At 52.9% G+C, this 57,671-nt stretch carries 53 protein-coding genes (2 of these 53 cut by a window edge); 14 read left to right on the forward strand and 39 right to left on the reverse strand.

The window, feature by feature from the left end:
- The 3 genes from J1784_RS17520 to J1784_RS17530 form a co-directional block, all read right to left on the reverse strand.
- Positions 1-313, reverse strand: the 5' portion of a protein-coding gene (locus J1784_RS17520; RefSeq protein WP_113876465.1) for a PTS sugar transporter subunit IIA. It extends 131 nt beyond the left edge of the window; 313 of the gene's 444 nt are visible here — the first part of the coding sequence; the start codon lies at positions 311-313; its stop codon lies off the left edge, out of view.
- Positions 314-519: 206 nt separating this feature from the next.
- Positions 520-1,116, reverse strand: coding sequence for a P-loop nucleotide/nucleoside kinase family protein (locus J1784_RS17525; RefSeq protein WP_119824135.1), 597 nt, complete (start codon positions 1,114-1,116; stop codon positions 520-522).
- Positions 1,109-2,044: a tagatose-bisphosphate aldolase gene (locus tag J1784_RS17530; RefSeq protein WP_119824137.1), complete on the reverse strand. Its 936-nt coding sequence runs from the start codon at positions 2,042-2,044 to the stop codon at positions 1,109-1,111. The genes J1784_RS17525 and J1784_RS17530 overlap by 8 nt, the downstream gene beginning before the upstream one ends.
- A gap of 233 nt (positions 2,045-2,277) precedes the next feature.
- Between J1784_RS17530 and J1784_RS17535 the strand changes: the two genes are divergently transcribed.
- On the forward strand, positions 2,278-3,210 hold the full coding sequence (locus J1784_RS17535) for a sugar-binding transcriptional regulator (protein ID WP_119824139.1): 933 nt from the start codon (positions 2,278-2,280) through the stop codon (positions 3,208-3,210).
- 110 nt (positions 3,211-3,320) lie between these two features.
- Here the strand turns inward: J1784_RS17535 and J1784_RS17540 are convergent, their stop codons facing one another.
- A complete protein-coding gene (locus J1784_RS17540) occupies positions 3,321-4,352 on the reverse strand; it encodes a methionine synthase (RefSeq protein WP_113876461.1) in 1,032 nt (343 codons plus the stop codon).
- 29 nt (positions 4,353-4,381) lie between these two features.
- A complete protein-coding gene (locus J1784_RS17545) occupies positions 4,382-5,365 on the reverse strand; it encodes a DUF1852 domain-containing protein (RefSeq protein WP_217150274.1) in 984 nt (327 codons plus the stop codon).
- A gap of 242 nt (positions 5,366-5,607) precedes the next feature.
- Here J1784_RS17545 and J1784_RS17550 point away from each other — a divergent pair, with 242 nt between their 5' ends.
- Genes J1784_RS17550 through J1784_RS17560 form a run of 3 tightly spaced genes read left to right on the forward strand, consistent with a single transcriptional unit; the run spans position 5,608 to position 7,047 of the window.
- The gene (locus J1784_RS17550; RefSeq protein ID WP_217150275.1) at positions 5,608-5,955 is read left to right on the forward strand and encodes an antibiotic biosynthesis monooxygenase family protein; all 348 of its coding nucleotides are present in this window, start codon (positions 5,608-5,610) and stop codon (positions 5,953-5,955) included.
- Positions 5,948-6,340, forward strand: a complete 393-nt coding sequence (locus J1784_RS17555) for an amino acid-binding protein (protein ID WP_217150276.1) — start codon at positions 5,948-5,950, stop codon at positions 6,338-6,340. The genes J1784_RS17550 and J1784_RS17555 overlap by 8 nt, the downstream gene beginning before the upstream one ends.
- Positions 6,337-7,047, forward strand: coding sequence for an ArsR/SmtB family transcription factor (locus tag J1784_RS17560; RefSeq protein ID WP_217150277.1), 711 nt, complete (start codon positions 6,337-6,339; stop codon positions 7,045-7,047). The genes J1784_RS17555 and J1784_RS17560 overlap by 4 nt, the downstream gene beginning before the upstream one ends.
- A 61-nt stretch (positions 7,048-7,108) precedes the next feature.
- On the opposite strand, the gene fucP is transcribed toward J1784_RS17560, so the two are convergent.
- The 7 genes from fucP to J1784_RS17595 all read right to left on the reverse strand — a co-directional run bounded on the left by fucP (position 7,109) and on the right by J1784_RS17595 (position 13,408).
- Complete coding sequence (gene fucP / locus J1784_RS17565; protein ID WP_217150278.1) at positions 7,109-8,347, reverse strand: L-fucose:H+ symporter permease; 1,239 nt, start codon at positions 8,345-8,347, stop codon at positions 7,109-7,111.
- Positions 8,348-8,462: 115 nt separating this feature from the next.
- Positions 8,463-8,807, reverse strand: coding sequence for an L-rhamnose mutarotase (locus J1784_RS17570; RefSeq protein ID WP_217150279.1), 345 nt, complete (start codon positions 8,805-8,807; stop codon positions 8,463-8,465).
- Positions 8,804-9,580 (reverse strand): L-fucose dehydrogenase, encoded by a 777-nt coding sequence (locus J1784_RS17575; RefSeq protein ID WP_217150280.1) that lies wholly within the window; start codon positions 9,578-9,580, stop codon positions 8,804-8,806. The genes J1784_RS17570 and J1784_RS17575 overlap by 4 nt, the downstream gene beginning before the upstream one ends.
- A complete protein-coding gene (locus tag J1784_RS17580) occupies positions 9,580-10,434 on the reverse strand; it encodes an amidohydrolase family protein (RefSeq protein ID WP_217150281.1) in 855 nt (284 codons plus the stop codon). Before J1784_RS17580 ends, J1784_RS17575 begins: the two co-directional genes overlap by 1 nt.
- Positions 10,435-10,468: 34 nt before the next feature.
- Entirely contained in the window at positions 10,469-11,746 is a 1,278-nt protein-coding gene (locus J1784_RS17585) for an L-fuconate dehydratase (protein ID WP_217150282.1), read from the reverse strand.
- Positions 11,747-11,772: 26 nt separating this feature from the next.
- Positions 11,773-12,615: a fumarylacetoacetate hydrolase family protein gene (locus tag J1784_RS17590; RefSeq protein ID WP_120509539.1), complete on the reverse strand. Its 843-nt coding sequence runs from the start codon at positions 12,613-12,615 to the stop codon at positions 11,773-11,775.
- A gap of 52 nt (positions 12,616-12,667) precedes the next feature.
- Positions 12,668-13,408: an SDR family oxidoreductase gene (locus J1784_RS17595; RefSeq protein WP_217150283.1), complete on the reverse strand. Its 741-nt coding sequence runs from the start codon at positions 13,406-13,408 to the stop codon at positions 12,668-12,670.
- A gap of 223 nt (positions 13,409-13,631) precedes the next feature.
- Between J1784_RS17595 and J1784_RS17600 the strand changes: the two genes are divergently transcribed.
- The gene (locus J1784_RS17600) at positions 13,632-14,393 is read left to right on the forward strand and encodes a FadR/GntR family transcriptional regulator (protein WP_217150284.1); all 762 of its coding nucleotides are present in this window, start codon (positions 13,632-13,634) and stop codon (positions 14,391-14,393) included.
- 232 nt (positions 14,394-14,625) lie between these two features.
- Here the strand turns inward: J1784_RS17600 and J1784_RS17605 are convergent, their stop codons facing one another.
- The gene (locus J1784_RS17605) at positions 14,626-15,516 is read right to left on the reverse strand and encodes a proline iminopeptidase-family hydrolase (protein ID WP_217150285.1); all 891 of its coding nucleotides are present in this window, start codon (positions 15,514-15,516) and stop codon (positions 14,626-14,628) included.
- 89 nt (positions 15,517-15,605) lie between these two features.
- On the reverse strand, positions 15,606-16,361 hold the full coding sequence (locus tag J1784_RS17610; protein ID WP_217150286.1) for a LuxR family transcriptional regulator: 756 nt from the start codon (positions 16,359-16,361) through the stop codon (positions 15,606-15,608).
- Positions 16,362-16,588: 227 nt separating this feature from the next.
- On the opposite strand from J1784_RS17610, the gene J1784_RS17615 reads away from it, so the two are divergent.
- From J1784_RS17615 to J1784_RS17645, 7 genes are all read left to right on the forward strand, one after another.
- The gene (locus J1784_RS17615) at positions 16,589-17,527 is read left to right on the forward strand and encodes an ABC transporter permease (protein WP_217150287.1); all 939 of its coding nucleotides are present in this window, start codon (positions 16,589-16,591) and stop codon (positions 17,525-17,527) included.
- Between the two features lie 2 nt (positions 17,528-17,529).
- Positions 17,530-18,384: an ABC transporter permease gene (locus tag J1784_RS17620; RefSeq protein WP_420803980.1), complete on the forward strand. Its 855-nt coding sequence runs from the start codon at positions 17,530-17,532 to the stop codon at positions 18,382-18,384.
- Positions 18,381-19,376: an ABC transporter ATP-binding protein gene (locus tag J1784_RS17625; RefSeq protein WP_217150289.1), complete on the forward strand. Its 996-nt coding sequence runs from the start codon at positions 18,381-18,383 to the stop codon at positions 19,374-19,376. The genes J1784_RS17620 and J1784_RS17625 overlap by 4 nt, the downstream gene beginning before the upstream one ends.
- Positions 19,360-20,412 carry an ABC transporter ATP-binding protein gene (locus J1784_RS17630; protein ID WP_217150290.1) on the forward strand — a complete coding sequence of 351 codons (1,053 nt, stop codon included), beginning with the start codon at positions 19,360-19,362 and terminating at the stop codon, positions 20,410-20,412. Before J1784_RS17625 ends, J1784_RS17630 begins: the two co-directional genes overlap by 17 nt.
- Positions 20,393-21,907, forward strand: coding sequence for an ABC transporter substrate-binding protein (locus J1784_RS17635; RefSeq protein WP_217150291.1), 1,515 nt, complete (start codon positions 20,393-20,395; stop codon positions 21,905-21,907). The genes J1784_RS17630 and J1784_RS17635 overlap by 20 nt, the downstream gene beginning before the upstream one ends.
- 227 nt (positions 21,908-22,134) lie before the next feature.
- On the forward strand, positions 22,135-23,631 hold the full coding sequence (locus J1784_RS17640) for an MFS transporter (RefSeq protein WP_120509544.1): 1,497 nt from the start codon (positions 22,135-22,137) through the stop codon (positions 23,629-23,631).
- 58 nt (positions 23,632-23,689) lie between these two features.
- On the forward strand, positions 23,690-24,268 hold the full coding sequence (locus tag J1784_RS17645; protein ID WP_217150292.1) for a TetR/AcrR family transcriptional regulator: 579 nt from the start codon (positions 23,690-23,692) through the stop codon (positions 24,266-24,268).
- Between the two features lie 61 nt (positions 24,269-24,329).
- Here J1784_RS17645 and J1784_RS17650 read toward each other — a convergent pair whose 3' ends face one another.
- Positions 24,330-24,986 carry a GntR family transcriptional regulator gene (locus tag J1784_RS17650; protein WP_119824221.1) on the reverse strand — a complete coding sequence of 219 codons (657 nt, stop codon included), beginning with the start codon at positions 24,984-24,986 and terminating at the stop codon, positions 24,330-24,332.
- Positions 24,987-25,099: 113 nt separating this feature from the next.
- Between J1784_RS17650 and J1784_RS17655 the strand changes: the two genes are divergently transcribed.
- Positions 25,100-25,576: an OsmC family protein gene (locus tag J1784_RS17655; protein ID WP_119824223.1), complete on the forward strand. Its 477-nt coding sequence runs from the start codon at positions 25,100-25,102 to the stop codon at positions 25,574-25,576.
- Between the two features lie 57 nt (positions 25,577-25,633).
- On the opposite strand, the gene J1784_RS17660 is transcribed toward J1784_RS17655, so the two are convergent.
- The 3 genes from J1784_RS17660 to J1784_RS17670 are packed head-to-tail and all read right to left on the reverse strand — an operon-like array spanning position 25,634 to position 28,244.
- Complete coding sequence (locus J1784_RS17660; protein WP_013577857.1) at positions 25,634-25,798, reverse strand: DUF2474 domain-containing protein; 165 nt, start codon at positions 25,796-25,798, stop codon at positions 25,634-25,636.
- Between the two features lie 11 nt (positions 25,799-25,809).
- Positions 25,810-26,817: a cytochrome d ubiquinol oxidase subunit II gene (gene cydB, locus J1784_RS17665; protein WP_119824225.1), complete on the reverse strand. Its 1,008-nt coding sequence runs from the start codon at positions 26,815-26,817 to the stop codon at positions 25,810-25,812.
- A 2-nt stretch (positions 26,818-26,819) separates the two neighbouring features.
- Positions 26,820-28,244 (reverse strand): cytochrome ubiquinol oxidase subunit I, encoded by a 1,425-nt coding sequence (locus J1784_RS17670; protein WP_120509546.1) that lies wholly within the window; start codon positions 28,242-28,244, stop codon positions 26,820-26,822.
- A gap of 126 nt (positions 28,245-28,370) precedes the next feature.
- Between J1784_RS17670 and J1784_RS17675 the strand changes: the two genes are divergently transcribed.
- Positions 28,371-28,679: a hypothetical protein gene (locus J1784_RS17675; RefSeq protein WP_120509547.1), complete on the forward strand. Its 309-nt coding sequence runs from the start codon at positions 28,371-28,373 to the stop codon at positions 28,677-28,679.
- Between the two features lie 115 nt (positions 28,680-28,794).
- On the opposite strand, the gene J1784_RS17680 is transcribed toward J1784_RS17675, so the two are convergent.
- From J1784_RS17680 to tssC, 21 genes are all read right to left on the reverse strand, one after another.
- Positions 28,795-29,265, reverse strand: a complete 471-nt coding sequence (locus J1784_RS17680; RefSeq protein ID WP_217150293.1) for a hypothetical protein — start codon at positions 29,263-29,265, stop codon at positions 28,795-28,797.
- Between the two features lie 65 nt (positions 29,266-29,330).
- On the reverse strand, positions 29,331-30,716 hold the full coding sequence (locus J1784_RS17685) for a VasL domain-containing protein (RefSeq protein WP_217150294.1): 1,386 nt from the start codon (positions 30,714-30,716) through the stop codon (positions 29,331-29,333).
- A gap of 11 nt (positions 30,717-30,727) precedes the next feature.
- Positions 30,728-31,165, reverse strand: coding sequence for a type VI secretion system baseplate subunit TssE (gene tssE, locus J1784_RS17690; RefSeq protein WP_120509550.1), 438 nt, complete (start codon positions 31,163-31,165; stop codon positions 30,728-30,730).
- On the reverse strand, positions 31,165-31,704 hold the full coding sequence (gene tssJ / locus J1784_RS17695) for a type VI secretion system lipoprotein TssJ (protein ID WP_338019918.1): 540 nt from the start codon (positions 31,702-31,704) through the stop codon (positions 31,165-31,167). Before tssJ ends, tssE begins: the two co-directional genes overlap by 1 nt.
- Positions 31,676-32,767, reverse strand: a complete 1,092-nt coding sequence (gene tssG / locus J1784_RS17700; protein ID WP_217150296.1) for a type VI secretion system baseplate subunit TssG — start codon at positions 32,765-32,767, stop codon at positions 31,676-31,678. Before tssG ends, tssJ begins: the two co-directional genes overlap by 29 nt.
- Positions 32,731-34,494: a type VI secretion system baseplate subunit TssF gene (gene tssF, locus J1784_RS17705; protein WP_217150297.1), complete on the reverse strand. Its 1,764-nt coding sequence runs from the start codon at positions 34,492-34,494 to the stop codon at positions 32,731-32,733. The genes tssG and tssF overlap by 37 nt, the downstream gene beginning before the upstream one ends.
- A gap of 83 nt (positions 34,495-34,577) precedes the next feature.
- Positions 34,578-36,170 (reverse strand): type VI secretion system protein TssA, encoded by a 1,593-nt coding sequence (gene tssA / locus J1784_RS17710; RefSeq protein ID WP_120509554.1) that lies wholly within the window; start codon positions 36,168-36,170, stop codon positions 34,578-34,580.
- Positions 36,170-39,403: an ImcF-related family protein gene (locus J1784_RS17715; protein ID WP_217150298.1), complete on the reverse strand. Its 3,234-nt coding sequence runs from the start codon at positions 39,401-39,403 to the stop codon at positions 36,170-36,172. The genes tssA and J1784_RS17715 overlap by 1 nt, the downstream gene beginning before the upstream one ends.
- A 146-nt stretch (positions 39,404-39,549) precedes the next feature.
- Positions 39,550-40,734, reverse strand: a complete 1,185-nt coding sequence (locus tag J1784_RS17720; protein WP_217150299.1) for a hypothetical protein — start codon at positions 40,732-40,734, stop codon at positions 39,550-39,552.
- A 49-nt stretch (positions 40,735-40,783) separates the two neighbouring features.
- Positions 40,784-41,764, reverse strand: a complete 981-nt coding sequence (locus tag J1784_RS17725; RefSeq protein ID WP_217150300.1) for a DUF4123 domain-containing protein — start codon at positions 41,762-41,764, stop codon at positions 40,784-40,786.
- Between the two features lie 49 nt (positions 41,765-41,813).
- On the reverse strand, positions 41,814-42,842 hold the full coding sequence (locus J1784_RS17730) for a putative type VI secretion system effector (protein ID WP_217150301.1): 1,029 nt from the start codon (positions 42,840-42,842) through the stop codon (positions 41,814-41,816).
- Positions 42,843-42,899: 57 nt separating this feature from the next.
- A complete protein-coding gene (locus J1784_RS17735) occupies positions 42,900-43,922 on the reverse strand; it encodes a putative type VI secretion system effector (protein WP_217150302.1) in 1,023 nt (340 codons plus the stop codon).
- On the reverse strand, positions 43,919-46,738 hold the full coding sequence (locus tag J1784_RS17740; RefSeq protein WP_120509876.1) for a T6SS effector BTH_I2691 family protein: 2,820 nt from the start codon (positions 46,736-46,738) through the stop codon (positions 43,919-43,921). The genes J1784_RS17735 and J1784_RS17740 overlap by 4 nt, the downstream gene beginning before the upstream one ends.
- A 35-nt stretch (positions 46,739-46,773) precedes the next feature.
- The gene (locus J1784_RS17745; RefSeq protein ID WP_113876427.1) at positions 46,774-47,043 is read right to left on the reverse strand and encodes a PAAR domain-containing protein; all 270 of its coding nucleotides are present in this window, start codon (positions 47,041-47,043) and stop codon (positions 46,774-46,776) included.
- Positions 47,044-47,062: 19 nt separating this feature from the next.
- The gene (locus tag J1784_RS17750; protein WP_120509877.1) at positions 47,063-49,432 is read right to left on the reverse strand and encodes a type VI secretion system Vgr family protein; all 2,370 of its coding nucleotides are present in this window, start codon (positions 49,430-49,432) and stop codon (positions 47,063-47,065) included.
- Positions 49,429-52,083 carry a type VI secretion system ATPase TssH gene (tssH, locus tag J1784_RS17755; RefSeq protein ID WP_217150303.1) on the reverse strand — a complete coding sequence of 885 codons (2,655 nt, stop codon included), beginning with the start codon at positions 52,081-52,083 and terminating at the stop codon, positions 49,429-49,431. The genes J1784_RS17750 and tssH overlap by 4 nt, the downstream gene beginning before the upstream one ends.
- Before the next feature lie 172 nt (positions 52,084-52,255).
- A complete protein-coding gene (locus J1784_RS17760) occupies positions 52,256-52,747 on the reverse strand; it encodes an Hcp family type VI secretion system effector (protein ID WP_217150304.1) in 492 nt (163 codons plus the stop codon).
- A gap of 32 nt (positions 52,748-52,779) precedes the next feature.
- Positions 52,780-54,471, reverse strand: a complete 1,692-nt coding sequence (locus tag J1784_RS17765; RefSeq protein ID WP_217150305.1) for an OmpA family protein — start codon at positions 54,469-54,471, stop codon at positions 52,780-52,782.
- Complete coding sequence (gene tssL / locus J1784_RS17770; RefSeq protein WP_217150306.1) at positions 54,471-55,157, reverse strand: type VI secretion system protein TssL, short form; 687 nt, start codon at positions 55,155-55,157, stop codon at positions 54,471-54,473. The genes J1784_RS17765 and tssL overlap by 1 nt, the downstream gene beginning before the upstream one ends.
- Entirely contained in the window at positions 55,154-56,512 is a 1,359-nt protein-coding gene (gene tssK / locus J1784_RS17775) for a type VI secretion system baseplate subunit TssK (protein ID WP_217150307.1), read from the reverse strand. The genes tssL and tssK overlap by 4 nt, the downstream gene beginning before the upstream one ends.
- A gap of 15 nt (positions 56,513-56,527) precedes the next feature.
- Positions 56,528-57,671: the 3' portion of a type VI secretion system contractile sheath large subunit gene (tssC, locus tag J1784_RS17780; protein WP_217150308.1), read on the reverse strand. Its footprint extends 404 nt past the window's final position; only the last 1,144 of its 1,548 coding nucleotides appear in the window; the start codon falls outside the window, past its right edge; it ends in the stop codon at positions 56,528-56,530.

The following is a 57,671-nucleotide window of genomic DNA, read 5'->3' on the forward strand; positions in this document are numbered from 1 at the left end:
CGGCCAGCGCGAAGATGACGTAAACCGGATCGTTATCTTCACTGCCAAACTCAACGCCTTCTGAAACAATCACCAGGGACAGTGCCGTATGGTTAACCCCTTCTTCTGGCCGGGCGTGTGGCATTGCTATACCTTCGCCCAAAACATAATAAGGCCCGATTTCCCGGTGCATATCATATATAGCCTGAAGATAACGGTTTTCCGCTGCGCCCGAATCAATTAACGGTTGCACGGCAAATGCCACTGCACTTTTCCAGTCTTCTATTTTACTGATGATTTGCGTGTTATTTTCATTAATCCAGTCGCTTAACATAATGCCTCTTCATAAGAGTAGGGTATTTTCTCAGTATGTTATTTAATTAAAATAAAAACTGTGATCTATCCAGTCCTGTTAGCCATCAATGAAAGATAATAATTTCAGGCGACCTGAAAGAATGAATGATAGCAGAGGTTTAACAACGTCCTGATATCAGAATTAACTTACTTTTTCGGTAAACGAATATTTCCTCTGGTCAGCTTTCATTGAATTTGTGTGTCGAATGAATTCATTATCCACTGATGAATATCAACAATATTCACAGGCTTATTTTGTCCAATAACATTCTGATCAACAGAATAAACTGGTCCTGATGTTATTGGCCGTGCATTTCCTGCGAGAATTTTTAATTCGGGAATATATTCTGCCCCGACATGTCCCGGTAAACGTTCGCCCAGTCGTGAGGCAAAACGTCCGGCAACCAGTTCAGCATCAATCTGACACCAGATTTCTACGACCTGCGTGACGCCCGCCCGTTGCAGATAATCCTGCAAGACTTCCTGGGGCTGAAAACCAAACCACGCATCGACAATAAAAGTGCTGCCCTGTGGTGCGCCGCCGATGATGTCCCAGATAACCTGATAGCTTGCCAGCCCAAGTACGCGGTTAAAAGGGCGGTCAACGTTCTCTAATCGCTGAAGAAAAGGATTTTTAATGCCATCAAGCGACAGTTGCAGCCAGCCGCTGTGTGCAGAAAGCTCAACAGCGAGCCGGCTTTTACCTGACGCCGGGATCCCGTTCACCAGGATAACGCGTTTGCTGGTAAAGCCATTTCGTGAGGCGCTTCTGTTATCAGACATGTTCCACCTGTTGTGTTTGGTTATGTGCCGGTGCATGGAAATACTGCTGAATGACAGCCTGCAACTCGTTCAGACGCGGTACCGCCAGCGATTCCAGACGGGATTTCGTTGCGTTGCGATCCAGCGAAATGCAGTCTTTCCACAATGAACGGCCTGCGATAACGCCTGACGCGCCCTCACTCATGGCATCTGCGACTTGTTTGAGGAAAGTGGAATGGTCAACGCCCGCTGAAAGCACCGCCCAGGGCACGACCCCTGCAAGTTTGGTGATGTCAGCACAGGCTTGTTTCGAGCCCGGATAAGGCAGTTTTAGCACTTTCGCGCCGCATTCCAGGCAAATCTTCGTGCCGCCATAAATCAGTGACGGGACTTTTTCTTTATATTCTTCCTCGGTTTCGTTGTCGAGTTTATAGGTCAAAAACTCCACCACCAGCAGCAGGTCTTCGCGGGCGAAGTCCTCAATACACTGACGCAGAATATCAATGTTATGTCGGTTAGCGGCTTCCTGATCGGAGCGCAGATAGACCATGATTTTACCACCGGTCGCCCCCAGTTCACGTACGCGGCGTGCATCTACGTTAGCGACAAGGCGTGACAGACGATAACCTTCCGGCGAATTATCCCAGCCAGAAGCATCAAGGCCAATGAGCAGCGCGGTGTCGCGGGCAATAATCCCGTTATCCACCAGTTGCGGGACGGCGCAAACCGGATCGACCAGCACACAGGAGGCTTTACTGGCGAGATATTGGGTGATGTCGGCTTTGATAAGCCCGAGTTCATGTTCTGAAATGGCAGATTGTTGCTGCGGGTCGCTGGCGAGCAGGCTGCGCATGGCGCCACGCTGGTCACAGGCGATCACCAGCATCGCACCGTTCTTGCCGCAAATCTGCTGATAACTGCGTAATTCTGAAGTAGACATTTTTGACATGGAACTCTCCTTTGCGTGAAATTTATTACAGATGAAAAAATCTCGATTACACTGGACGTTCTGTCTTTGCCCCCTGACGAAAAGGGGCGGAAAATCGCGTAACACGCCGTTTTACAAGGGTTGAAGCCCGAACCGGCACATTGCATTTTTACAGGTGTTGCGCAATAATCCCTCAATCGACGATTTGAGTGTAATTCATTACTGAAAGGAATTTCAAGCTGAAAGAGCCAATTTTGCAAGATATTGCAGCAACGCGTGCCATGATGCATCTGGTGGCGAAGCTGCATTACGAGTCTGATATGTCTCAGGTGGAGATTGCACGCAAGCTGGATGTGTCGACGGCAACCATTTCCCGGTTGCTGAATAAAGCCCGTGCAGCAGGGATTGTGCGCATCGAAGTGGTGGGTTTATCGTCGCCGGAAGACATGACAACTGACCTGATGAAACGCCTCGGACTCAGACACGCGTATGTGGTGGATGCGCCACCGGGCAACGTGCTGGGCGCGTTGGCGACACCGCTGGCTTCTTTGTTACAGGAAGCCGGTTTAGGTGCTGGATCAGTGCTCGGTATCGGCTGGGGAAGGGCCGTGCGGGAAGTGACGCTGGCGGGTATGCCGCGTCTGCCGGGCATTATGACCGTCGCGCTCAACGGGGGTATGCAACAATCGGCCCCGCATTTCCAGATAACCGAGTTCGTGCGCCGTGCGGCAGAACAGATGGAAGGCACGCCGTATTTTCTGCACGCCCCTTATCTTTCATCGGCGGAATTGCGTGATGCGTTTCTCGCAGACCCGAGTGTGCAGGAAATTATTTCACTGTGGGATCGGCTCGATGCGGCGATTGTCGGTGTAGGCCTGACGCATACCCCTAAACCGAGTGAATCCACCACGGCAACACCGGGTGAGCAGGCGCTGAGTGATGCAGCGGGGGATGTGCTGCGTCATTACTTCACCGAATCTGGCGATTTACTGCATTGGGAAGGGGAAGAAAGAATGATTGCCGCCTCGGCAGAACAGCTGCGCAAAACGCCGCTAACCATTGGTGTGGCCGCCACCCCTGAAAAAGCCGCGGGGATTATTGGCGCAGTGCGCTCAGGAATGATCAATTCGCTGGTGACAGATGTGAATACCGCCCAGGCGATTCTGGACAAATTGCCGGTGGCCTGAATTAAAAGAAAGTTAAACGGAGGGGAGCGATAGCGGGCTAATGAGTTGGCGACCGTTTTGATCGCTCAACTCAGACTATTTTCTCTTCAGCTTTGTGCTATCTGCCCAGGTTATTTTGCCAGCAGTTCTTTACGCACGATTTCTGCACCGGCGCTTAATGCATCCAGCTTACCGCGTGCAACGCCGCGTGGCAGAGGGATCATGCCGCAGTTGGTGCACGGATAGAGTTTGTCCGCATCGACAAATTGGAGGGCTTTACGCAGCGTTGCGGCAACTTCTTCCGGTGTTTCAATGGTATTGGTGGCCACGTCGATAGCGCCGACCATCACTTTTTTACCGCGGATCAGCTCCATCAGTTCCATCGGAACATGTGAGTGATGGCATTCCAGCGAGATAATATCGATATTAGATTTTTGCAGTTTCGGGAAGATCTCTTCGTATTGTCTCCACTCCGTGCCCAGCGTTTTCTTCCAGTCGGTGTTGGCTTTGATGCCGTAGCCGTAGCAGATGTGGACAGCCGTTTCGCATTTCAGCCCTTCAATGGCTCTTTCTAAGGTGGCGATACCCCAGTCGTTCACTTCATCGAAGAACACATTAAAGGCTGGCTCATCAAACTGGATGATATCGACGCCCGCCGCCTCTAACTCTTTGGCTTCTTCGTTGAGAATTTTAGCGAATTCCCAGGCGAGTTTTTCGCGACTTTTATAGTGATTGTCATACAGTGTGTCGATCATGGTCATCGGTCCCGGAAGGGCCCATTTGATCGGCTGCGTGGTTTGCTTACGTAAAAACTTCGCATCTTCGACAAAAACGGACTTCTTACGACTCACCGGCCCGACAACGGTTGGCACACTTGCTTCATAGCGGTTGCGGATCTTAACGATCTCACGCTTCTCGAAATCAACGCCTTCGAGATGCTCGATAAATGTGGTGACAAAATGCTGACGCGTTTGCTCGCCATCGCTGACGATATCAATACCGGCCTGTTGCTGATCTTCCAGACATAAACGCAGTGCGTCGAGTTTGCCGTCAACTAATTCCTGACCTTCCAGTTTCCAGGGTGACCAGAGTGTCTCTGGCTGCGCAATCCAGGACGGCTTCGGTAAGCTGCCCGCAGTCGATGTCGGTAATAATTTTTTCATCACAGGTGACCTTATATTTTTTTGGTAAATCAAAGAACGGGTTCAGCGGACCATTGTTTAAGAACAGCCTGGTAAGGTTTAATAAATTGCTCTTCAGTAAATTTACCCTGCTCAACAGCCAGCTGGCTACGTTCTTCCCGGTCATAAACAATCCGGGTTAATGAGTAATCCTGGAAATTCAGGCTAGGTTGATATTCTTTTCCTGCCACGGAATTTGCATTATAAATTTCAGGGCGATAAATCTTCTGGAAAGTCTCCATCGTGCTGATCGTGCCAATCAACTCAAGATCTGTGTAATCGCTGAGTAAATCGCCGCTGAAATAAAACGCCAAAGGCGCAACGCTGTGTTCAGGCATAAAGTAGCGGGCGCGCAATCCCATTTTGGAGAAATATTCATCAGTCAGGGAAGGTGCATCCTGCTGATATTCGATGCCTAATACAGGATGTTGATTTCCGGTACGGTAATAAGTGTTTTTACTGGAGACGCTCAGGCAGATAACCGGTGATTTCTTAAAGTATTCTTTGTAAGTCGCTGAATTAACGAAGCGTTTAAAGATATCACCGTGTAAAACGCCAAAATTTTCCGGCAGACTGAATCCGGACTTGTTCTTATTATGCTCAGGCAGCACCACGCTGAAATCATAATCACGCACATAAGAGGAAAAGTTATTGCCTAAAATGCCTTCAAAGCGTTCGTTGGTTTTTTTATCAACAATATTGGTTTTTAATATTTCAATCACCGGGAAGGCGTCGGACCTACCCTCTATATTAATATTTAACTGCGCGGTAATAATGTCCAGTTCGACAGAGTAACGATCACCCTTTGGGTTGTCCCAGTGCGCCAGAGAATTGAAACGATTGTCGATCATCACCAGAGTGTTGTGCAGGTTTTCCTGACGTTTCTCACCCCTTGCCAGATTAGCGAAGTTAGTCGTAATACGCGTATTTTCCGAAGGGTTATAATTTTCGTCGAAACGAATGCTCTTAAGAGTAAAGTTAAATTTATTATTCATTTTAGTCAGGTGCCCCGGCTGCTGAAAAATCTACGTTATTTCAGTGGTCTTCATATTTTAAGAGTGAATCGCGATGACTCTTTTATGCCTGAGTCACTGAGTGAAAAAAAGTGATATAAATTCACTGAACATGAACAAAGTTCATGATCCTGAATGTGCGTCACCGACATACTTCGGCGCTGACCGAAGCATCCCCTTTTTACCGGTATTAAGCTGCGTGAAATTCATGAGGGAGAACAAAGATGATCGCAGTACTTTTCGAGGCAGACGCAGTACCCGAAGCCCGCGAGCGTTATCTTGAGCTGGCGGCTGAACTGAAACCTTTATTGTCGGACACGCCGGGATTTATTTCGATTGAGCGATTCGAGAGCCTGAGCACATCCGGAAAAATTCTTTCTTTGTCGTGGTGGGAAGATGAAGAGTCGGTAGCCGGATGGAAACAGAATGTGATGCATCTGGCCGCGCAGAAAGAGGGGAAACAGTCGATTTTTTCATACTACAGAATTCGTGTTGCCCGCGTATTTCGTGACTATTCTTCCGACAAATCTTTGAATCAGCCTTCCGGTAAAGGAGCGCATCAGCATGTATGACATTCACGTGATCCTCGACAACACTCCGGGTTCGCTGGCCTCACTGGGACGTATTCTGGGTATCAACGGTGTGGGTCTGGAGGGCGGCGGTGTATTTACGACACCGGAAGTCGGGCACGCACATTTCCTGATTGAAGACGGCGAGAAAGCTCGCCAGGTTCTGACAGATGCCGGGTTTGAGGTCAGAAATCTGTCCCGTCCGCTGATCAGGAAATTACCCCAGAAACAGCCGGGCGAACTCGGTGAAATCGCCCAGACACTCGCCCTCAATGGCATTAACATTCTGGTACAGTACAGTGACCACGATAACCGGCTTATTCTGCTGACCGATGACGACATCCGTGCAGCAGAAGTCACCCATCAATGGGCAGTACAATCTGAATGAATTTTCTTAAAACCGAATACGACAGTGAGCCGGATGATTCTCTTGAGAAATCCATGTCACTGGTGGCTTCTGCGATATCTGACCCTTCCAGGGTCAGTATTCTGTGCGCGCTGATGGACGGACGCGCGTGGACGGCGACGGAACTCAGCGCGGTGGCGGGCATTGCGGCTTCGACGACCAGCGGGCATCTCACCCGGCTGCTCAGTAACGGGCTGGTGATTTGCCTGACGCAGGGACGCCACCGGTATTACAGTCTGGCCGGGCATCATATCGCCGGATTGCTGGAAAACCTGATGGGCGTTTCCATGCATAATCACGCGGCGTTTGTGTCACGGACGCCGGTCGTTCTGCGTTACGCACGAACCTGTTATGACCATCTGGCCGGAGAACTGGCGGTAAAAATCTACGATTTCATGCTGAATGAAAACTGGATTGAGTCTGATGGCAATGCGCTGACACCCGAAGGAAAAGCCCATTTTCAAGGGATTGGCGCAGTGCTTGATCCGCGCCCGCGCCGCAAAACGTGCTGTGGGTGTCTGGACTGGAGTGAAAGACGTTTTCATCTGGGCGGGGATGCGGGACAAGCATTGATGACGCTGTTGCTGCAAAAAGGGTGGATCACCCGCACGCCTGGCTACCGCGAAGTGAGCGTTACGGACAGCGGCAGAATTGCGCTGAGTCGCCTGTTCAGTTTGAATCTGAGCTGATCTTATCCTTAACACCCGTCTGGATGTTAAGGATCGCCTGTTGTGCCCTGCTAAAATTGGCTTAAATTACGGCTTTCGCCCGCTGTTTCACGGCATAAATCAGTACTACCGCGAAGCACACCATCGGCAGCGCGTAGGACACCGCCGTGTTGTAGTGGTCAGCAATCGCACCCATCAGGTATGGCATCACCGCGCCGCCGACAATCGCCATGATCATGACTGAGCTGGCGCGTTTGGTTTGTTTACCCATGTTCTTCACGCCCATCGCAAAAATGGTCGGGAACATGATCGACATGAAGAAGAATATTGCTACCAGCGCAATCACCGAGACGTTATCAATCCCCGCAACGACCACACCGCACAGCACAATATTGATGATGGCATACACCACCAGCAGCGTGGCAGGGCGCACAAATCCCATCAGCCAGGTGCTGAAGAAGCGCCCGACCATGAAGCTGATCATGCCAACTGACAACAGGTATGAGGCGTTCTGATTCGACAGCGTGTGCCAGTGTTCGGTGGTGTAGTTAATGAAGAACGCGCCGACGCCAACCTGGGCCGCCACATAGAAAAATTGTGCGATCACGCCGCCGGTGAAATGGCCGTGCTGCCACAAACCTTTAGCGATGCCGTGGTCTTCAGACGTGCTTTGTTCGCGGATGTCCGGCAGTTTGGTGCGACCGAACAAAAAGGCGATCAGCAAAACTAATACGGCAATGGCGACGTAAGTGGTTTTGACCGAGGACAGGCCATCCGCCGTGGTGCCTTGCGTGGCGGAGAAGAACAGCGAACCGCCAATGATCGGACCGATAAACTGACCTAAGCCGTTGAATGACTGGGAAAGGTTCAGGCGGCGTTCCGCACCGGCAGGATCACCCAGTACGGTGGCGAACGGGTTCGCGGCAGTTTCGAGGCAACCCAGACCCAGGGCAATCACGAACAGCGCGAACAGGAACATGCCGAAACTGCCTGCGGAGGCGGCGGGGACGAACAGCAGCGCGCCCAGCGCATACAGGCATAATCCGACCAGGATCCCGGCTTTATAGCCGAATCGGTCCATGAAGAAACCCGCGGGCAGGGCGATGATGAAATACGCCCCGAAATACGCGGCCTGTAACAGGCCGGACTGGGCCTTGTTGACGTGTAACACTTCCTGGAAATGCTTATTCAGGACATCCAGCAGCCCGTAGGATAAACCCCACAGGAAAAACAGCGTGGTGACCAGGATGAACGCCAGTCGGAAACCGGACGTCGTTTTGCGCTGCGCATAAGCAGGCGCGGCAGTTTTATCGGCGAGCATAGTGTATTCCTCAGTATCTGGTAACGCATGTAGGGGTTCAGCTCAGGTGGCTGATTTTTTTATGTCAGATATCGTGAAAAACGTGATTAACTCCCTCATAGCAGGGAGGTTTTTTTTATTTCTGTTCAGCCAGCGAAAAAATCTTTTCCATTTCTACCCATTTTTCACCGGCAGGCGTCCACGGCGTGGGGCGCTGATATTTCCACATCAGGGCTTCCCATTCGCAGACTTTTGGATCCTCCAGACTGCGGCGTTCGAACAGCCCGCTGTCAAAATCTTCCGTGGTTTCCATCACCATCATCAGCCGGTTGCCCAGCCGGTAAATTTCCATCTCTGCGATGCCATAACGACGCAGATGCACGGTAATTTCCGGCCAGATTTCGCGGTGATAACGCTGATATTCTTCGATAAGCGCCGGATCGTCTGCCAGATCCAGCGCCTGACAATAGCGGCGCGTCATGTCAGCGCCCGGTCGAGATGCATATAGCCGCCGTCCACGGTCAGCCACTGGCCGGTGGTGTGCGAGGCGCGGGAAGAAAGCAAAAACACCACGGTATTAGCAATTTCCTGCGGCGTGGTCATGCGCTGACCCAGCGGAATATGCGAGGTGATTTGTTGCAGCTTCTTCTCGGGATGGTCGAAGCTTTTTATCCAGCGTTCATACAACGGCGTCATCACTTCTGCCGGTATCACGGCGTTCACGCGGATACCGTCGCTGAGCAACGCCGCCGCCCATTCGCGGGTCAGCGCCAAAATGCCGCCTTTGGCAGAGGCATAACCGCTGGTATTACCCTGTCCGGTTAACGCGGTTTTCGAGCTGATATTGACGATGGAACCCCGGCTGGCGCGCAGGGCGTTCAGGCTCAGGTGTGCCATCAGATAATAGTGAACCAAATTTTGTTCGAGCGACTTCACAAAGGCTTCGCGACCCGCTTCCAGCCCGACACTGTCATTGGCACCGGCATTATTCACCAGCCCGTCGATGCTGCCATAACGGGTAAGAACGTCGTCCACCGCCACCTTACAGCTGGCTTCGTCGCGCAGTTCGGTCAGTACAAAACTGGCCTGCGGTGAAAGCTGTTGAAGCTTATGCATCAGTTCGTTGGCCGGTTCGGTATTACTGATAATCACCGGAATGGCGCCTTCTTCCGCCAGCGTCAGCGAAATCGCTGCGCCGATACCTGAACCGCCGCCGGTGACCATCACCACTTTATTTTGCAGATGCAGATCCATCAGTCATTTCCTGTAATCGGTAAAGGCTGTAATTGATAAACCGTGCAGGCGTTGCCGCCGTAAATGGCTGCCTGCTCGTCACTACTCAATGTCGTCGTGGCCTGCTTGCATAAATCCCACGGATTTTCATCCGTATCAGCCAGCAGACACACCGGCCAGTCGGAGCCAAACATCAGCCGTTCAGCACCAAAAACCTCCAGTGCGGCCTCGAAATACGGCAGCAGGTCGCGTGCCGACATGCCCGCAGGCCGCGGCTCGGTCAGCAGGCCGGAGAGTTTGCAGCTGACGTGTTTTAACGCTGCCAGCGGCGCAACTTGCTGCTTCCAGTGCGCCGCACCCAGACTCAGATCCGGTTTGCCGAAATGATCAAGCACCAGAAAATAGTTGTCATGGCGTTCGGCAAACTGCACGGCATCCCGCAGATGCCGGTGCGTCACTAGAATTTCATAGACATATTCCTGCTTCTGAAGCTGCCGGAGTCCGGCATTAATGGCCGGATCTGCCAGCCATTGCGCGGGCGCAGGTTCGTCCTGTACCTGATGACGAAAACCGCGCAGCAGCGGATGCGAAATCACGTCCAGCGCCTGTTGCAGTGCGGGCGAAGACAGATCCACCCAGCCCGTGACGGCGCGCACAAAGTCATGTTGTCCGGCGAGTTCCAGCAGCCAGCGCGTTTCCTGCACAGAAGAACACGCCTGAACCAGAACCGTGCCCTGAATACCGTGACGTTGTAACGCGAGCTGCAACGTCTGTGGCAATAAATCCTGCTTCAGCACCGCCATCTCATCGCTTATCCAGCGGTAATCCTGCGGCGTGTAGCGCCAGAAATGCTGGTGGCTGTCGATTCGCATCATCGGCGTTTTCCTCGTGCTTTCTCTTGCATGGGTTTCAGGCGTGATGGCGGTATTTCTCAATCGATGCCTGATGCATTTCGATGGAGAAGCCCGGAGCCTGCGGTGGCATATACGCCGCACCACGGATGTCACACGGATGCACAAAATGTTCGTGAAGATGGTCAACGTATTCGATGACGCGGCCTTCGTGCGTTCCGGCGATGCACAGATAATCAATCATCGACAGATGCTGAACGTACTCGCATAACCCGACGCCGCCTGCATGCGGACACACTGGCAGATTATATTTGGCGGCCATCAGCATCACGGCCAGCACTTCATTCACGCCGCCCATGCGGCAGGCATCAATCTGCACCACGTCAATGGCTTCGCGCATGATGAACTGCTTGAACATGATGCGGTTCTGGCACATTTCACCGGTGGCGACTTTAACCGGCGCAACGGCCTGGCGGATTTTGCGGTGGCCTTCGATATCGTCCGGGCTGGTCGGTTCTTCGATAAACCACGGTTTGGCAAAGGCGAGGGCATTCACCCACGGAATGGCGTCGTTGGTTTCCCACACCTGATTGGCGTCGATCATCAGTTTGCGATCCGGCCCGATGACTTCGCGGGCAATGCGTACGCGGCGGATGTCATCTTCCAGGTCACGCCCGACTTTCAGTTTCAGATAATCAAAACCGGCATCGACCGCTTCCTGACACAAACGGCGCAGTTTATCGTCGGGATAACCCAGCCAGCCCGCGGACGTCGTGTAACACGGATACCCTTCTGCCAGCAGTTTCTCTGTGCGTTGCGCCTTGTTGTCAGAACGCTGCTGCAATAGTGTCAGCGCTTCCTGCGGCGTGATGCAGTCAGTGATGTAACGAAAATCGATGCAGCGCACCAGTTCTTCCGGCGACATGTCAGAGACCAGTTTCCACAGCGGTTTACCGGCGGCTTTGCTCCATAAATCCCACACGGCATTGACTACCGCACCGGTCGCCAGATGGATCGCGCCCTTGTCCGGGCCAATCCAGCGCAGCTGACTGTCACTGGTGAAATCGCGCCAGAATTTGCCCATATCGGCGGTGATGCCCGCCAGTTCACGTCCGACAATCAGATGTTCCAGCGCTTTAATGGCTGCACAGCAGATTTCATTGCCGCGCCCGATAGTGAACGTCAGGCCGTGACCTTTAAGCGCCGGATTGTCAGTTTCGAGGATCACATAGGCGGCGGAATAGTCCGGATCCGGGTTCATGGCATCCGAGCCGTCCAGCGCCAGCGAGGTGGGGAAGCGCACATCTTCAACACGTAAAGCGGTAATCGTTGTCATCGCAAAAATCCTTTAGCTATAAGACGTTATGCCTGCACCGTCTTCTGACGTTGCTCACCCAAACCTTCAATCCCGAGACGCATTACCTGTCCGGCCTTCAGATACACTGGCGGTTTTTGCCCCAGCCCGACGCCCGGCGGGGTGCCGGTGGAAATAATGTCGCCCGGTTGCAGGCTCATGAAACGGCTGAGATAACTGATAATTTCGGGGATCTGGAAAATCATGGTGCGCGTATTGCCGTTCTGATATCGCTTGCCGTCCACTTCCAGCCACAGATTCAGCTGATGCGGATCGTGAATTTCATCCGCCGTCACCAGCCACGGGCCGGTCGGGCCAAAGGTGTCGCAGCCTTTGCCTTTGTCCCAGGTGCCGCCGCGTTCGATCTGGAATTCGCGCTCGGACACATCGTTAATCACGCAGTAACCGGCGACGTGCGACAGGGCATCCGCTTCGCTGATGTAACGCCCGCCGGTGCCGATCACCACGCCGAGTTCCACTTCCCAGTCGGTTTTGACTGAATCGCGCGGGATTTCCACGTCGTCATTCGGTCCGACAATCGCACTGGTCCATTTGCTGAAAATCACCGGTTCTTTGGGGATTTCCGCGCCAGTTTCCGCAGCGTGATCGGCGTAATTCAGACCGATACAGATGAATTTGCCGACTTTGCCGACACAGGCACCGAGTCGCGGTTCACCGCTGACCAGCGGCAGGCTTTGCGGATCGAGCTGGCGCAATTTATCCAGCGTTTCCGGCTGTAAAAATTCGCCGCTGATGTCAGCGACATGCGCACTGAGGTCGCGCAATTTGCCGGTGCTGTCGAGCAGGCCGGGAAGCTCAGAGCCTGCATTGCCGTAACGGAGTAATTTCATGGTCAGTGTCCTTCTGTGAAAGTCAGAGGTTTAGAAGTCAGAATGTTAAAATTCAGTTGCTCCAGCCACCGTCAATAATTTGCACGGTGCCGGTGGTGTAAGAGCTGGCGTCGGAGGCCAGATACAGCGCCAGTTGCGCGATTTCTTCGGTTTTGCCGATGCGCCCGATGGGCTGGCGGGAAACAAACGCCGCATACACTTCTTCTTCGCTGCGTCCTTCGGCCTGCGCCTGAGCGGCAATGCGCTGGCGCAGGGAAGGAGATTCCACCGTGCCCGGACAAATCGCGTTGCAGCGAATGCCGCGGGTCACGTAATCCGCCGCGACCGAGCGTGTCAGGCCGATAACGGCGGCCTTTGAGGCGCTGTAAGCAAAGCGGTTCGGTACGCCTTTGATGCTAGAGGCGACCGAAGACATATTGATAATCGAGCCACGGTTGTTACCGAGCATGGCGGGCAAAAAGGCGCGGATCATGTGGAACATCGCCGTCACGTTGAGATCGAGCGCAAACTGCCATTCGCGTTCGGTACAAGACAGGATGTCGCCGCTGTGGACCACGCCCGCGCAGTTGAACAGCACATCGAGCGCACCGATTTCTTCCGCCAGCGCGGCAATCGCCTGCGGGTCGGTCACATCGAGCAGGCGCGGGGTGATCCCCGGAATATCGTGCAGTGCATCGATGTTGATATCGGTGGCAATCACTTCTGCGCCTTCGCGGGCAAACAGCGTTGCGGTGTTAAAACCGATGCCCTGTCCGGCTGCGGTGATCAGAACTTTTTTCCCTGCCAGGTTCATAACAATTCCCCGTAAATAATCATTTTAAAGGCCTAATGGTCAGGCCATTGGAGGTGAAAAAAACGCGTGATAAGCAGTGCTTTTTGCTAAGATGTTCGGCAAGCTTCTACTTAAAACGCTATTTCGTTTAACCAACTTTTTACATGCATAAAACAAATCAGCAAGATTTTTGTCCGGAAAATGCTAGCTGAATCACTTAATGAGAATTGACCTCAGGTGTCCGATGCCGATAAAAAAATTAGAAAATCCCAGGATTTACAGGCAGATAGCTGACCAGCTAAAAACGTTAATTGATAACAAAGAATTTCCGCCCGGCAGCCGTCTTCCCGCCGAGCGTGAACTGGCCAGTCAGTTGCAGGTCAGCCGGGCGTCAGTGCGGGAGGCGCTGATTGCGCTGGAAGTGATCGGATTGGTGGATGTACGGGTCGGAAACGGCGTGATTGTGCGTCAGCAACCGTCGAAGCCTGCCGCGCCTTCGCAGGAACCGGTGATGTCGCAGGCCGGGCGCAATCAGTGGGCGGACGTGGATGATGAGCTGAATATCGAGCTGGATTTCACCGCAGAATTGCCACCATTTTCACTGTTACAAACCCGACGTCTGATAGAGCCTGAAACCGCTGCGATGGCGGCAAGAAATGCGACAGACGAAGAACTTGCGGCGATCAGAGCAGCCTATGAGCAGAACTGTCGCGATAACCGCAACGGTTCCGCGACGCATCCCGGCGACCGGTTATTTCATATCCGTATCGCTCAGGCCAGCGGAAATCCGGCGTATGCGTTTATCATCGCGCACCTGCTCGGTCACCGTTACGGCACCATGTTCCGCAGTCTGCAACTCCACTACACCCCGCAGGATATGCCGCACCGCTCGGAGATTGAGCATCTGGAGATCCTTACAGCGCTGGAAGCAAGGGACAGTCGTGCAGCGAAGAAAGCGATGAAAGATCATCTGGATGCGGTGATAAAGATTTTTGGAAGAGAGTAATCATTCCAATGAGAAGGGAATATCAGGGTGTATTTTCACTGTAAATCTCTGGCATGAGTATAGTTTAACCATCTGATTTTTCATTAATACCCCACCCCAGCCCTCCCTTCGCAGGGGAGGGAGTTGATCGAGCCGGTTTTGCGGGATGTTTATTCTGCTCCTCCCACTGCGAAGGGGGAGGCCGGGAGGGGGTATTAAGGACGAAACAGGTTTCAACTTATCTTTCAACTTACTAAATCTTATCCATAAAATCCCCCACGCATTTCATACACGCCCCGCGTTCTTCCACATGCGGCATGTGGCTTGAGTTCTCGAAAATCACCCATTCGGCTTCTTTGATGTGATCCGCAAACGGCTGCACCACTTCCGGGGCGGCTTCGTCGTAGCGACCAGATATCAGCAACGCCGGCACGTTGATGGCGGGAAGACGGTCAATCACCGTCCAGTTTTTCATGCTGCCGATAACGTGGAATTCGGTCGGGCCGTTCATGGCGAGATACACGGTCGGATCGTCGTCCATTGCGGCAAACGTGCGTTTCACGTCGTCCGGCCACGGGTCGAGGCGGCAGACGTGGCGGGCATAAAATACCTGCGACGCGGCTTTGTATTCCACACTGTCGAGGGTTCCGGCGGCTTCATGCGTGAGTAAGGTTTCCTGAACGTCCGGGGGCAGTTTGCTGCGCAGTCTGGCGGCGGCTTGCAGCCAGAGTTCCATAGACGCAGGCGAGTTGGCGATGATCAGTGCTTTCAGACCGGCAGGCTGCATTACCGCGTGTTCGGCACCGAGCATACCGCCCCAGGACTGACCGAGCAGGGCGTAATCATTCTGGATACCCAGATGGCGCAGCAGATTATCAAGCTCCGCCAGAAAGAAAGACGGCTGCCAGAAATCCGCCGGCTTATCCGGCAGATGCGTCGAACGGCCATTACCAATCTGATCGTAATGGATCACCGCGCGTCCTGTTTCGGCGATATCGCGGAAGGCATCGACGTAATCATGTGTGCAGCCCGGACCCCCGTGCGCAATCACCAGCGGCGTTTTGCCGTTGTGTAAATCGCCACAGATGCGGTACCAGGTCTGGTATTCCTGAAACGGCGCATAGCCTTCAGTGATGTTGTACATTTCGTTTCCCCTGCCGGTGAATAATCATCACAGGGTAAACATCAGGGCGGCGCTGAACAGCTAGTAAAAAAGATAGGAAATCGCGCGGATCAGCTGTCGAGTAAACGGTAATGCATTGCCCGAACCACTGCCTGCACGCGGTTGCTGGCGCCCAGTTTTCGTACCGCCGTATTCAGATGCAGGGTGACCGTGGCTATTGAGCGGTTCAGCTTGCGGGCGATTTCTTTAGCGGTTAATCCCTCCGCCGCCCAGCTCAGACATTCGCGCTCGCGCTTGCTCAGTCGCACGTGCTGGCAGATCAGAACGCTGCTGTCGAACAGCGGGAAAACGCACTCCTGAAAGGTCAGCGCCAGCAGGCTCAGTTCGGCCAGCACGTCATGAATATCCAGCTCATGCCCGGCACCAGTGTGGATGCCGGTGACCGTCACAAACCCACCGTTCGGCAAATGCAAAGGCACCGTCGCGCCGCACGGCATATTGTTATCGCACATGTAATGGGTAACCGGTTTATTCAGATCACTCAGGCGGTTTTGCAGCGAAGTATTATCCGGGCGCTGATAGGACCAGACAAACGGCGCGCAGCTTTCCAGCGCGTAATGTTGTACCGGATCCACCTGATAATAACCGCTCTCCAGCCACAGCCGCTGCATGTCGCCGGGCACATTGCCCATGCGCAGCAGGGACGGCGTAATCAGTTCGCCTTCAAGCGATCGCGGCACCGGCGTGTAATCGTAAATCAGGGCATCAAACCCCAGGCGCGAGGTCTGGGCGAAAAGCTGGTCGAAAGCACCGTCAACGGTGGTTTCCCGCAAAGACACTGCACTCTCCTGCACCGCGAGCTTCATGAATTTATCTCCTGATGACTTCTTTCCGGCCACGAACAGCTGATCGGGCATCGTTTTTGCTGCACCTAATTTGTTAATGAAAGGTTATGCAATCGCAGTGCCAATCCGATACGAGGGCAAACCTAGTAATTTTGCTAACTACCGGCGGGGATTTCCTAAGGCTAACGTAAAGCCACAGGGGAAAAGACTCTCGCTCTGCACCAGAAACAACCATTAAGAGGATTGTCATGCACCGTTACCGATTTCTGTTCTGGCGACCACTGCAATTGCTGCCGGTTTTGCTGGGGATCAGCATTCTGACGTTTGTCATGGTGCGAGCTATTCCCGGCGATCCGGCGCGTATCCTGCTCGGCGTCCACAGTTCACCGGAGGCCATCGCCCGTATCCGCGTGCAGTACGGTCTGGATCTGCCGGTCTGGCAGCAATATCTCTATTTTTTAAGCAATCTCTTTCACGGTGAAATGGGTAAGTCGCTGATTTATCGCGTCGATACGCTGAAGCTGATTATGACGCGCATCGAACCGACGCTGTTTCTGGTGCTGGGCAGCGTGCTGCTGGCGATGCTCTTTACCGTGCCGCTGGCGGCCTGTGCGGCGCGGCATCGCGGGCGGCTGGCGGATCAGGTGATCCGTTTACTGTCCACCATCGGTCTCGGATTACCGGCGTTCTGGCTGGCGATCATGATGATTTTGCTGTTCAGCCTGTCCCTCGGCTGGTTCCCGGTATCGGGGTATGGCAGCGATTTTGGCGAGCGGGTTCATCATCTGTTTTTGCCGTGCCTGACCGTTGCACTGGCGCTGTCGGCGGTGCTGACCCGCAACCTGCGCGCCAGTCTGCTGATGGAATTGCAGAATGATTACGTCACCGCCGCCCGTGCGCGGGGGCAGAACGAAAACCGTATTTTCTGGCGTCACGTGATGCCCAATTCCCTTGTGCCGACCGTCAATCTGCTGGCCGTTAACATCGGCTGGCTGATTGGCAGCACGGTGGTGATTGAAAGCGTCTTTGCCATCCCCGGTATGGGGCAGTTGCTGGTGAAAGCCATCATCAGCCGCGATTACATGGTGGTGCAGGGCGTGGTGCTGGTGTTCGCGCTGGCGACGGTGGCAGTGAATCTGGTGGCTGACTTACTGACCGTGGCGTTGGATCCGAGGGTGAAGCTATGAGCATGACTGAGAAGATAGCCACGAAGCGGATGGGTCAATTTCACCTGCGCGGGTTGCCGCGTCATCAGGCGCTGCGAGTGGGAATAATAATGCTGAGCGTGTGGGTGTTGATTGCGTTGCTCAGCCCGTGGATCGCGCCGTTTGACCCGGTAGCGCAGGATGCTTCGGTGACACTGTCACCACCGACTTTTGCCCATCCGTTTGGTACCGATAATTTTGGTCGTGACATTCTTTCCCGCGTGATGTGGGGCGCACGGATTGATCTGCAAATCTGCCTGATTGGCGTCATTTTCCCGTTTACCTTCGGCACGCTGATTGGCGCGTTCTCCGGCTATCTTGGCGGCGCAGTGGACACCTTTCTCATGCGGGTGATCGACGTGGTTCTGGCGTTTCCGTTTCTGGTGCTGATGCTGTCGATTATCGCCATTCTCGGGCCGGGGCTTGGCAGTTTTTACATCGCGATGGCGATGGTCGGCTGGGTGTCGTATGCCCGTCTGGTGCGCTCGCAGGTGCTGACGCTCAAACACCGCGATTTCATTCTGGCGGCGCGCAGCCTCGGTTACAGCCATCCGCGCATCTTACTTTTACATCTGCTGCCCAACGCGCTGACCAGTTCGCTGGTGTTTTCAATGTCTGACTGCGTGCTGGTGTTGCTCAGTGGCGCGTCGGTGAGTTACCTCGGTCTGGGTGTCCAGCCGCCGGTGGCGGAATGGGGCGTGATGGTCGCCGAAGGGCAAAGCTTTATTACTACGGCGTGGTGGATCACCACCTTCCCCGGTTTAGCGATCGTGGTGCTGGCGATGAGTTTCAGCCTGCTGGCGGACGGACTGGGCGACAAACTGGGAGAACGGCCATGACGCTGATGCAAGTTTCCGGTTTAACCATTGAAGACCGGCAGGGCGTGGCGCTGGTCGATAACCTGTCGCTGACGCTGAATGCGGGCGACATTCTCGGACTGGTCGGTGAAAGTGGTTCCGGCAAAACACTCAGCTGCCGCGCCATGATGCGCCTGCTGCCGGGTGAAGGGCTCAAGATCAGCGCGGGTGAAATCCGCCTCAACGGCACCGATTTACTGACGCTGAACGATAAACGCATGACCGCCATTCGCGGGCGGGAAATCGGCATGATTTTCCAGAATCCGGCCAGTCATCTGAATCCGGTAATGACCATCGGCCAGCAGATTGCCGAAAGTCGCCGTCTGCATTTTGGGGCCAGCCGCCGCGAGGCACAGTTGCAGGCCGTGGAACTGCTGCGTCAGGTGGGGATCCCCGATCCGACGCGCCGCGCAGATAACTATCCACATGAGTTTTCAGGCGGAATGCGCCAGCGCGCGATGATCGCTGTGGCGCTGGCCTGCGAACCTAAAATGCTGATTGCCGACGAACCGACTACCGCGCTGGACGTCACCGTGCAGATGCAGATTTTACGTCTGCTCCGTGACCTGCGCGACCGGCTCGGTATCGCCATCATTCTCATTACTCACGATCTCGGCGTGGTGGCGCAAACCTGTGACCGCATTGCGGTGATGTACGGCGGAAGGCTGTGTGAAACCGGTGAAAAACGTACTGTGCTGGCGCAGGCGCTGCACCCGTATACCCGCGGGCTGATCGACTGCCAGCCGGTGAGCGAAGGCGGTGCAGGTCGGTTGATCACCTTGCCCGGCCAGCCGCCTGTCGCAGCACGATTTCCGACCGGTTGCCGGTTTCATCCGCGCTGCGCAAGGGCGACATCCCTGTGCGGCGAGGTTCAGCCCGCGATGCCATCCGGCAGCCATGCGGTCGCCTGCCACCATCCGTTAACGGGACTGAGCGCGGTAATGACCGGGAGAGAAAATGAACCCACTTTCTGATGTGAATCTGCGCCCGTATCCGCTGCTGGAAGTGGAAGATCTGAGCGTCAGCTTTCCAGTATCGGGCGGTTTGGGTCTGAAAAAACGCAGCGTACAGGCGGTCAACAATGTGTCGCTCCATATCAATGCTGGTGAAACGCTGGGACTGGTAGGGGAATCGGGCAGCGGGAAAAGCACGCTCGGCAGGGCGATGCTGCATCTGGAAAACACCAGTGCCGGACGCGTGCGGTTTAACGGCCAGCTGATCACCGGCGGAATGAAGCCGGATATCGCCCGTTTACGGCAACAGACGGCGATGATTTTTCAGGATCCATTTTCGTCACTAAATCCGCGTCAGACGATTGGCGAAAGTATCGGCGAAGTGCTGCGCGTGCATCACAAAGTGGCGAAAGGAAATATTCCGGCGCGCATTAATACGCTGCTGACGCTGGTCGGACTCAGCCCCGAACATGCCACGCGTCGTCCGCAGGCGCTGAGCGGCGGACAATGTCAGCGCGCCGGAATTGCCCGCGCGCTGGCTATCGAACCGCGTCTGATTGTCGCCGATGAATGCGTCGCGGCGCTGGATGTGTCGATTCAGGCGCAAATCATCAATCTGCTGATGGATCTGCGCGAAAGCATGGGGTTGGCAATTCTGTTTATCGCGCACGATCTGGCGATTGTCCGCCGCCTGTGCGACCGGGTGGCGGTGATGTATCTCGGTAAAATTGTCGAAAGCGGGCCGACGCAGACGGTATTTAACGCGCCGCGCCACCCGTATACCGCCGCACTGGTGGCGGCGATTCCTGAAATCGATCCTGACCGCCCTTTGCCTGAACATCCGTTACAGGGCGAGCCACCGAGTCCGGTGTCGCTGCCTGCGGGCTGCGCTTTCCATCCACGCTGTGCTTTTGCGATTGATGCGTGCCGGCACGGCACGGCGCCGGAAACCCGGCATATTGCCGACCATGCCTTTGCCTGTGTGCTTGACGGCCACAGCAGTGAAGGTGTCTATCCGAAGACTGAAGGAATGTTACATGAAGCAAAAGCATTTTAACGTTGTGGCCGCCGGGGTGCTGCTGGCGTTGAGTCTGGTCAGCGAAATGGCGCAGGCGGCCGGTGTTTTGACCATTGGTCGCCGGGAGGACAGCACGACATTCGACCCGATCAAGTCCGCGCAAAACGCGGATAACTGGGTATTTTCCAACGTGTTCGATCCGCTGGTGCGTGTCGATAACACCGGCACCAAACTGCTGCCGGGGCTGGCAGAAAGCTGGACGATTTCGCCGGACGGTAAAACGTATACGCTGAACATGCGTGACGCGACATTCTCCGACGGCACGCCGGTGACCGCCTCTGATGCGGTGTTCAGCCTGACGCGAATCCGTGATGACGCCGGATCACTGTGGAAAGATTCTTACAGCATTATCGATACGCTGAAAGCCACCGACGCGCATACGCTGGTCATTACCCTGAAAACGCCGTCGGCGGCCTTTTTATCACAGCTGGCGCTGCCCAATGCCTCGGTGATTTCACAACATGCATTGACCAAACAGGGCGCAGACGATTTTGCCGAGCACCCGGTCGGTTCCGGCGCGTTCAGTGTAAAAGAGTGGACGCGCGGTGAGAAAGTTGAACTGGTGAAAAACCCGTATTACTGGGACGCCGCAAAGGTGAAACTGGATGGCGTCGAGTGGCTGACGCTGCCGGATGACAATACCCGTATGCTCAAAGTGCAGGCGGGCGAAATTGACGCAGCGCTGTCTATTCCGTTCTCGCGTATTTCGTCACTGCAAAAAGACCCGAAACTGGCGGTAGAACTGGATACGTCAACCCGTGAAGATCATCTGCTGATCAACCATTCCCACGGCGATCTGGCCAAAGTGGAAGTGCGTCAGGCGCTGGATTTTGCCATCGATAAAAAAGCCATTATTGATACCGTGACCTTCGGTTACGGTAAAATCGCCAACTCGTATATTCCTGACGGCGCGCTCTATCATTACGCAGATAACCTGCAACGTCCTTATGATCCGGAAAAAGCAAAACAACTGCTAGCGGCGGCGGGTGTGAAAAACCTGACTCTGAAATATCTGGTGAACGCCGGTGATGAAGTGGATGAACAGATTGCCGTACTTTTACAGCAACAGCTGGCAAAAGCAGGGATCACCGCCAACTTACAGAAAGTGGATCCGAGCCAGAGCTGGGACATGCTGATCGCGGGCGATTACGACATCTCGGTGATGTACTGGACAAATGACATTCTCGATCCAGATCAGAAAACCACCTTTGTGCTCGGGCATGATTCCAACAACAACTACATGACGCGCTATCACAATGAGAAAGTGAAGGCGCTGGTCGCTGCGGCGCGGGTGGAGATGGACCCGAAAAAACGTGAACAGATGTACATCGAGTTGCAGAAAATGGCAAAAGCGGACGTGAACTGGATTGATCTCTATTACAGCCCGTACCGCAACGTCACCCGTACCAATATCAAAGATTTCCATCAGAATCCGCTGGGACGCTTCACGCTCGAAGAGACGGTGAAAGGATAAGAATTCCTGCACCAGGGAGATAATAAGAAAGCTGAGACAAAAGTCTGTTTTACCCCTTTTTGCCCACTTCCGAGTGGGCTTTTTCTTGCCTGTAAATCTGTCGTTTTCCCGTGCCGCATCTTCAACGCTTCATCAACTGTCCGGCAGATGCTGCTTGAGTTTGAGCGGTTGCTCAAGTATCTTGCTGGCCTTGAGCGATTGCTCAAAATTTATCTGAGGCATTTTTTATGTTCGTCAATAACCGCTGGCTGATACTTGCGATTGTCACCAGTACACTCTTTTTGATCATCATTGATATGACCGTGTTGTACACCGCGTTACCGCGCCTGACGCAGGCGCTGGGTGCCACGGCATCGGAAAAACTATGGATAGTGAACGCCTATCCGCTGGTGGTCGCCGGTCTTTTACCGGGCGCGGGAATGCTCAGTGACCGTATCGGGCACAAAAATCTCTTTATGAGCGGGCTGCCGGTGTTTGCGCTCGCTTCCCTGTGCGCGGCGTTTTCTGCCAGCGCCGAAATGCTGATTGCCTCCCGCGTGTTCCTGGCCATTGGCGCGGCGATGATGATGCCTGCGACGCTGGCGATTGTGCGCCATGTCTTCACCAACGAACGTGAACGTGCGCTGGCGATAGGCATCTGGTCGGCGGTGGCGTCCGGCGCGGCGGCGCTCGGGCCAGTCATCGGCGGTGTGCTGCTGGAATATTTCTGGTGGGGATCGGTGTTTCTGGTCAACGTGCCGATCGTGCTGGCCGTATTCCCGTTTGCACAGGCGCTGATCCCGCGCGGTGAAGGCAATAAACACCGTCCTTGTGATTTTGCCGGTTCTGCGATGGTGATGGCGGGGCTGGTCGGGGTGATTTACGCACTGAAAGAGCTGAGCCAGATTAACTCGTCATGGCTGGTGATCTTGGGTTCTGCCGCTTTCGGTGTGCTGTTCCTCGGCTTATTCGTCAGAAGACAAAAGAAGGCTGTTCAGCCGATGATCGACTTTTCACTGTTCCGCAACCGCGCCTTTGCCTGCGGCGTGGGCGTGGCGATCACCTCTATGATTGCGCTGATCGGTATCGAACTGGTGCTCAGCCAGCGGTTACAGCTGGTGCTCGGACTGACGCCGTTTATGGCGGCGATGTTTATTCTGCCGATCCCGGTGGCGTCTGCACTGGCCTCGCCGCTGGCGGGTATGCTGATCCCGCGTGTCGGCGTGCGTAAAATGATGCTGGGCGGCTTCGCGATATCTGCCCTCGGCATCGTCATTCACGCGCTGGTCTATGATGGCAGCGTGGTGATGCAGTTAGTGAGCCTGTTTATTTTAGGTTTTGGACTTGGTGGCGCAGTGACAGCGGCTTCCACTTCGATCATGCTTAATGCCCCGGAAGATAAGGCCGGAATGGTCGCGGCGATAGAGGATGTATCGTGGGAAATGGGCGGCGTGCTCGGCGTGACGTTGCTGGGTGGCCTGATGACCGCCGTTTACAGCCGCAGCCTGACACTTCCGCACGGGCTGGTCAGCGGTGAAACCGCGTATGACAGTCTTGATGAAGCATTAACGCTTGCTGGTCATCTCAGCCCTGAACAGGCTTCGTTGCTGACAAATCTGGCGAGAACTGCGTTTGATCAGGCGTTTCTGGCGGTGCTGATTTCTGCGGCTGCGCTGGTGATTGCCAGTGTGGTGGTGCTGAAAATCGTGCTGCGTAAGTCCGTGGGCACACGCCGGGCTTCCTGATAAAATGCCGGTCTGAGCGCCTGCTCAATGTCATTCCAGGGCCAGTACAGGATGAATTATGAAAGAAAACCGGGAAGCGTTAAAGGCTAAGATCCTTGACGGAGCCATCAGTCTTTTTATCGAAAAAGGGATTGAGAAAGTCACGACGCGCGAACTGACGGAGTACGTCGGGATTTCCCGCAGCCACATTTATCATTATTTTCCTGACTGGCAAACGCTGTGTATCGAGGCGCTGTCGGTAGTGATGATGGCGGAGCTGAAAGAGTTTGCCGCTGAAATTGCTCCGCTCGAACCCAAGGCAAAATTGCACACGCTGGTGTTAAATTATCTGCCCGATACGCAGGGTGATATCTGGCAGTTGTACGGATCGCTGTGGCAACTGGCGGCGCATAACGAGGCTTACGCCGAACTGGCGCGGCTGATGGTGCATAAGTGGCTGGCACTGCTGGCTGAGATCATCCGCGCCGGGATCGACAGCGGCGTGTTCCGCCCGACCGATGCCGGACGCGTCACCCGCCAGTTATCCGCCATCATGAATGGCTATTCCGACCAGCTGATCGTCATGCCTTCTGCCGAAGCCCGTCAGGAAGCGATGGATGATATTTTGGATTTTGTGACGTTGGTGCTGGAGAAATAATCCCATTCTCAGGCGGCTTTTTCCACCGAAGTGGCCCTGAACATCGGCTGCGGGCAGTCACTCATTTCTGAGCCGAAATCCCTTTACTGATAAAATCTTTTAGCACTCTTCCGGCAGATTCAATATGCCGGAAGGTTTCCTGCCGTGCCGCCTCTGCGTTGCCTTCACGGCATGCATTAAGAATCAATTCATGTTCATGCTGAAATGCCTGAGTTGCTGAAAGCAGTCTGTGCTGAAAATGTTCGTACCTTTCTATCTGATTACGTAACTCGTCGATCATCGCCAGCAGGCGCTTATTTTGACATCCGCGGTACAGCAGACCGTGAAACTCACGGTTGTGCTCTCCTTGCCTGTCGGCGTCTTCGGCATTCCCCAGCAGTGTGTGCGTGAGTTCAGCTCTGGCCAGTGTTTCGGCATCCATATTCTGCACGCTGTTAAATATTGCTTCCCCCTCAAGTAAAGCCCGCAGTTCATAAATCTCAGCGATATCCTCAACAGACAGTGTTCTGACCACCGCCCCGCGGTTTCTGAAAATATCCACCATGCCTTCCTGCTCCAGAAGCCGGATAGCTTCCCGCATCGGAACACGGCTGACAGCAAACTGGCTGGCCAGATCCCTTTCAACCAGCCGCGAGCCATCAGGCAGCGAGCCATTGTTAATCATCTTCCTGAGTGATCCGGCAAGCATTTCGGCGGTGGATTGAGGTTTCAGCGTCATCATTTTCTCCTGTACATTATGGAATAATGGTATACCATTTTTGACGTTAAAGGGAGAACTATCCCTATCCACCCCTCAGTTTCCCCTTCTTACCAACGACAGGAGCACCGGCTATGGCACATCGCGAGCATCATTATCAGGTCAAAATTGAATGGACAGGCAATAAGGGTCGCGGAACAGAATCCTATAAGGCTTACAGCCGCGATTATGATATTTCAGAAGGGAAGAAACAAAGCATTGCCGGTTCATCAGACCCTGCATTTCTGGGTGATGCCACGCGCTGGAACCCTGAAGACCTGCTGGTAGCTTCAGCTTCAGCCTGCCATCAGCTCTGGTATTTGCATTTATGCGCCGAGGCGGGTATCGGTGTTGATTCTTATATCGATAAGGCTGAAGGGGTAATGACAGAAGGTGAGAAAGGGTGTTTCACGAGTATCACACTCAAACCCGACATTGCGATCCGTGCCGGGGATGATATTCAGCTCGCGAAGGAACTGCATCACCGCGCACATGAACTGTGCTTTATCGCGAATTCACTGAACTTCCCGGTACTGTGTGAACCGGTGATTAGGTATTGTTCAGCGTCTTAACGGGCGGCAGAACGCCATGCTAAAAAAGAGTCCGGCATAGTGCCGGACTTTGTTCACTTAATGACTTCTCATGCCCGCCGCGAACATCAGCAGATGGAACACCGATGCCACAACAAATAACGCCAGCACGCTGCCGCCCCAGATGACGGCCATCCAGCCGACTCGTTTTAAGAACGGGGCTTTAGTGATGTTGCTGTCGTCCATTTTTCTGATGAGGTTCATAATGCGATTCCTCAGTGATAACCCTGGTCCGGTGTGACTTTCCCGCGGAACACGTAGTAGCTCCAGAAGGTGTACACCAGAATGATAGGGATGATGAACAGGGCGCCGACCAGAATAAAGCCCTGGCTTTGCGGAGGTGAAGCCGCTTCCCAGATGGAGATGGACGGCGGAATGATGTTCGGCCAGATGCTGATACCGAGCCCGGTATAACCCAGGAACACCAGCGCCAGCGTCAGCAGGAACGGCGCGTGGTGCGCATTCTTGCTGATGGCGCGGTACATCCACGCCGAGACCAGTACTACCAGTACCGGCACCGGCAGGAACCAGTAAAGGTTAGGGCGCGAGAACCAGCGGTGGGCGATATCGCTGTGCGTCAGCGGCGTCCACAGGCTGACCGCCAGTGTCACCAGCAGGAAGACTATCAGCAGCGGTTTAGCGATGTTGTGCATCGCTTCCTGCAATTCGCCTTCGGTTTTCATAATCAGCCAGGTGCAGCCGAGCAGGGCGTAAGCCACCACCAGCGCAAAACCACAGAACAGCGTGAACGGCGTCAGCCAGTCCAGTGCGCCACCGGCATACGTGCGGTTTACCACCGGAATACCGTTGATCACCGCACCCAGCACCACGCCCTGACAGAAGGTCGCCAGCACAGAACCGCCGATAAAGGATTTATCCCACACGTGGCGTTTGGCCGGGCTGGCTTTAAAGCGAAACTCAAAGGCGACACCACGGAAAATCAGGCCGAACAGCATCAGGGTCAGCGGGATAGTCAGCGCATCCAGAATCACCGAATACGCTAGCGGGAACGCGCCATACAGCGCCGCGCCGCCGAGCACCAGCCAGGTTTCGTTGCCGTCCCAGACCGGCGCAACGGTGTTCATCATCACGTCACGGTCGTGCTCTTTTTTCACCAGCGGGAACAGCAGACCGATACCCAGGTCGAAGCCGTCCATCACCACATACATCATCACACCGAAGATGATGATCAAAAACCAGATCAGCGGTAAGTCGATACCCATTATCAAGCTCCCTTAGTTTCGTCGGTCAGTGATTCTGAAATCGCAGACAGCGGACGCGCAGGTGTGCGGTGCTGGCCCGGACCACCGTGGTCAACGCTTTCGCCTTCGTGTGCCTGCGGCCCTTTACGGATCAGACGCATCATGTAGCCGTAACCGACACCAAACACCGAGCAGTAAATGACGATGAACAGGATCAGGCTGACGCTCATCTGCAACACGTTATGGTTAGATACCGCGTCTTTGGTGCGCAGCAGGCCATAAACCACCCACGGCTGACGCCCCATTTCGGTGGTGATCCAACCCGCCAGTAACGCCAGCAGACCGGAAGGCCCCATCAGGAAGGCAAAGCGCAGGAACGCTTTAGAGGTATACATTTTGCCGCCACGACGCAGGATGAGGCTCAGCACACCCAGCAAAATCATTAGCATGCCCAGACCCGCCATGATGCGGAAGGTGTAGAAGATCACGGACGAGTTAGGACGGTCTTCTTTCGGGAAGGATTTCAGCGCCGGGATCTGATGCGTCAGGCTGTGCGTCAGGATCAGGCTGCCCAGATACGGGATTTCAACCGCATAACGGGTCTCTTCACGGTTCATGTCCGGATAACCAATCAGTACCAGCGGGGACGGTTTGTTGTCTTTATTTTCCCAGTGGCCTTCGATGGCAGCGATTTTAGCAGGCTGATATTTTAGGGTATTCAGACCGTGCGCATCGCCCAAAAACGCCTGAATGGGCGAGACGATCAGCGCCATCCACATTGCCATCGACAACATGGTGCGGATTGCCGGTGTATCGCGACCGCGCAGTAAATGCCATGCCGCAGCAGAACCGACGAAGAACGCGGACGCCAGGAAGGCGGCGGTGGTCATGTGCATTAAGCGGAACGGGAAGGACGGGTTGAAGATAATCTTCATCCAGCTGACCGGTACCACCAAATTGTTAACAATCTCGTAGCCCTGCGGCGTCTGCATCCAGCTGTTAGAAGCGAGGATCCAGAACGTCGACATCAGCGTGCCGAGCGCCACCATACAGGTGGAGAAGAAGTGCAGACCGGGTCCGACGCGGTTCCAGCCGAACAGCATCACGCCGAGGAAACCGGCTTCGAGGAAGAACGCGGTTAACACTTCGTACGTCAGCAGCGGACCGGTAATACTGCCTGCAAACGAGGAGAACATACTCCAGTTGGTACCGAACTGGTAAGCCATCACCAGACCGGAGACCACGCCCATACCAAAGTTAACGGCAAAGATTTTCGACCAGAAATGGTACAGGTCGCGGTAAGCCTCTTTCTTTGTTTTTAGCCACATGCCTTCGAGAACCGCCAGAAAACTGGCCAGTCCGATGGTGATTGCGGGAAAAATGATGTGAAAAGAGACGGTGAAGGCAAACTGGATACGGGCCAGTTCTAGCGCATCAAGACCAAACATAACAACCTCTTTTTGTGTGTCAGATAACCCTTCCAGACGCTGGCACCGGTACGGGAACCGGCGATGTCGGACATTCGCAGGTGAAGTCTTGAATGAAAGGGCAGTACAGCTGGGTTTTCGCGAGGAATGGATTTAACCATAGCGGGAGAAGGCATTAACAGGGACGGTCACGGGGGGGAATTACTGACTGAAACACTTTCGGGGCGGGCGGATGGAGCGGGGCGAAAAAACAATTTTCAGGACGAAGGTGCGCAGGAGGGATTAACCCTAAAAACAGGGTGGATATGTTGTTGCATTGATCTGGATCAAAGAGTTTTGATGTTTTCCAAATGTAATTACCCTGCATCCGGTAATGACTTGTTGTGTGCAAAATCGGTAACAAAAAAGTTAAATTTGGCAGGGCATCAGCGCATTCTTATTTCTAATGCAATGTAAATTTATGTCATTGCATTTGGCGAAAACCTTATCAGATCAGGTAATGGTTGTAGCATTTGTTTACATTTATGTTGCAGTTACCCTGAGGGAATAAAAGGAATGACGCCCGAAGGCGTCATGGCAATAAACGTTCTACCAGTTCAAAAAAGGCATCCTCACCGAACATCCCGCCCGGTCCGGTGAAGGCATTAGCAGGACGCCAGGTCCATTGTCTGTTTTCACCAGACTGCATAAATAACCGGCACAAGACGGTCACGCCTCCTTGCTTGTAAAGGCTGGCTTCCACGCAGCCTGTGACGCTTTGCCCGTACAAAAATACCGGCGTGAATTTCACTTTTCGATCTTCGTATTGCAGCTGGATCCCCGGCACGCCGAACGATTTTCCGCCGATCAGACATTCAACCAGCGAGACGCTGGTGTTCTCCACTCGGATACCCGTGTCTGTCAGCCATTCCTCCATGTTTTCCTGCAACAGCGCGATCCGCTGCCGGAACTCGGCGATATCCGCCTGACCTTTATTTTCATATGAGCCAGTGCGGGGCTGGCTTTCCTGTAGTTTTTTCAGGAACCGTTCTTTTGCTGACATACTTCCTCTGTATTCAAGATGGCTGACGTCATCACCTTTTCTGATCACGCCGCCATATTCATTGGTCAGTTATCTGCCTGACCGTTTTTACCGGCGGTCGCCGATAAGGCTTGAGTAAGCAACGCGTATCGGTTCAGCAACTGCGTAAACTGATTATCAAGTTGCAGCGTCAGTTGGGGCGGAATCGCGGTTTTCTGTTGCTGCAGATCGGCAAGTTTTCGCAGGGATTCTTCCACAGGCGGTGCGCTGTTCAGGGCCTGCTGGATAGCAAATACCGACGACTTCAGCTGTGAGACAGTCATGTATTTACCGCGCTGCTCATCCAGCCCGTTGAGTTTATCCGCCAGTTGCTGCAGCTGGGTATTGGCCTGTTGCCAGCCGCTGAGGTTTTCCAAAGGCACGGCATTGGCATTCAGTTGTTGCGTCCAGCTTTCCGCCAGCGCGGCGGTTGCCGGATTATCAGGCCACAAAGTTTGTGCCTGTTTGACCAGTTGTATGCCGGTATCCTGCGCCCAGCGCGGGGAGAGTTTTGCCAGCTGGTCAGTTTGTTTTTGCATCGCGGAGATCAGCGCGGGGGCTTCACGGCTGAGCATATCCGCCTGCTGAGATTTCAACGTTTCCAGCGACTGGGTGCTGAGCGGTTTCGGGAGAACAGGCAGCGTGGCGGTCAGCTGCATTGCGGCTTGCGGACGATAAAATGCGTTGATCCCCGCCTGAAGACCAATGCCTGCAAGCACAGTGATCACCACGCCCGCAATAAAACCCTTCCACTGAACTGCACGTTTTGCCGGTGGCGGCGGGACGATCACCACCTGAGGCTCCACCGGTTCAGCCTGCGCGACATAGACCCATTGCTCACGGGGCGCGTTTTCCCTCTGCGTTTCTGTCTGAACAGCCGCAGCGGGTAGCACCACCGCAGCATCGTTGGTGGCGTGCATATTCTCCAGCCGGACAGCAGCGCCGTGCATAAATGTGCCTAACCCATCGAACTGGCTGGCGTGTTTCAGTTCCAGACGTTGCAGCACATCGCACAAGGAAGTGATCAGCTTTTCCGCCTGATAAATCGCCGGTAGATCGCGATATTCCAGCGTCATGGTGCGCAAAGATTGCTGAAGCCGCTGGCTCAGGCCGGTCAGAATTTCCATCCGCGCATGAACCGGCAGCGGCCACAGTCCCGGCCACTGACGGGAGAGCAACGCCTCGAGGATCGCCAGACCTTCATTGAGGCCCGGCATCCCGACAAGCTGCGTTCTGGCCTGCGTATACCACGACGCAGTTTGCAACTCGATACCGTTTTGCTGAAACAGATTTAGGCACAGCTGCTCGACTTTTTTCCAGTCGACGTCCGGGCGCGCCGGATGCGCCAGTTTACTCAATTCTTCGCGCAAAGCGGCGTAGTCAGCCAGCGCACGCGGATCACCACCGGTGCGCAACTGGCGTTCAATAGACATAATGGTTTTCCTTAACTGACGTAATTCTGTTGTTTCATATGACGCATCAGCACGCGGCCTTCCGGCATAAACTCAGTCCCGAATCGCACCAGCCCGAGATCTTTCAGCTCAGCGTCAATGGCGTATTCGAGATGCCCCGGCGTGGACTGAGGCAGCAATATCACGTTGATTTTTTTCAGGCGGGGTTCATATTTCAGCAGGGTGCCGGAAAGCGTATTTAGCAGCGAATGCGCGGTGCCGGGCATCCCTTGCAGGATTTTGCTCATATCCGGCAGGCCGTAATCGGGCAAGTGCGTGAGGGTGCCCGCGCGACAGTTGAGAATGCGTTGCATGTTATCGAGCACGGAGAGGATCACCTGATTCTCTTCGCTCACGTTATGCAAGTCGAGGCCGCCGGCAAAGTTGCCGAGCAGCATTTCGTAGAGCGAGGGTGAGCGTGAGTTTGGCATCAGTCTTTCACCGGTTGCAGTGTCAGACTGTTATTCCCAAGTTCGATAATTCGTGCTTTATCGGGATCCAGCTCTTCACGGCTTAGCACCAGACGCCACTGGCCCTTAGCCATATCCGGGTTACGGAACAGCCCTACGACTGCCACAAATTTGGCGTCTTTTTCCATCGGCATATCCAGCGACGCAGCTTTACCAGGTTTCACGACCACGTTCTGGCTGGCTAGAAGATCGTCTTTGAGAACATCATCGCCATCCTCCGCCAGTTGCTGATATACCGTTTTCTGGAAGTTTTTGTCATCACGTAGCTGATAAACCCGAACTAACACTGGTTGTGAGGAAGAGTTCGCCTCAGTGGCATCGGTGTTGAGTGCCTCGCGGGCAATGAAATCCAGATGCAGGGTTTTAATTTGCTTATAGAAAATAGATTTTGTTGCAGAGACGGTGCCGTCTGTCACTGCCTGAGTCAAACCACAGCCGCTCAGTAACAGAACCAGTGCTGACAGGCAGAATTTATTTTTCCAGGCGGTATTTAATAACACGTCGTGTTCCTTCTTGATGCGTTTGGGGCGCCATTCCACAGTAGTGGCCGAGCTCCACGGTAAAGTATTCAGGGATATCATCCGCTGCGTCGCCTTCTTCCAAACCCAGCACACCCGTCAGCCCCAGTCTGAAAGGGACATCTCCGAGAACAGGTGCAGGTAACAGTTGCACCGGCACAGTCAGCTGGATACGGGCTTTATAACGCCAGCCGAGATAGACCCGAAGCAGCACTAAAAAATCCGCGTAAAGCGGTCCGTCTGGCAGCCATTCTTCCGCTTCCGCCGGATTGTCAGTAAACAGCGAAATCAGCAACTGACTGTTGGCATCTGTGCCTTCGTCTCCCATGACGGTATCGCCATCCAGCCAGTTAGCACCTTCATCGGCGAAGGTCATGGGAGAGGTAATGCGCACTTTGCGCAGGCAATGCGGGGTCACTTCTGTCCGGGTAAACGGTGCGAGTAAATGCACCAGCGCCTGTACACCTTCTGCTGTTCGTCCCGGCTGACGCATTACCCCGAGCAGAGCCAGAAACCGTGAGGTCGGCGTCGCAAAATGTTCCTGCGTGCCTGGAATACCCATACCAATCAGGCCCAGCAGGCTTTGCGATGTGCTGTCTTTACCGCCGGATTCAAACGTTGCCGGATAAGAGTACTTCCGCCAGATGCGATAAAACTGCGTCATGATGCGGTGATTGAAAATGTCGAGGAACCCTTCGAGCGCTTCATGTCCTTCACGCCGCTGGGTGATATCGTCGATATATGATGTCGGCAGCGGCGCATCCACACCGTACAAACCCATGAAAGTGGTACGCACGGTCAGCGGTGCGTTAGGATGTTCCTCATCTTTTTGCAACGCTTTCAACTCACTGACCGGAAAACCCATCCCCGGATGTGGACGAAACCGTACCGGATCGTCCGCGGGATCGGCAGTGCTTCCCAGCGGTGGCGCTTCAGGTTGATGTTTTTCCAAAAGCTGACAGAAGCGGTAAAAGTTAATCCGCCCGATATCCCGCTCAAGCCTGGCAGTTAGCCGGAAATGCGGGGCTTGTGATTCTCTTCCCATTCCAGACGCTCTCCTGTCGGTTGCAGTATCAGGGTAAGGCGGTTAAACAGATGGATATCGGTATACAGCGCGAAGAAGCGGCTGAGCATTTCGCCAAACAGGCAGATGTCGCCTCTGCCGGCAAATCCATTGCTGTCGAGCGTGATTTCAATGTGCACACCGCGCAGCAGATAGCCGCGTTCAAACCTTTCAATTTCACTGTGTCGGACATCAGCAATAGCCTCGAGACGACGGCGGTTCATCTCACTTTCTGTCCAGTCGTACAGCGCCAACGTTCCGCGCAAGACTTCGGCGTTGTCCATCATCCACAGAAAACTGCTGCCTAAATGGCTGAGTACGCGCCAGTGGAAACGGTCACGATTAGGCGGATAACATGGCATGGTCGGTGCGGACAGATTGCGCACGCGGACATTTGCGCTGGTGGATTTGACAGCGGTATCCAGCACGGTGCTTTGCAGTGATTTACGCGGTAACTGGCCGTTGGTGCCGGTCAGGCTAAGAGACAGGTTTTCATTCTCGGGTACCGTATGATTATCAAAGGCTTCGCCTCCCAGAACCAGCCATGTATCGTGCAGGCCTGAAGGGCCGCGTCTCACACGGGTATGGTAATAATATTCAGGTGCATCGTGGCGTAACATCCCGCCCTTATGGCGAAAGCTGGTGAAGGGTACATACACCTGATGGCCGGAATGTTTGGATGAAATCACCGAATCGACAGAATAGATTTCGGTATAACCGTCCTGAACGCGCATCGGGCGCAGCAGATATTCTGTCTGCAATGACGAAAGCGTCAGCGGGTCGGATTCCAGCGGGAACAGGTTAATGACCGGAACGCAGTTCAGTCGCAGGTTTTTCTCTGAGAACGAGAAGTCGTGCTCCCAGCGTTTCTCAAGCACCACATCGATTTCAAACCAGCCAAGCTCAGCCGGTAATTCAACCGTATTAAACCCTTTAAGGCTCGCAAACATGAATTTTTCACGAAAAGTGAAATATTCAAGCAGCAACTGATAACCGCTGAATGCACTTTCGCCTTTCGGCCACAATGTGTCGTGCTCCCCAAATCCCTGCGGGGCAAAAAAGCCTTCCAGTGGTTGACGATCGGCCTGACCCGGTAAACGGACCCACAGTTTGGCGGTATGGAGCGTCAGGGCTTCATGCAGGGCGCAGGCCAGTGGCGCATCCGCATCAAAATAGAGCGGAAGATGGCTTAGGTTTATTTTGCTCCAGTCAGCCAGCGCACTGCAGTTAAACCGCAGGCGGATCACTGAACGGCCATCCGGTTCGGTATTCAGCACGGCGCGTTGCAGCGAAAGTGGCAGTAATTCGATGTTCTGTGTTGTGGTATAGCGGCAGCGCGTAGCCCGCTCACCGATGGGGCGCGACAGGACTTCAAAACCTTTTGCCATCACCATCCGCTCTTTCATCCCCTGCCAGTCTGGCGCGAACTCCACGATCGAAAGGGAAGGGATGGTGCGCAGATAGTGCGGCCACAGCAGGCTGACTAATCCTTCAGTCAGCTCCGGCAGATCATCGTCAAGTTTTTCACGTAGGCGTCCCATCAGGAAGGCAAAACCTTCGAACAGACGTTCTACATAAGGATCGCGGGCACCGGCTTTGTCCAGATTCAATCCGGCAGCGCGGTCAGGGTGCGCGCGGGCAAATTCTTCGCCCGCCTCGCGTAAATAACGCATTTCAGCGTCGAAGTAACGCAGGGTTAAGTCGTCCATAAATTTTTGTTCGCTTTGCCAATAGAGTTGAAAAATGACAGAAGAATAGGTAGTAGAATGTATCGAATAAGGAGTTACTTTTATTAACCGCACAACACAGCGGCGCGGGCCGGATCAAGCACGATAAGGCCACTCAGCAGATTCTCCATGTCACTCAGCATCCGGTTTTTATCCCCGTCGCCACGTTGCGATTTCATCCTCAATAATTTCAGCCGGCGCGCTTTGACTTCAAACACCAACCCCGGTTCCCACTGAGGCAACGTGAGTGAGAGGCTGTCACTGTCAAGGCTGCTAAGCAGATGCAGCGCCATATCATTTTTACCGTACTGTTCCGACACGCGGGCCATCACCAAACGCAACAGCCACTGGTGGCGGGCGGTGTTGATGCCTGGTCTGGTTTGTAGCCAGGTCAGGGCGGATTCCACGCCGTCACTGTCTGCCTGTGCCAGCGCCTCAGGTTCCAGAAGGAGGATGTCATCTTCACCGGAGGTCACGGAGGCCGCAGGTTCATTTCCCCAGCCTGAAACTGATTCCAGCACCTGTTGATTAATCCAGCCTTGTGTTACTTCATCGGCAAATGGGGTGCCGTCACTCCATGACAAACTTTCCAGTCCCGGCAACCGGGTCAGAAACAGCGCAAGATCCTGTGTGATGCAGGTCGCCCAGCCTTCATATGGCGCGCCTGCCTTGATCAGCGACTGATGTAAATACCACTGCACGTCGAGCCAAAAATGATTAACACCTTCACCAAACATGGATTCCGCTTGCTCCAGCAGCTCTACCCAACTCTGTTGCAGGTACAAACGTTTAAGCTGCGCACGATATTCAGGGCGGGGCGGCAGCAGACGGGTGCGGCCACTGGCATCAAGCGGCGGCAATTCGTGAACAGTGTCCCAGCGTACACTCTTAATCAGATGATGCCCCGAGAGCCAGCCTTGTGGCTGATCGCGCAGATATTTCGCCAGCATTTTTGCCTGATCAAGCAGGTCCCGGCCTGATTGCACCGCGCGCAGGGAAGGGGATATGCCCGTACTTTCTGACTGGGAAGATGTTGCGCTGGTTTGCGGGACAACGGCATTCATTCCGCCAGACTGAGCGAGGCGATTTTCCAGTGCAGCATAAAGCGCACCCAGTTCAGGCCGTGAAGATTCACTCCAGGTGCTGAGGCCCTGTTCGATAAGCGCCAGTGCGCCAATGATGCGCGCAAAATCCGTTTTATCGACTTCAGGATACAGTGACAGGCTGTCCAGCACGCGGGAACCTGCGAGCCATTCCAGTGACGTCTTGCGGCTGTTTGCACGCAGCGGATGCAGCGTTTCGCCAAAGCGGTTAATCAGCCCTGCCACCAGGGAAAGTCCGTCAGCAAGCCCGGTTTCGCCATCACGATGCAAGCGCGCCCAGATGTAGTAGGTGGCAACGCGAACGTCTTTGCACTGACTGGCGAGCAACTTTTCTGCCAGTTCGCAGGTCAGGGTCGTATCTGCACCGGAAAGTTTGTTGACCTCTTCGCGCATTTGCTGGAAGTCGTCGTCATAACCAGGGTCTTCGCCTGCGGGTTGAGCCGGTGTTATGGGTTGTAGCCATTTATCCCAAAGAGAGACCTGCTTTTCTGCCTGAGGTAAAAGAGATTCAGGCTCTGCTGCGCAGGCATTGAGCAGCGTGGTTAAAGTGGCCATTACGGCTCCTCAGCGATTGCATCAGGGTCAAAAGGTTGTTCTTCAGATAGCGGTGTTGCCTGAATCAGGAAAATCTGTGCTGGTAACGTGAAGTTACGCAGCTGCAACAGTCCGAGCGGACCTTTGCCCAGCTCAGTACGCAATATCCACTGAAGTTGTTGTTTGTCTGATGTGGTGAAAGTCAGCTGATAACGACCTTCATCCAGCTTTTGTTGCTTAGCCTGCTCAAGCCAGCGGATAAGCCCCCAGGTACCCTGATAATCACCGTACAAACGAGCACCGGCGGAAGACGCGGTCCACGTCAGCATGGTGCCAGGCTTATAGGTATCACCCGGCCAGCGGAAACTTTGCCAGCTTTCCATCTGATTGAAGTAACGTAGTTTTTGCCCATCGATCGACAGGTTGGTTTCTACAACGTCAGGAACCGGACGGGCCAGCAGTTCAAAGCGCATTCCCTGACTGCCGTCGGTGAACAGGATGTCGGAGATCTGACTAAGCTGGTTAATGGCTGCCAGGAATGCGGGGTTAAACGTGAGCCCCTGGCTGTTCACTTTATCCGGCACCCAGCGGGTCCCTTCTTTATGCAGAACGCCGCTCAGTTCGCGGGTCAGAAAACTGTCGATACGGCCACTGTCCTTGCGGATAAATTCTGCCAGCATCGGCAGGGAAGCATCACTTTTGCTGACGGCAAACGGATAGCGTCCGTCAAAAGCGGATTTCCAGTTGTTAACGATGGCGTTTTTCCACTGGTCGTTCAGGCTGGCAGAAGAGGGCTGTAATACGGCTTCCCATGCCTGGGTCAGCGGCTGGACAAACATAGTCTGACCGAAGCCGCTCCATTCCTCGCCGAGACTCGCGGCAATCAGGCTGCCGTACTCCTGACTGTCGGTCAGGTCTACACTTTTACCCTGGAACACGGTCTGTGCCAGTACCTGCGTCATTTCCTGCGGATCAGAGGCATTCGCCACCTGCTGAAGTTTCAGTCGCACACGGGTTATGCGGGTCAGCAACGTTTGCAAACTGAGAGAACTGTCTGACGACATCATATTCTGAGCGCTGCCTTTGCCCATCAGGGCCAGCAACGGACCAAAGGTCTCATCTAGCGGTCCGACCGGTCCGCTGGCGTGCTGGTCAATAGCGGGCTGAGCATCTTTATTGATGAGCGCTTTGGCGGATTTCACCAGAGAATCTGACAATGCTTCGTTCTTTTGCCCGGTTTGTCCCTGCCATGCCAGCGTATTCATCAGCGCAATCAGCGGGGACTGACGGACATCGCTCATCAGCGTAAGCTGATCAATCACATCAGACAGGTTCTTCGCCTCATTCCAGCGCAGGCTGTTGAGGAAATTGAGCCAGCTACCCGCAAAATCAGTGAAATAGCGCTCGGTCAGGCGTTTTTTTAATGCTTCCGGTGAAATGTCATCGGAGACCGAACGACGGTTATCGCTCAGTACCCAGTCAATTTCCTCGCGACGGGAAGAAACTGCTTTGTTGATAGCTTCCTGGATTTGTTCATCCCACGCCTTACGGGTGAACATACCCGGAACGACTTCATCAGTTCTGAACAGACGTTGTGCATCGGTATCACCCGTCATATCTAGCAGCGTCATGTCTGCATAATTACGGCGCACCGAAAGCAGCATGTTTTCATACAGTGTGCTTTCGGCGTTGCGCTGACCGATCTCACCCAGCAAAACCTGCCGTGACTGAGAAACCAGCGAGGTATCCGGTTTGATTTTCCATTCCGGCTGCGTATGCAGATTGGCAGCATAGAACTGCCATAAGTCGGGAGCCAGGCTCTGCCATAATCCCGGTGATACGCCAGGCCGCTGCGGTTCGGTCGTTTTCATCACTTGTGCGTAAAATACAGCGTCAGCTTTCTCCGGTCTGGCCATCATCAGATATGCCTTCAGCTGGTCATAACCTGATTTTGCCAGTGCCGCGCGTTTCGGGCTGTTGGCAGGCAGGTTGGCCAGTTCGTTGAGTCTACGCTGCAAACTCTCAGCCGCGGCATCGCGGATCAGACGGTTACTTGCGCTGCCGTACCACGGCAAAAGCGTCGTGAGCAATTGCACGTTGTGATCCATTCCAAAACGCTGATACCACGGCGCACCCTGACTTACGCGAGCTTGAAGGCGGCCAATGTCATTACGCAGGGCCTGTAAGGCAATCAGTTGCTCATCGGAAACTGGCTTCGGTTTGGCCAGGTATTGTGCCTGTTCAGCGGCAGACACCATCTGATGTCGGTTCACAGCAAACGAGACTACGCTGCCAATGCCCCATAGGACGATCAGTGCGAGCACACCGTTACAGAGCGTTTGCTCCCACGGCAGACCGACGCGGCGACCGCGCGCGGAGCGGCAGTCGTCCAGCACGCTTTGCCAGTTGGCAGGCGGTGTCCAGGTTTTATGATGTACAGCGTCAGCCACCGGTGCGGTCTGCGGCAAACTGAACATCAAACCGCGCAGCGGAATGCGTGCGGCATAATCGGCAAACCACGGTGTCAGGGACTGACGCCAGCGGACAGCAGCGGTTTCGCCGAGCGACTGTGCCAGACGCAGCAGAAAATCGTGTGACGGGTGGATAAATATCTGCTGCATTCCCTGCTGGCGCAGAAGGGGGATCAGCGATTTAAGTTGATTTTCAACTGATTGCGCAGTGGCATTTGCCGGGAAAATAACCCCGACGGGTTGCTCAATGCGCTCGTCTTGAGACCAGTCGCTTTCGCAAACCTGCCACAGATACACCGGCGGCTGATAACGTAGGGCTTCACCGGTTTTCTCAAGCGAACGCAGGCCGTCGTCCATCCACTGTGCGGTTTTGCTTTGAGACGCGGTAATCGCCCAGATGATGCCATCCAGCGGGCGGGTACGTCGCAGTTTGCGCCATTCCGGCAGACGCGCATTGTCTGCAGATCCATGCAAACTCCCACCGTGAATAAGCACCGTACGCTGACCTTCCAGCCAGCCCTGAGCTGCCAGAGTCGGTGCCAGCGCAGCAATGTGTTCCGGTTCTCCGGCGACCATCAGCAGGCGGACTTTATAACGCCAGAACAAGCCGTAGCGGCGGCGCAGTCGGGTTTTGAGCTGGGTATGAAACTGAGATGGTTTTACCTCATCTGAGGTAGATTCAGGAAAGTTTCCATTATTTCCACCAGAGAGTAATTTTATACCTCCCCGCTGGAATGATATCCCAGCAAATAATAAGGTTATAAATATCAATGCTGCCAACATGATATATAACCAAAGATATATCTTTTCTTTGGTATTAATCCAGCCAAAGCCTTCGGCATAGAAATAACAAAACCCTGCCGAAACGCAAGCTATTATAATGAGAAAAAAGAGTAGCCCGAAGATTCTCCATCCGTTGCCTTTCCCGATCACATTCTTTCTCCTTTGCTCATTACATATGGACGAACGGTATTAAAAATAATATTTTTCTGTTCGCAACAAGCGATCAGATTGGTATTTTTATTTTTTTCTGCTGTGAGTGTGGCTAAAGATAATGCAACCCATGGGCCCGGAGATGTGAGGAATAGGTCTAAATCCGTTATCTCATACTGATTGTTTAGTTTTTCTGAGATGGTTAATAGTGTTAGTGCCGTGGTTGCCTGTGTTTTTACCTCTTCGCTAACTCCGCTCAAGTATATCGATGTGGCGTTTTTAAACTCAAATTGATACTCACTCATATCGATAAGGTTATCTTCTATAGAATCTTTATTGGACAGCATAGGTCTATATAAATAACCACAGCAAGGCATGTCTTTATTTAATTCTTTAGTATGGTTAGCAAAGAGAAAAATACAACCACTTTCAGTCATAATGTCTTTTGTTTTTTTCTCTGCAAACAACTGAATGCTTATAATAATAGTAACATTTTTTGATTTTTCGTTTAATAATCTTGATGTGATTGTGGCGTAGGTGTCATCAGAAAATATATGGCCGGACAAAAGGTTGTGTGATAAACCCATCGCAGTCCATATATTGGAAAATTCATCCCATAATGTGAGGTCTGGTTCTTTAATAAAAATTACATCAAAGTTAGAATGCAGACTGATTCGTTGTATTTTCCCTCGCAATGAAAAAAGTAATTCCTGTAAAATACTCTGATAGGTCACCAGACCAAAGTCGCTTTCTTTAAATAAATTTCGCTGATTTTTTACTACTGGCAGAGACGACTTGCTGATGATTTTATTTTTATCATTTTGCACTGGAAGTAGCAATTGATGGCCGATGATGTGAAGCTGCTGGCTACACCAGTTGCGCCAGTGATTTTTTATGGCGAGTGATTCTTCTAACCATGCTTCATGATTGACCTGTTCAATTCCAGTTTTGTAGCAATGTAACGCAAATAGAAAAAGTAACACAACTACCATAGCTAATGAGACGGCAGCTCCAGCTTGATAAGTTTCGCTTTTAAAATTCAATAATTTGGCAATGTAAAAAAAGACAAAAATAATAGTAGTTAATGAAATAAATAGAGTAATCCAGACCTTCATATTTACACGACTAATTTTTTTATCGCTTTGAATTTTCTGAATAGGCCATGACAGAGGGTCCATCATATTTTTATTATTCCTTTGTTCAAAAGTTACCAATGAGAACTAATGGTTATTATTGCACTGATCTCTTGCATTCCTTTATAATTTGTTCCCAGTCTTGAATGCTGAAGTTTTTAACCAGCAATCGGTAACTCGTATCTTTCATATGAACGGAGGAATCAATCATCTCTTGCAGTCTTCTACTCTGATATATCAAAGGATGTTTGGTAAGTATATGAATGCCGAATAATCGGCAGTCATCTCTATTCTCTAAAAATTTTGCGTAGGACATCGATTCCAGAGCTACCAGTAACCATCGGTGTGCTAGCAATTCATTCACGCGTTCTTCAAATAGATATTCATTTCGGTAACATCTCATTATGTCGTTTATTACAGAGAGGTGCTGTATTTTTCTCCATGTATTGTTATCTATTGATAATGAAAAATCCATTTGCCGTTGGTGATTGTAATATCCCTCTTGATTGATTATTTGTGCATCTCCGTCAATGTAATACCAGCGTTGTACAGAACCTAATAATCGAGATTGCTGCCAGTTGTCTAAAACGCTTAACGTGATATTGATTATTGAGGGATCAAAGAAACGTAATAAAAACTCACCTTCTCCGGAAATAGTTTGAATTGCAGTCGAAGACAGGTGCCTGGCAACGTAATCGCAGGAATGAGGTGTGATAAGCCAGCCATAAACACTTCTCCCCGCCCCCGCATCAAGGTGCTTAGGTGAAATTTCATGCAGTGTCGCATCAATGCTTAAATTAAAAAGTTCTATGTCAGAACTGTTATTCAGATTGAGTGGAATTAAAAATAGCTCGAAAACATCATAAAGTTCTGTATGTGAAAACTTAACAATCTGTACTTCCTTTCCTTTAAGGGCATCCCAGAGAGGATTTTCAGGATTAATGTTTCGCAAGGTCGGATCTAACAGCAAAAGGCAATTTTCGTTTTCATTAATTATGTTATGGAGGAGTTCATTTTTAATGGTTTTAGATTTTTTTTGAATATCGTCTTCAGTGTAGTCGAATAAAATATTTCGCAAGGCATTCTCCCTATATCCTTGGTTGAATTGAAGTATTTCTCATGGAGTATTAATAGTAATACCAGTATTCATAGGAGCCTGCCCACTTGCTGGTCGGGCGGAGAGGTTTATCTTTTCGTTTGGGGGAATACCATTTCCCCTGACGTTTAAGCTTTCGTTCATGTTTACCGGTAGCTTGATTTAAATCAATTTGTTCTACATTTTGCCAGCCCATTACTCTGAATATATCTTCGGCTAATTTACAAGTGGTATGGGCATAGGCTTTATAGGCTGAAATAGCGAGTGAAATTGCGATGCCGCAATAAACAGTAAGCCCAATCCCCCACATGATGAGATTACTTTTATCCCTTGGATCGACAACACTTATCAATCCTTCCCAGTAACTTTCGCCTGCGAAGAAAGGCATAGTAAAAAGCGTAAATCCCACGAGTAAGGCAATTATTATAAACATATATTTTGTTCTTAACATGCCATAGGCATAAGAACCCATATCACACCGGGGGCATACGGAAATAATTCTTTCCTGTGGCAACGCAATAGCGTAGACCTCGTAATGATCCACCTGCCACTCCGCTACGAGTTCGACGTCATCACCGACTTTCAGGTCGGTCATACCTACCCAGCCCCGGAAAGGCATTCCTTTTATCTGCCCCTGAATATAGTCAGCCGTGCTGACCAGTGGTTTATCTTCAGAAGCCGCAAGGGCACTGAGTGCTGGGCTACCGACGGCAATGGCGGTGAGACCCCCGGCCAATCGCTGGTTATCTGAGGCACTGGGCAGGGTATTAGTCCGGTAAAAGTCCACATCAAAATCGGCCTGACAGCGGAGGCGGCTAAAGGCTTCGAGTTTGCCGGTGACTTTATAAAGGCCGTGGACAGGCGGGAGCATGGGAGGAGGCGGGAGTGCCATCAAGCGATTGGTTGCTTCCTGATATGCAGCCTCTCTCATTGCAATTCTCTCTAATGTTGCATCAGGGGCATTATCACGGTATCTATTTTTAGACCCTTCCCACATATCTTTTTTATTTTGTACTTCTTCTTGTAATTCACGCAATTTGACCGGTTTTTCCCCTCTCATAATACCTCCTTAATTGCTGCGCTGAGCCTTTCTGATACCTGGTGGTAAATATTTTAATTAATAGTAATACCAGTATTCATAGGAACCTGCCCACTTGCTGGTCGGGCGGAGAGGTTTATCTTTTCGTTTGGGGGAATACCATTTCCCCTGACGTTTTAGTGTTCGTTCATGTTTAGCGGTGGTTTTATTTAGGTCAATTTCGTCAACAACTTTCCAATCCATCACCCTGAATATATCTTCGGCTAATTTGCAAGTGGTCGATGCATAGGCTTTATAGGCGAAAACTGCGATAGCGATAGAGGCTAGTGCATTGACTATCCCGAAGATTAGCCAAAGCTTTCCATAAACCTTCATTTCCAATAGTTTATTCATAGCAGTAATGTAATCACCATCGAGGGCGCATGGAGTTACAAAAAAGAAAATCATCATCAGGAGAGTGAAGGTAATAAGCATGTATTTCATTCGTAGCCAACAATATGCTGTGCTGCCCATATTACACCGGGGGCATACGGAAATAATTCTTTCCTGTGGCAACGCAATAGCGTAGACCTCGTAATGATCCACCTGCCATTCCGCTACGAGTTCGACGTCATCACCGACTTTCAGGTCGGTCATACCGACCCAGCCCCGGAAAGGCATCCCTTTTATCTGCCCCTGAATATAGTCAGCCGTGCTGACCAGTGGTTTATCTTCAGAAGCCGCAAGGGCACCCAGAGCCGGGCTACCGGCGGCAATGGCGGTGAGACCTCCGGCCAGTCGCTGGTTATCTGAGGCACTGGGCAGGGTATTAGTCCGGTAAAAGTCCACATCAAAATCGGCCTGACAGCGCAGGCGGCTAAAGGCTTCGAGTTTGCCGATGACTTTATAAAGGCCGTGGACAGGCGGGAGCACGGGAGGGGGCGGGAGCGTCATTAAGCGGTTGGCTGCTTCCTGATATGCTGCCTCTCTCATTGCAATTCTCTCTAATGTTGCATCAGGGGCATTATCACGGTATCTGTTTTTAGACCCTTCCCACATATCTTTTTTATTTTGTACTTCTTCCTGTAATTCACGCAATTTGACCGGTTTTTCCCCTCTCATAATACCTCCTTAATTGCTGCACTGAGCCTTTCTGACTGTTCGCTGTAGCTGATATTTAGAGGGGCTTCGCCAAAGTAACATTGGCGGCACCAAATCTGCAGTTCATCATCTGCAATCCAGGTAATAATAATCTGTAAGAAAATCAAGGCCACAGAAAATTCCCATGTCATGAGAATAGCCAGCATGCGGATTCCGAATCTACGTGCAGCCAGCAATGCGATGATCCTTGTTTCAGCAGTCGTTAAGCCAACTGCACCCAAAAACATCCCGAAATATTTAACTGCTCCTAATAAATCTGCGATGGTTTTTAAAGCATAAAAACAAACCAATTCAAAGCGGCCTTTTTGAAACTCGTCGGCGCCCTTTATGTAATCTAAAAAAGAACTGATTGCTGAAGCTGCCGCCCCCATTAAAGCACCAAAACCTTTTACTAAACCGACCGTCAGTGCACTGGCTTTTTCGCCTTTCTCAATTGCTGGTAACACAATATCACTGACCTGGTAAATCATGGTCAGGCCGCTGGCCGCCAGCGTTGCCAGACTTTTGAGATCGCCCTTAGACTGTGTATACAAATAGCTAAAATCGAGGGCATTAAAGAACAGCATTACCAAACCGATACGGGAGTTTTTAATGGCATTACCTTCATCTTTGCTGGCAAAGTCATCCCAAGCGCTGTTCAATTGCTGATATTTCGCCATTTTGGCCTGATTAACTTCCATAAACCCTTTGCTGGCTTTTAACTCCTGCAACAGGGAGGCGCGGTAGGCAGGCCCTTCCGTTAATTGGGCGCCCATCAGATTCATAACGTGTTCGGGCGGGACACCGGCACGCAATGAGAAAATACTTTTGAATACCATTTCAGTAAAGCTGTCGAGTTTGTCACCGAATTTTTTCAGATTAAAAATCCGGTCTCCCACCGAAGACATAAAACCGTCCATTTTGTAGAGTTGTTTGTCTGTCCAGTGGGCCTCAGCAGGAAGTGGTTTTGACCACTCTTTACTCGCCTTCTGATAAAAATTGGTGTACTTCTTCAGGTTTCCCGCCTGGGAAATCGCCAGCGTTAAGGTGGCCGAGGAGATAGGAGAATGATCGTCCTTTTTGCTTTTTGCTTGCTGAAGAAGCTGATCGAGTTCGCTGATGATCCCGGGATCGTTCGCGGCAACCGAGCGCCATAACAGATTGGAGCAATCACTGGCACTGAGTCCGTCCCGCCACTTGTCAATTAAGGCTTTTCCGCGCGGGGTATTGCCAACGCCACAAATTGCTGCCGTGACGATCGACTGGTAGTAAATACCATCACTGAATTCTTCTGAATGGAAATCTTCAAGTGTGGCAATAAATAAAGGTGCGACCAGCCAGTTAAGTATACTGCCAGAGCGTTTTTCATACAGTGTTGTGATGTCTTCGCAAAGTTGCTGATAGCAGCGAACAAAGTCTTCTCGTTTTGCTGTATTAAGTCTGGCAGCGTAAGGTTCCCAGCTCTGTGCTCTTTTCTGCCCAACGGCTTTTTGATAACCGCTTTCCCTTGCGGCCAGATCCTGCTGAACCTGTTGTTTTAATCGGGCAACTTCCTGCTGATGTTTTGCAAGAGGTTGCATAGGGTAACGCATCAGCTCATTGGCAAAACTCTCATTCACGTTGGCGGCGCCCCACTGATCTAACAGGTCACAATCGCTCATGGCTTGATTCAATAGTTCAGCGTCGTTGTGATATTTTTTAGCCCAGGCAGCCCGACGTAACGCGCTGAGTTCCGGAGAGGCATAAAACGCGCCTTCTCCCATCCGGGCACGAATCCGCTCAATGTTGTTCTGTGAGGCATTACTCAGGAGCGCCTGCAAACCTTCCAGATCCCGGTGAGTTTTTAAATCCAGATCGCGTTCAAAGGCAAACTGGGCCTGTCGTCCGAGGACATCCATTCCCCAGCCATTCAGCTCATGGGTGATCCCTACTGCATCCCAGAGAGGAATAATCATCGGCTTGGCATTGTCTTCACAGCGAGTGGCCATCTTTTCCGCAGCCAGCGTGTGTTTACCTGCGCGGGTCACGGCCCAAGGGTAAAGTGTTGACCATGAATTAAGCAGAGCCTGATTGACAGAGTATTTTACCGGTCCTGTAGGTTGGATCACCTCTGCTTTAGCAGCAGGGTAAGATGACTCTTTGTTTTCGCTGTAGATGATTCGTGCCACTGGTGGGGCAGAACTCAGATTTTTTCTGGAACCAGAGTTTTGGTCCGGCATTAATCCAGAAACGGCGACATCCTGATAATCCAGCACGGTTTGCAATGATTCTGCAGTGGCCTGTGTTACCCCTTTAGCGGCAGGATTTTTTATCCAGGCTGCGGGTTGAATTTTTTGCATGCGCTCAACGCGCAGGGCAGGGTCGTTTTTATAGCGTTCAAGCGTGGTCTCACTCCATCTGAACTGACTATAGGCCAGCCAGACATCTCCGCATTTTTGAGGGGCTGCGATACAAAAAAATTCGACCATGCTGGCGTCATGCGAGTCCGAATGACAGTCGGGTGAAGTGATTTCCTGAGGCAGAGAAGCAGAGTGTTGGAGCCAAAGCGAACCGTCGCTGGCAATACTGAAGCATTGCCAATAATGGTTGCCCAGAGCGCCTTTCTCATAAAACAAATAGAGATACCCCTGACGCAGGGTCCGCAGAGCATAATGATCACCGTTTTCCAAATTGATATCATTTACTTGGGGATCTTGTGCCCAGCCTGGTAAAGAGGACTTGATGGTTTTTGGGACGACGGCATAGCGGACAGGTAAGATTGCTAATCCGGTAGATTTACATTCATTATTACAAGCCATGAGTTATTCCTTACGCATTGCTTTAAATCACTAATTCATCCATTTAGGAGAACAGATTGAGCAAAGACTTTATGATCATTGCAGCCACACAAGACCTGATCCTGATCCTGTACTTGTTTTGTCCCATCATTTATCCATCCCGATGCTGTGCCATTGATGGGGAAGACATTTTTACATTTACTGCATGAAGCTAAATCGCCGCTCTGTACTATTTTTTTACCTTCATCAATAAACGAAGATGTCGCAGAAACAATGCTGCCAAAAGTTGTTTTGTCACCGAGAAGAGCCAGTTTTTTAATAGACATAGTGTTTAACCAGTGATGATTATGATTTGAGATTGACTGAAGGATTTTGTGCCTGGCTGGCTTTAACAACACCAGGACGACAACCTGAAGGAATTTGTATCGTACTTTCTAACGTTGCTGCGGACATACGCTGTACCACAATGCATTTCATCAGGACATTTTTTGCTGTGCCCATCTCAATTCCTGCTTCGCTGAGCCTGATATAAGAACCACCACAATTGAGAAGAAGTTCTTTTTTTGCGGTTATCAACACTTTATCTTCCTGGCTGGCGATCGTGAGTTGCTTTTGTGCCAGCAGATCTAATGCATCGTTTTGTGCCTGAATCTCTACTTTTCCCGCGGTCGCGAACATCTTTATGCCCATTCGGTGGGCAAAAAGACTTAGAGCATCTCCGACTGCAAGCCTGAATTTCTTCGCTATGCTGAAGTCAGCGTTCTCGCCTGTGGTAGCGATTAAGTTTTCACGTGCAGATAACTGCACACTGGCTGGAGTCACCATGGCAATGCCAGAAGGTGCAGACATTAACAAAACTTGCTGTTTTAGCTGCGTTAAGCTGGCGTTCATAAGATCAGTTTGTTTCGCTAAATCAGCGAGCTCAGCCTGTGCTGCTTCTGCGGCATTCCTCAAACCTGCAGTGATCTGGCGTGCAGCATCAAGCTCTGCTAGCGCAGCATCCATCTCCAGCACTTTCCCTTGCGCCTTTAACTGGCCGTCGGCACTGATGAAGATCCCTTTCTGAGCACGGATGGCCCCGAAGCTGTCGGTGCGCAATTCAAACCCTTCGCCGCGCTGCTGTTTCCCGCTGTCCACTAAATGGCCGAGGTTCAGCTGGCTTTTGCCTCCGTATTCGGTGCTGAGCTTGATGTGCTCTTTGCCGCGTTCGTCGTCAAGGCGCAGTTTGTTGTTCGATGGCGTGCGCAGGACGTTGCGTTTGTAGTTCTGGATGGTGACGTGATCGCCGTGCGCAGAATCGTGCAGCACGTGGGCGATATACGGACGGTCGGGATTACCGTCCTCAAAGGCAATCGCCACTTCAGTCCCCGCCAGCAACGGCAGATGCATGCCGTAGGTATCACCGGCGTAAGGGCGCGCCTGACGCACCCACAGACTTTCGTACCCCTGTTCCCAGGCGTCGCGGTCGAACAGCATATTGACGCGATAGCGCCCGTCTTTATCAATATGCCCGTAAGAGTCATTGGCGGTGGTACTGGTGACGCGGGCAGGTAGGGTGCCGGCCATCACCGGTTTGCTGGTCGGGACAGGCCGGAAGCAATAATCCTCGGAATACGGAATAGCCTCAAATTCAACTTCAAAGCTTTTGTCACGACGTGCCGAACTACGGGTGTGAACGATAATCACACCCTGAGTAAACGCCTGCGGAGCATCTCTGCCGGTCACCTTCAGTTCCATGCCCGGCATCAAGGTGGCGGCATTAGCCACACCTGCAAAGCGCGTCTGATTATTCAGATACTGTTCATGTCGAAGGCGGGCGTAGAATGCGCCGCTCTCGATTTCAGAATCGCGGCCTTCGGCGCCGGCGGTAAGGTAGTTATCAGCGTAATGATAGGCTTCGCCGTAGGTGCGGGGATCACCCCGGGTAATATCCGCACTGCCTGACAGGTCAGACGTTGCGGTGCGGTAGTTATAATCACCGGTGCTGACGGATTTTTGCACGACCTGATGGATGCTCGATAACGCCCACGCGGACTCGACGCCGCTGTCGTGCATGCCGGACGGTGGTACCGCACTGAGGGTCAGTCCCTGCTGGTAGAACTGCTGGTCATCGTAAAACTCGACGACGTCGATATTTAGCTTCGGATCAGCAGTGAAGCGGAACCAGATACCGACTTCCGCCAGCAGGCGTGAGATAAACCTCAGGTCATCTTCCCCGTACTGCACTACCTGCTCGCGACGCGGGTACTCTTTAGCGAGCGTGAAGACAAAATCCTGTCCACGCATGCAGTGGCGATCGCGCAGGATTTTATCCACGATATCCGGCACGGACATGTCCTGATAAATACGGTTCTGATGGCTGCGGGAAAGCAGCGCGAGGCGCGGTTGCAGACACAGTTCGTAGCGGCTCTCATCTTTTGAGGTGGAGAGATGTTTGAACCCGGTGATGACGCCCTGGACGACGCGCAGCGGTTGCTGAGCGGACACGCCGAATGCTTCGGCAACCGGAGCTTGTAGCGTTAGCGAGGCATCCTGCATCAGCATGGTTTTCGCATCGATGTTTTTGTCAGCGCTGGTGAACTGAATGTCGTATTTAAACGGCGAGCTCAGCCACTCCTGACCTTCAAAGCTCAGGATATCCAGCGGTGCGCTGCTGCCATGCACGGCGAGTTTGTGGTGACTGTGATCGAAAAACGGTGATGTCGGTATGCTCATGCTTCTTCTCCGTCAAATTCCAGCGTGATCCCGTCTTCTTCATCCCAGCCCAGCGCCAGCGTGGTTGTACGCTGCTGACCGGCCATGCGTTGCAGCAGTTGCTGGCTCAGGACCGGCAGGACCTGCTGGTTGAGCAAGCTGTCGATGTTGCGCGCGCCGGTGTCTGGCAGCAGGCAGGCGACGACCAGCGTGTCGTAGAGGCTTTCTTCGATGGTGCAGCGCAGGCCGTAATGTTTGTTCAGACGTTTGGCGACTTGCGCCAGTTTCATCTCAACGATGGTGCGCAGCGCCACGGCGTTCAGGGGTTTATAAATCAGCGTCTGGAAACGGGCGAGCAGCGCGGGCTGGAAGTGATCACGCAGGATAGGGCGCAGCATTTCCTGTAACTCGCCGTCGGTGGCTTCCGGTTGCTCATCCAGCAACTGCATGATGTGGTCGCTGCCGAGATTGGCAGTCATCAGGATCACGGTGTTACGGAAGTCGATTTCGCGGCCTTCGCCGTCGCGCATAAAGCCGCGGTCGAACACCTGATAGAACAGGTTGATGACGTCACGGTGGGCTTTTTCCACTTCATCGAGCAGGATGACGCTGTACGGACGTTTACGCACGGCTTCGGTGAGAATGCCGCCCTGACCGTAACCGACGTAGCCCGGAGGCGAGCCTTTGAGCTGGGAAACGGTATGCGCTTCCTGATATTCACTGAGGTTGATGGTGATCAGCGATTTCTCGCCACCGAACAGGCAGTCAGCGAGGGAAAGTGCGGTTTCGGTTTTACCGACGCCGCTCGGGCCGACCAGCAGGAATACGCCAAGCGGGCCGTTCTCAGAAGTCAGGCCGGTTTTGGCGGCGCGCAGGCGCTGTGCCATATCTGTCAGCGCATGATCCTGCCCGACGACGCGTTTGCCCAGATGGTTCTCAAGCTGCAACAGATCCGTCTGTTCGTCTTTGAGCAGACTGGTCAGCGGCACGCCGGTCCAGTCGGCAATGACGGTCGCAACGGTGCGCACATCTACATCCAGAGACAGCAGCGGAGCGCTGCCCTGCAACTGCGCCAGCTGGTGTTGCAAAGAATGAATATCTTCCTGACGGCTGATGTCCTGACGGATTTCCAGCAACTGATGGGTCAGGGATTGTTCGGCTTCGTACTGAGTTTCGAGCGAAGAAAGCTGTGCATTCAGTTCGCGATCCAATTCGCCGATTTTCTCCAGACGGTCGCCGTGGGACTGGCTGCCGAGTGCGATGTCTTCCAGTAATGCTTGTTCTTCCATCCCCAGCGCGGCGATCTGTGCCTTAAGGCGGGTCAGCGCTTCCGGCAGGGTATCGAGACTCATGCGAACGCGGGCGGATGCGGTGTCGAGCAGATCGACGGCTTTGTCCGGCAGCTGACGACCGGTGATGTAGCGGCGCGAAAGGCTGACGGCGGTTTTGACCGCTTCGTCGGTGATGTGCACGCCGTGGTGTTGCGCGTAACGGGATTTTAGTCCGCGCAGCATCAGGCAGGCCATCTCGTCGTCCGGCTCATCCACTTTGACTATCTGAAAGCGGCGCTCAAGGGCGGCGTCACGTTCAAAATACTGTTTGTACTCAGACCAGGTGGTGGCGGCGATGGTGCGCAGTTCGCCGCGTGCGAGAGCGGGTTTGAGCAGGTTAGCGGCGTCGGCGCCACCGGCCTGATTACCGGCACCGATAATGGTGTGGGCCTCGTCGATAAACAGCAGAACCGGCGTTGGAGACTGCTGAACCGCGTCGATGACGTTTTTCAGGCGTTGTTCGAACTCGCCTTTCACACCGGCACCGGCCTGTAACAGACCGAGATCTAACGTGCGCAGGCTGACCGTCTTCAGGCTGTCCGGCACGTTGCCTTCGATGATGCGCAGTGCCAGACCTTCCACCAGCGCGGTTTTCCCGACGCCCGGTTCGCCGACCAAAATCGGGTTGTTTTTACGACGTCGGGACAGAATATCCACCATCTGGCGGATCTCATTATCGCGACCAAATACCGGATCAATGTGTCCGGCTTTGGCTTTGGCGGTAACGTCCAGCGTGAATTTATCCAGCGCGGCTTGCAGCGCTTCGCTCAACGACTGGCCGGATACGCTGGCATCGGCATTCTGTTCTGAGGGGGTATCGGAAAGGGATGAAGGCGTGCGGCTCAGGCTTTCCTGCTGTTGCAGCTCCGGGCGCTCTTCTGAAATGGCATCCAGCATCGGTTTCAGGCGACGGATATGTTCTTCGCTCAGGCTGAACAACGGCCACAGACCTTCGCAATGCAGCAACTTAGGTTTGGCGACCAGCGCTTCCAGCAAGTTAACGCTGCGCACCGTCTCATTGTCGTCCTGCAAGGACGCCGCCAGCCAGGCGGATTTCATCAGCGCCTGTAAATCACCGGACAGCTGCGGGCGGGTATGAACCGTGCGCGGCAGGGCATCGAGGTGTGCAAGCAGGCTTTGCCACAAGGCGTCCATATCCCATTCATAGCGACGGGCCAGCACGGTAATGTCGCCTTCGCCCAGCTCCAGCAACTTCAGCAACCAGTGCTCGACGGTGATTTCTGCGTGTGCACGTGTCTGACACAAGGTGGCGGCGGCTTCCAGTGCTTTAGCGCAATACGGGTTGAGACGGCGAAGTAAGACGGCTGATTGTTGTTCCATGCAGAATTCCCTTTTTTAGGTACGCTACCGCCCTTAGCCTTTTCCTTTGCAGGAAACCCAGGCCCATAAGGTCGATGTCCGAAGTGTTTGGTGTTTACGAAACTGTCCGTTGGGTCAGGGCAGTTTTGGAAACAACAAAAACAGCAGACGGCGAACCGTCTGCTGTGAGGTATTACGCGGTGGTACGTTCGTTCCAGGAATCGGAATGAATGATGTTGCCGTCTTTGTAAGTCCAGGTGATTTTTTCGTAACGCAGTTCAATGCGCTCGAGGTGGTTGTGTTTCTCTTTTGATGGATCTTTGATGTCGTACATTTCTGGCGCGACTTTCACCAGTTTGACGTTTTCCAGTTTGGTGTTGAAATACTCCACTTCCTGGCCAGCGTCATTGATGCGATACCATTTGAACTCAGCGGATTTTAGGGTCTGACCGGTGGTCACCGCTTTGTACAGGTACGGGCTAGAAGAATCGATTTCTTTGGTAAACAGGAACGGGGTGTGAATACGGGTACCCGTCAGTTTGCCGGTGTTGTTATCGGTAGGGATGTACAGGTTGTGTTCCTGTGCAACCACTTCGATGCTGCCTTCGCGATCTTTAACGTCTACAGACCCTTTAATGTCCGCACCGCCGTCGTCTTTCAGCCACAGATAAACAGGAATTGCCATGGGTAGTTCTCCATTTCTAAGATAAACATTCATCAATCATTTGATGAACTTGGGGTTGCTGTTGCTTTGCAGGCGTCGGCCTGCGGCACCAGACTGATTTCGACACGACGGTTAGCCGCACGGCCTTCCGGTGTATCGTTTGTTGCAATAGGGCGGCTCTGACCGTAGCCCTGAACGGCAAAGCAGGTCGGGGAGACATCGCTGGTCGACAGCATCCAGTCGCGCAAAGATTCCGCTCGTTTAAACGACAAGGTCTGGTTGGCTATGGCATCACCTGTGCTGTCGGTATGACCGGCGACCACAATCAGCCAGCCTGGCCTGGCCTTAATATCAACCAGAGCATTGACCAGCATCTTGAGAGAGCCCTGTTTCAGCTCGTACTTACCGGTATCGAACAGGGAGAGGGCGTCAAGACGCACCGTTTTTGGTGGTGACTTTTCGACCGGTTCCGGCGGAGGAGGTGGTGGAACGTAGCTTTTGATGGCAGTCATCAGAGGCAAACGCAGGCGTTCTCCCTGATAAAGACCCAGACCGAGACGTGCAGGCTCACCATTACGGAACCAGTCATCAAGTTGCGTGGCATCGCGGCGCAATATCTCTACCGCTTTCGCCTTTGGAACGTAATCCTGCATCCCGATACTGTTGTAATGGTGGATATCGAAACCCACACGATGCAGAAGCTGGCGGTTATGCCAGGCACTGCTGCACAACGCAGCAATCGCAGCGATGGTCAACAGAGTGACACCATGACGTAAAGCACGACGACGGGATGAAATGCCGCTGCCTGAAGGCAGATCAGTAAAGATAAAGTCCGGGAAGGCGAGCAGACTGTTACCGGCATCTGGCTCGGGATGCCATCCGGCAACCTGTGTCAGAGAAGTATGTGCACTAAGCCATTGCTGCCAGAGGGAGTCGGGTTCAATGCCGTTCAGTCCGCAGACCTGATGTAGGATCACCTGTTGCACAGAGATACTGGCGACATCATCGTTTCGCGCCTGCAGTTCAGACAGCACGTGCGCATTCAGCCAGTCATTTTGATGGTTGAAAATGACGGTCTGTTTCATCCGTCGGGCGTGCAGGATGTCACCGGCTTCACGTTGCCAGTTTGTCAGCGTTTCCGGCATCGTGGCCGTGGGCCATAGCGTTACCGGACGTACGTGCTGTTGAGATAACCAGACCGGTGCGTCGGCGGCACTGGTGGCAATCGTGCAGTTCAGAAGCAGAGGAAGGGGACGACGGATGTCACGACGTAATTGCATGAGCTGCCAGCGCAGCTCATACAGACTTGTAGTGAGTATGCGTTCGTCGCTGTGTTGCTGAGGATTGACCGTCAGCATGACCGCCAGCTGTTTCGCCCACTCGGGGCGCTGCCACAGTAACTGTCGGGCAACCTGCCGCAAAGAATTGCTTTCATCAACCCGTAACCAGCAACCCTGCGCTGTCACATGTACAGTATCAGTACCAAACAGAGACGCGAGATCGTCACCGCAGACCAAAACGACAGGCAGCCGGTATTTCTCCGGCGGAAGCCCGTCGAAATGACTTTCTTCAAACTCTGATACCTGCTTTTGACCCGCACGCCACATCCCCATAAGGCAGATGATCAACGCGAATCCAAAGGCCAGCCAGCGCATCAGGGATGAAAATGGCAGGAAGACCAGACACAGAGTGCCGGCCAGAATACCCGCCCACAGCCATAAACCACGTCGCCACATCGGACTCATTACACTGACCCCGGCAACAACGTCGTCAATAAACCGGACAGCCAGTGATCCAGTCCGCACCAAAGCAAGGCGATGATAAGCACGGCGAGGCCAAGCCGTACCGGCCAGTAGCGTAGCCATATTGCGAGGCGATTACTCGAAGACGCCATTGCCAGAACAGGACGTGATGACGCAAAGCTGAATGCAGGGACCCGTGCGGAAAGCTGTTCGACCAACTGCTCCCGCTCAGTCACTGCCTGCGAAGCATAACCGCCGAGAAAGCCCAGCATCAGGACCCGATGAAAACAGGTGAGCACGGCGATATCCGGCGCAGGTTCCCGAAGCACTGTACGCATCCTTTCATACAACTGATTACCCGCATCCAGTGTTTTGAAAAAGTACGCCTGCAGCGGGGAATTACACCAGACAAAATAGGCGTCATCCCGAACACTGCGCCCTTTGACGGTTTCATCCAGAATAGCGCACTGGGCATACATGATGTGCTGACAGTTTTGTTCACTGATGTCTGCTTCTTTCAGTTTCTGTTGTACGTGTTCGATATCAGCGACGCAGCGTTTCCAGAAGATTTGTCCTTCCCCTTCCGAGCAGGTCATTCCCTGACGCAGGCTGATCACCTGCAACCAGGTATCTGCCAGCACGGCATCAATATCAACAGACTGTTTTGTCGTTATCATGGTTTGGCTCATGCGCGTAACACCGCAAAGAGTTCAAGCTGAATGTCACCCAGCGTGCCCGGCACGTAGAAGACGCAGGTGCCTGCTTCCATCATTTGATGCGCTGCAGGATGGGTAAGATCCAGAGAGAAATACTGATTTTCCAGACGCAGTGGGATCGCTGCAGGCACATGGCTCAACGGACGCAAAGGAATACCACTTAAGGCCACATTGACGACATTACCCACATCATCGGGTGCGCCAACTTTACACAGCTGCGGGAACTGAGTCTGGATCTGAGCTGAAGACAGCGTGGAACGAACCGACAAGTAAAAATCCACCTCTTCGCGTTCACGCAGACGCGGATCGTGCAGGGCTGCACGCCACTGATTGATGCGGGGTTCATGCACCAGGTCAATAGCCACAACGCGTGAAGGCAGGCTGGCTTCCAGAAGAATATTCAGCAATGCAAACAACGGCGGAAAGACCGTCGTCAGACGTTCATGCTGATATGCAGGGATAGCTGTCACGTCATGCTCAAGAGAGAACGTCAGCAGATTACCCGCAAGGCGTGCCAGTTCCTGATAAAGACGCTCAGGGTGTACCTGCGGATAGCGCTGGAAATTCCCCAGTACTGGTTCTGCACCGTTCAGGGCATTGAGAAGCCAGAACAGCGAAACGTCAGCGACGGCAAAGTCGGCCATGCGCGCATTACTTTCTCGACGCATGCCCATCAGACGTTTCAACCGTGCTCTTAACTGAACCATCAGCAATTCGAGTTGTTCACCACACCAGTGACTGGCCTGCAGGCTCAGCAGAGGTGGGATAAAGTTCATGTCCTGTATCCATCGTCCCTGAGCATCACGTAACAGACGCGCTACCGGGCAGATCTGAAAGTCACCGTTTTCCTGATTTGCAAGACGCAGCGTCAGTTCGTGTGTCATCACCGCAATTTGCTTTTTATCGTCACCGAACTGGTTTTGGACGTCACGCCAGGCCTGGCGATAGCGTACCGGACGTTCGGCACGTTCATCAGGCTGCAGGCAGTTACCACCATTGGCATACACCTGAGGCAGTGCCAGCATGACGATCGCCTCAGTGGCGTCTGCCGGCAGGTTGTCAGCCAGTGTCAGCGTGGGAGGGAGCAGATCAGCGCAGTCGGTGTCCACTAAAACACCATCCTGAAAACGAACCTGCAAGCGCTGTGCTTTGAGACGCCCTTGTGCAAGGGCATCCTGTTCAAAGGATGCATGAAGTACACCCCAGGGATGCATGATGCCCATCCGGGCAATGCATTCCTGAGTCCAGGCCTCAAAAGAGGCCTGTTGTTGAAACTGTTGCGGAGACACAAGGATCCCTCGTGCCCACAGCGGACGTTCAATTTTCATCGTGTCTCCGGCCTCTTACGCTTTCGCTTTAGGCATCTGAGAAACCAGTGACAGATTCACGTCCATCCCTTCGACCTGGAAGTGCGGTACGGCGTACAGTTTCGCGCGGAAGAAGCCTGGGTTGTCTTCGATATCTTCAACGGTCACTTTAGCGTCACGCAGCGGGTGAGAAGCTTGCAGGTCATCGCCCGGATCGGTCATTTCTGTGACCAGCGTGCGGATCCAGGTGTTCAGTTCCAGTTCCAGCAGACGGCGGTCTTTGGTGGTGCCGATGTTTTCACGCTGAATCAGCTTCAGATAGTGCGCGATACGTGACAGCAGGAAGATGTACGGCAGACGCGCATTGATGCGGCTGTTTGCGGTGGCATCCGCGGTGTCATACAAAGCAGGTTTCTGCGCGGAGTTCGCGGAGAAGAAGCAGGAGTAATCGCGGTTTTTGTAGTAAGACAGCGGGATAAAGCCCAGGTTGGCGAATTCAAACTCACGTGTTTCCGGGATCATCACTTCTGATGGGATTTTCACCTGATTGCCGGTACCCAGGTCATACAGGTGGATTGGCAGATCAGTCACTGCGCCGCCAGCCTGCGGGCCGCGGATTTGTACGCACCAGCCGTTTTTGATGAAGCTTTTCACCATGTTTGCCGCAAAGGCGAACGCCGCATTGGTCCACAGATATTTCTCGTGATCCGGGCCTTTCACTTCTTCGACATAGTTGAAGCTGCGAACCGGAACGGTATCCGGGCCATATGGCAGACGACCCAGCACGCGCGGCATGGTCAGACCGATATAGCGGGAATCGTCGGAATCGCGGAAAGATTTCCACTTGATGTATTCGGCACGGTCAAAGTAGTTACCGATGTCTTTGATGGCAGCCACTTCTTCCATCGAATCTTTCAGGAAGAATTTAGGACCCACAGCGCCAACGAACGGCATATGTGCGGCAGCGGACACTTTAGAAATGTTACGCAGCAGCGCGACGTCTTGTGCAGACGCGTCAAACTCGTAGTTGGAAATCACAGAACCGATTGGCTCGCCGCCCGGTGTGTCATATTCCTGAATGTAGGTGTGGCGATACAGGCCGCTCTGGATGATTTCAGGGCAATCTTCGAAGTCCTGACGCAGGTCGTCTTTAGAGACGTCCAGTACTTCAATTTTGACG

The organism is Rahnella ecdela (assembly GCF_019049625.1).
In the GTDB taxonomy this organism is placed as follows: domain Bacteria; phylum Pseudomonadota; class Gammaproteobacteria; order Enterobacterales; family Enterobacteriaceae; genus Rahnella; species Rahnella ecdela.

Excerpts from the sequence above, each read along its gene's own strand:
- J1784_RS17645 (WP_217150292.1), top strand. The coding sequence starts at position 23,690 with ATGAAAGAAAACCGGGAAGCGTTAAAGGCTAAGATCCTTGACGGAGCC.
- J1784_RS17735 (WP_217150302.1), bottom strand. The coding sequence starts at position 43,922 with ATGAGAGGGGAAAAACCGGTCAAATTGCGTGAATTACAGGAAGAAGTA.
- tssL (WP_217150306.1), bottom strand. The coding sequence starts at position 55,157 with ATGAGCCAAACCATGATAACGACAAAACAGTCTGTTGATATTGATGCC.
- tssF (WP_217150297.1), bottom strand. The coding sequence starts at position 34,494 with ATGGACGACTTAACCCTGCGTTACTTCGACGCTGAAATGCGTTATTTA.
- J1784_RS17600 (WP_217150284.1), top strand. The coding sequence starts at position 13,632 with ATGCCGATAAAAAAATTAGAAAATCCCAGGATTTACAGGCAGATAGCT.
- J1784_RS17740 (WP_120509876.1), bottom strand. The coding sequence starts at position 46,738 with ATGGCTTGTAATAATGAATGTAAATCTACCGGATTAGCAATCTTACCT.
- J1784_RS17545 (WP_217150274.1), bottom strand. The coding sequence starts at position 5,365 with ATGAATAATAAATTTAACTTTACTCTTAAGAGCATTCGTTTCGACGAA.
- J1784_RS17635 (WP_217150291.1), top strand. The coding sequence starts at position 20,393 with ATGAAGCAAAAGCATTTTAACGTTGTGGCCGCCGGGGTGCTGCTGGCG.
- J1784_RS17760 (WP_217150304.1), bottom strand. The coding sequence starts at position 52,747 with ATGGCAATTCCTGTTTATCTGTGGCTGAAAGACGACGGCGGTGCGGAC.
- tssG (WP_217150296.1), bottom strand. The coding sequence starts at position 32,767 with ATGGGAAGAGAATCACAAGCCCCGCATTTCCGGCTAACTGCCAGGCTT.
- J1784_RS17655 (WP_119824223.1), top strand. The coding sequence starts at position 25,100 with ATGGCACATCGCGAGCATCATTATCAGGTCAAAATTGAATGGACAGGC.
- J1784_RS17620 (WP_420803980.1), top strand. The coding sequence starts at position 17,530 with ATGACTGAGAAGATAGCCACGAAGCGGATGGGTCAATTTCACCTGCGC.
- J1784_RS17540 (WP_113876461.1), bottom strand. The coding sequence starts at position 4,352 with ATGAAAAAATTATTACCGACATCGACTGCGGGCAGCTTACCGAAGCCG.
- J1784_RS17745 (WP_113876427.1), bottom strand. The coding sequence starts at position 47,043 with ATGTCTATTAAAAAACTGGCTCTTCTCGGTGACAAAACAACTTTTGGC.
- J1784_RS17555 (WP_217150276.1), top strand. The coding sequence starts at position 5,948 with ATGTATGACATTCACGTGATCCTCGACAACACTCCGGGTTCGCTGGCC.
- J1784_RS17550 (WP_217150275.1), top strand. The coding sequence starts at position 5,608 with ATGATCGCAGTACTTTTCGAGGCAGACGCAGTACCCGAAGCCCGCGAG.
- J1784_RS17680 (WP_217150293.1), bottom strand. The coding sequence starts at position 29,265 with ATGTCAGCAAAAGAACGGTTCCTGAAAAAACTACAGGAAAGCCAGCCC.
- tssK (WP_217150307.1), bottom strand. The coding sequence starts at position 56,512 with ATGAAAATTGAACGTCCGCTGTGGGCACGAGGGATCCTTGTGTCTCCG.
- J1784_RS17560 (WP_217150277.1), top strand. The coding sequence starts at position 6,337 with ATGAATTTTCTTAAAACCGAATACGACAGTGAGCCGGATGATTCTCTT.
- J1784_RS17675 (WP_120509547.1), top strand. The coding sequence starts at position 28,371 with ATGGATTTAACCATAGCGGGAGAAGGCATTAACAGGGACGGTCACGGG.
- J1784_RS17660 (WP_013577857.1), bottom strand. The coding sequence starts at position 25,798 with ATGAACCTCATCAGAAAAATGGACGACAGCAACATCACTAAAGCCCCG.
- J1784_RS17715 (WP_217150298.1), bottom strand. The coding sequence starts at position 39,403 with ATGTTGGCAGCATTGATATTTATAACCTTATTATTTGCTGGGATATCA.
- fucP (WP_217150278.1), bottom strand. The coding sequence starts at position 8,347 with ATGCTCGCCGATAAAACTGCCGCGCCTGCTTATGCGCAGCGCAAAACG.
- tssA (WP_120509554.1), bottom strand. The coding sequence starts at position 36,170 with ATGGCCACTTTAACCACGCTGCTCAATGCCTGCGCAGCAGAGCCTGAA.
- cydB (WP_119824225.1), bottom strand. The coding sequence starts at position 26,817 with ATGGGTATCGACTTACCGCTGATCTGGTTTTTGATCATCATCTTCGGT.
- J1784_RS17670 (WP_120509546.1), bottom strand. The coding sequence starts at position 28,244 with ATGTTTGGTCTTGATGCGCTAGAACTGGCCCGTATCCAGTTTGCCTTC.
- J1784_RS17570 (WP_217150279.1), bottom strand. The coding sequence starts at position 8,807 with ATGACGCGCCGCTATTGTCAGGCGCTGGATCTGGCAGACGATCCGGCG.
- J1784_RS17630 (WP_217150290.1), top strand. The coding sequence starts at position 19,360 with ATGAACCCACTTTCTGATGTGAATCTGCGCCCGTATCCGCTGCTGGAA.
- J1784_RS17590 (WP_120509539.1), bottom strand. The coding sequence starts at position 12,615 with ATGAAATTACTCCGTTACGGCAATGCAGGCTCTGAGCTTCCCGGCCTG.
- J1784_RS17625 (WP_217150289.1), top strand. The coding sequence starts at position 18,381 with ATGACGCTGATGCAAGTTTCCGGTTTAACCATTGAAGACCGGCAGGGC.
- J1784_RS17525 (WP_119824135.1), bottom strand. The coding sequence starts at position 1,116 with ATGTCTGATAACAGAAGCGCCTCACGAAATGGCTTTACCAGCAAACGC.
- J1784_RS17765 (WP_217150305.1), bottom strand. The coding sequence starts at position 54,471 with ATGAGTCCGATGTGGCGACGTGGTTTATGGCTGTGGGCGGGTATTCTG.
- J1784_RS17750 (WP_120509877.1), bottom strand. The coding sequence starts at position 49,432 with ATGAGCATACCGACATCACCGTTTTTCGATCACAGTCACCACAAACTC.
- J1784_RS17610 (WP_217150286.1), bottom strand. The coding sequence starts at position 16,361 with ATGAAGCTCGCGGTGCAGGAGAGTGCAGTGTCTTTGCGGGAAACCACC.
- J1784_RS17585 (WP_217150282.1), bottom strand. The coding sequence starts at position 11,746 with ATGACAACGATTACCGCTTTACGTGTTGAAGATGTGCGCTTCCCCACC.
- tssE (WP_120509550.1), bottom strand. The coding sequence starts at position 31,165 with ATGCCAAACTCACGCTCACCCTCGCTCTACGAAATGCTGCTCGGCAAC.
- J1784_RS17605 (WP_217150285.1), bottom strand. The coding sequence starts at position 15,516 with ATGTACAACATCACTGAAGGCTATGCGCCGTTTCAGGAATACCAGACC.
- J1784_RS17650 (WP_119824221.1), bottom strand. The coding sequence starts at position 24,986 with ATGACGCTGAAACCTCAATCCACCGCCGAAATGCTTGCCGGATCACTC.
- J1784_RS17595 (WP_217150283.1), bottom strand. The coding sequence starts at position 13,408 with ATGAACCTGGCAGGGAAAAAAGTTCTGATCACCGCAGCCGGACAGGGC.
- J1784_RS17685 (WP_217150294.1), bottom strand. The coding sequence starts at position 30,716 with ATGTCTATTGAACGCCAGTTGCGCACCGGTGGTGATCCGCGTGCGCTG.
- tssH (WP_217150303.1), bottom strand. The coding sequence starts at position 52,083 with ATGGAACAACAATCAGCCGTCTTACTTCGCCGTCTCAACCCGTATTGC.
- J1784_RS17640 (WP_120509544.1), top strand. The coding sequence starts at position 22,135 with ATGTTCGTCAATAACCGCTGGCTGATACTTGCGATTGTCACCAGTACA.
- J1784_RS17580 (WP_217150281.1), bottom strand. The coding sequence starts at position 10,434 with ATGATGCGAATCGACAGCCACCAGCATTTCTGGCGCTACACGCCGCAG.
- J1784_RS17730 (WP_217150301.1), bottom strand. The coding sequence starts at position 42,842 with ATGAGAGGGGAAAAACCGGTCAAATTGCGTGAATTACAAGAAGAAGTA.
- J1784_RS17720 (WP_217150299.1), bottom strand. The coding sequence starts at position 40,734 with ATGATGGACCCTCTGTCATGGCCTATTCAGAAAATTCAAAGCGATAAA.
- J1784_RS17530 (WP_119824137.1), bottom strand. The coding sequence starts at position 2,044 with ATGTCAAAAATGTCTACTTCAGAATTACGCAGTTATCAGCAGATTTGC.
- J1784_RS17615 (WP_217150287.1), top strand. The coding sequence starts at position 16,589 with ATGCACCGTTACCGATTTCTGTTCTGGCGACCACTGCAATTGCTGCCG.
- J1784_RS17575 (WP_217150280.1), bottom strand. The coding sequence starts at position 9,580 with ATGGATCTGCATCTGCAAAATAAAGTGGTGATGGTCACCGGCGGCGGT.